Annotated in this window: 51 protein-coding genes, 1 tRNA gene and 2 pseudogenes (1 of these 54 running past the window's edge); 32 read left to right on the forward strand and 22 right to left on the reverse strand. The window is 60.5% G+C overall.

The window, feature by feature from the left end; genetic code table 11:
* Positions 1-287: 287 nt before the first annotated feature.
* The 3 genes from JFT66_RS28065 to JFT66_RS28075 are packed head-to-tail and all read left to right on the forward strand — an operon-like array spanning position 288 to position 3,853.
* Complete coding sequence (locus JFT66_RS28065) at positions 288-947, forward strand: paraquat-inducible protein A (protein ID WP_034117935.1); 660 nt, start codon at positions 288-290, stop codon at positions 945-947.
* On the forward strand, positions 934-1,557 hold the full coding sequence (locus JFT66_RS28070; protein ID WP_198860539.1) for a paraquat-inducible protein A: 624 nt from the start codon (positions 934-936) through the stop codon (positions 1,555-1,557). Before JFT66_RS28065 ends, JFT66_RS28070 begins: the two co-directional genes overlap by 14 nt.
* Positions 1,550-3,853: a PqiB family protein gene (locus JFT66_RS28075; protein WP_034117936.1), complete on the forward strand. Its 2,304-nt coding sequence runs from the start codon at positions 1,550-1,552 to the stop codon at positions 3,851-3,853. The genes JFT66_RS28070 and JFT66_RS28075 overlap by 8 nt, the downstream gene beginning before the upstream one ends.
* Before the next feature lie 178 nt (positions 3,854-4,031).
* On the opposite strand, the gene mksF is transcribed toward JFT66_RS28075, so the two are convergent.
* Genes mksF through mksB form a run of 3 tightly spaced genes read right to left on the reverse strand, consistent with a single transcriptional unit; the run spans position 4,032 to position 8,843 of the window.
* Positions 4,032-6,872 (reverse strand): Mks condensin complex protein MksF, encoded by a 2,841-nt coding sequence (mksF, locus tag JFT66_RS28080; protein ID WP_034117937.1) that lies wholly within the window; start codon positions 6,870-6,872, stop codon positions 4,032-4,034.
* On the reverse strand, positions 6,869-7,576 hold the full coding sequence (gene mksE / locus JFT66_RS28085; RefSeq protein ID WP_034117938.1) for an Mks condensin complex protein MksE: 708 nt from the start codon (positions 7,574-7,576) through the stop codon (positions 6,869-6,871). Before mksE ends, mksF begins: the two co-directional genes overlap by 4 nt.
* Entirely contained in the window at positions 7,566-8,843 is a 1,278-nt protein-coding gene (mksB, locus tag JFT66_RS28090) for an Mks condensin complex protein MksB (RefSeq protein ID WP_034117939.1), read from the reverse strand. The genes mksE and mksB overlap by 11 nt, the downstream gene beginning before the upstream one ends.
* 187 nt (positions 8,844-9,030) lie before the next feature.
* Here mksB and JFT66_RS28095 point away from each other — a divergent pair, with 187 nt between their 5' ends.
* Positions 9,031-9,777: a hypothetical protein gene (locus JFT66_RS28095; protein ID WP_052224540.1), complete on the forward strand. Its 747-nt coding sequence runs from the start codon at positions 9,031-9,033 to the stop codon at positions 9,775-9,777.
* On the forward strand, positions 9,770-10,222 hold the full coding sequence (gene rimI, locus JFT66_RS28100) for a ribosomal protein S18-alanine N-acetyltransferase (RefSeq protein WP_034117941.1): 453 nt from the start codon (positions 9,770-9,772) through the stop codon (positions 10,220-10,222). Before JFT66_RS28095 ends, rimI begins: the two co-directional genes overlap by 8 nt.
* A 58-nt stretch (positions 10,223-10,280) precedes the next feature.
* Here rimI and JFT66_RS28105 read toward each other — a convergent pair whose 3' ends face one another.
* Entirely contained in the window at positions 10,281-10,685 is a 405-nt protein-coding gene (locus tag JFT66_RS28105; RefSeq protein ID WP_153870105.1) for a serine kinase/phosphatase, read from the reverse strand.
* Between the two features lie 139 nt (positions 10,686-10,824).
* On the opposite strand from JFT66_RS28105, the gene can reads away from it, so the two are divergent.
* Positions 10,825-11,469 (forward strand): carbonate dehydratase, encoded by a 645-nt coding sequence (gene can / locus JFT66_RS28110; protein WP_010213394.1) that lies wholly within the window; start codon positions 10,825-10,827, stop codon positions 11,467-11,469.
* On the opposite strand, the gene JFT66_RS28115 is transcribed toward can, so the two are convergent.
* The 4 genes from JFT66_RS28115 to JFT66_RS28130 all read right to left on the reverse strand — a co-directional run bounded on the left by JFT66_RS28115 (position 11,466) and on the right by JFT66_RS28130 (position 16,677).
* Entirely contained in the window at positions 11,466-11,990 is a 525-nt protein-coding gene (locus JFT66_RS28115; protein WP_153870106.1) for an SET domain-containing protein-lysine N-methyltransferase, read from the reverse strand. The two genes, can and JFT66_RS28115, sit on opposite strands and share 4 nt — an antisense overlap.
* Positions 11,991-12,128: 138 nt before the next feature.
* Positions 12,129-13,298, reverse strand: a complete 1,170-nt coding sequence (locus JFT66_RS28120; RefSeq protein ID WP_198860540.1) for a hypothetical protein — start codon at positions 13,296-13,298, stop codon at positions 12,129-12,131.
* 120 nt (positions 13,299-13,418) lie between these two features.
* Positions 13,419-15,119: an acid phosphatase gene (acpA, locus tag JFT66_RS28125; protein WP_198860541.1), complete on the reverse strand. Its 1,701-nt coding sequence runs from the start codon at positions 15,117-15,119 to the stop codon at positions 13,419-13,421.
* Positions 15,120-15,258: 139 nt separating this feature from the next.
* Positions 15,259-16,677, reverse strand: a complete 1,419-nt coding sequence (locus tag JFT66_RS28130) for a short-chain fatty acid transporter (protein ID WP_198860542.1) — start codon at positions 16,675-16,677, stop codon at positions 15,259-15,261.
* A 186-nt stretch (positions 16,678-16,863) separates the two neighbouring features.
* Between JFT66_RS28130 and JFT66_RS28135 the strand changes: the two genes are divergently transcribed.
* The 5 genes from JFT66_RS28135 (at position 16,864) to JFT66_RS28155 (ending at position 24,868) form a co-directional block, all read left to right on the forward strand.
* Positions 16,864-18,153 carry an MFS transporter gene (locus JFT66_RS28135; protein ID WP_198860543.1) on the forward strand — a complete coding sequence of 430 codons (1,290 nt, stop codon included), beginning with the start codon at positions 16,864-16,866 and terminating at the stop codon, positions 18,151-18,153.
* Between the two features lie 192 nt (positions 18,154-18,345).
* Positions 18,346-19,251 (forward strand): cation diffusion facilitator family transporter, encoded by a 906-nt coding sequence (locus JFT66_RS28140; protein WP_153838978.1) that lies wholly within the window; start codon positions 18,346-18,348, stop codon positions 19,249-19,251.
* A gap of 109 nt (positions 19,252-19,360) precedes the next feature.
* A complete protein-coding gene (locus tag JFT66_RS28145; RefSeq protein ID WP_153838977.1) occupies positions 19,361-20,581 on the forward strand; it encodes a TolC family protein in 1,221 nt (406 codons plus the stop codon).
* A 19-nt stretch (positions 20,582-20,600) separates the two neighbouring features.
* Complete coding sequence (locus tag JFT66_RS28150; RefSeq protein WP_034117950.1) at positions 20,601-21,707, forward strand: efflux RND transporter periplasmic adaptor subunit; 1,107 nt, start codon at positions 20,601-20,603, stop codon at positions 21,705-21,707.
* A 17-nt stretch (positions 21,708-21,724) separates the two neighbouring features.
* A complete protein-coding gene (locus tag JFT66_RS28155) occupies positions 21,725-24,868 on the forward strand; it encodes a CusA/CzcA family heavy metal efflux RND transporter (RefSeq protein WP_198860544.1) in 3,144 nt (1,047 codons plus the stop codon).
* Between the two features lie 58 nt (positions 24,869-24,926).
* On the opposite strand, the gene JFT66_RS28160 is transcribed toward JFT66_RS28155, so the two are convergent.
* From JFT66_RS28160 to JFT66_RS28170, 3 genes are all read right to left on the reverse strand, one after another.
* Positions 24,927-26,387, reverse strand: coding sequence for a heavy metal sensor histidine kinase (locus JFT66_RS28160; RefSeq protein ID WP_034117952.1), 1,461 nt, complete (start codon positions 26,385-26,387; stop codon positions 24,927-24,929).
* Entirely contained in the window at positions 26,384-27,058 is a 675-nt protein-coding gene (locus JFT66_RS28165) for a heavy metal response regulator transcription factor (protein WP_034117953.1), read from the reverse strand. The genes JFT66_RS28160 and JFT66_RS28165 overlap by 4 nt, the downstream gene beginning before the upstream one ends.
* A 340-nt stretch (positions 27,059-27,398) precedes the next feature.
* On the reverse strand, positions 27,399-28,718 hold the full coding sequence (locus tag JFT66_RS28170) for an OprD family porin (protein WP_198860545.1): 1,320 nt from the start codon (positions 28,716-28,718) through the stop codon (positions 27,399-27,401).
* 225 nt (positions 28,719-28,943) lie between these two features.
* Between JFT66_RS28170 and JFT66_RS28175 the strand changes: the two genes are divergently transcribed.
* The 4 genes and pseudogenes from JFT66_RS28175 (at position 28,944) to JFT66_RS28185 (ending at position 31,334) form a co-directional block, all read left to right on the forward strand.
* Complete coding sequence (locus tag JFT66_RS28175) at positions 28,944-29,276, forward strand: DUF2790 domain-containing protein (protein ID WP_198860546.1); 333 nt, start codon at positions 28,944-28,946, stop codon at positions 29,274-29,276.
* A 195-nt stretch (positions 29,277-29,471) separates the two neighbouring features.
* A pseudogene (locus tag JFT66_RS30330) lies at positions 29,472-30,158 on the forward strand (PAS domain-containing protein); the annotation flags it as partial.
* A 108-nt stretch (positions 30,159-30,266) separates the two neighbouring features.
* A pseudogene (locus JFT66_RS30335) lies at positions 30,267-30,698 on the forward strand (methyl-accepting chemotaxis protein); the annotation flags it as partial.
* A 60-nt stretch (positions 30,699-30,758) separates the two neighbouring features.
* Complete coding sequence (locus tag JFT66_RS28185) at positions 30,759-31,334, forward strand: flavin reductase family protein (protein ID WP_034117957.1); 576 nt, start codon at positions 30,759-30,761, stop codon at positions 31,332-31,334.
* 3 nt (positions 31,335-31,337) lie between these two features.
* Here JFT66_RS28185 and JFT66_RS28190 read toward each other — a convergent pair whose 3' ends face one another.
* The gene (locus JFT66_RS28190) at positions 31,338-32,222 is read right to left on the reverse strand and encodes a LysR family transcriptional regulator (RefSeq protein ID WP_198860548.1); all 885 of its coding nucleotides are present in this window, start codon (positions 32,220-32,222) and stop codon (positions 31,338-31,340) included.
* A 122-nt stretch (positions 32,223-32,344) separates the two neighbouring features.
* Between JFT66_RS28190 and JFT66_RS28195 the strand changes: the two genes are divergently transcribed.
* Positions 32,345-33,688, forward strand: a complete 1,344-nt coding sequence (locus JFT66_RS28195) for an MFS transporter (RefSeq protein WP_080752930.1) — start codon at positions 32,345-32,347, stop codon at positions 33,686-33,688.
* A 58-nt stretch (positions 33,689-33,746) separates the two neighbouring features.
* On the opposite strand, the gene JFT66_RS28200 is transcribed toward JFT66_RS28195, so the two are convergent.
* Positions 33,747-34,556 (reverse strand): AraC family transcriptional regulator, encoded by an 810-nt coding sequence (locus JFT66_RS28200; RefSeq protein WP_034117960.1) that lies wholly within the window; start codon positions 34,554-34,556, stop codon positions 33,747-33,749.
* 204 nt (positions 34,557-34,760) lie between these two features.
* Between JFT66_RS28200 and JFT66_RS28205 the strand changes: the two genes are divergently transcribed.
* Genes JFT66_RS28205 through ddlA form a run of 4 tightly spaced genes read left to right on the forward strand, consistent with a single transcriptional unit; the run spans position 34,761 to position 37,363 of the window.
* Complete coding sequence (locus tag JFT66_RS28205; protein WP_034117961.1) at positions 34,761-35,321, forward strand: DUF2975 domain-containing protein; 561 nt, start codon at positions 34,761-34,763, stop codon at positions 35,319-35,321.
* Positions 35,322-35,328: 7 nt separating this feature from the next.
* Positions 35,329-35,550, forward strand: a complete 222-nt coding sequence (locus tag JFT66_RS28210; protein ID WP_153838971.1) for a helix-turn-helix domain-containing protein — start codon at positions 35,329-35,331, stop codon at positions 35,548-35,550.
* A gap of 35 nt (positions 35,551-35,585) precedes the next feature.
* Positions 35,586-36,224, forward strand: coding sequence for a LysE family transporter (locus tag JFT66_RS28215; protein WP_034117963.1), 639 nt, complete (start codon positions 35,586-35,588; stop codon positions 36,222-36,224).
* 44 nt (positions 36,225-36,268) lie between these two features.
* Complete coding sequence (gene ddlA, locus JFT66_RS28220; protein WP_034117964.1) at positions 36,269-37,363, forward strand: D-alanine--D-alanine ligase; 1,095 nt, start codon at positions 36,269-36,271, stop codon at positions 37,361-37,363.
* A gap of 81 nt (positions 37,364-37,444) precedes the next feature.
* Here the strand turns inward: ddlA and JFT66_RS28225 are convergent, their stop codons facing one another.
* From JFT66_RS28225 to JFT66_RS28235, 3 genes are read right to left on the reverse strand one after another with little or no spacing between them, the layout of a single operon-like run.
* Complete coding sequence (locus JFT66_RS28225) at positions 37,445-38,161, reverse strand: polyphenol oxidase family protein (RefSeq protein WP_198860549.1); 717 nt, start codon at positions 38,159-38,161, stop codon at positions 37,445-37,447.
* A gap of 27 nt (positions 38,162-38,188) precedes the next feature.
* A complete protein-coding gene (gene ggt, locus JFT66_RS28230) occupies positions 38,189-40,018 on the reverse strand; it encodes a gamma-glutamyltransferase (protein ID WP_198860550.1) in 1,830 nt (609 codons plus the stop codon).
* Between the two features lie 37 nt (positions 40,019-40,055).
* Positions 40,056-40,835, reverse strand: a complete 780-nt coding sequence (locus tag JFT66_RS28235; RefSeq protein WP_162524923.1) for a PhzF family phenazine biosynthesis protein — start codon at positions 40,833-40,835, stop codon at positions 40,056-40,058.
* Positions 40,836-41,063: 228 nt separating this feature from the next.
* On the opposite strand from JFT66_RS28235, the gene JFT66_RS28240 reads away from it, so the two are divergent.
* Complete coding sequence (locus JFT66_RS28240; RefSeq protein ID WP_034118780.1) at positions 41,064-41,672, forward strand: nucleotidyltransferase domain-containing protein; 609 nt, start codon at positions 41,064-41,066, stop codon at positions 41,670-41,672.
* A gap of 217 nt (positions 41,673-41,889) precedes the next feature.
* Here the strand turns inward: JFT66_RS28240 and JFT66_RS28245 are convergent.
* Both JFT66_RS28245 and JFT66_RS28250 read right to left on the reverse strand, forming a co-directional pair.
* Positions 41,890-41,966: transfer RNA gene (locus tag JFT66_RS28245), tRNA-Met, on the reverse strand.
* 341 nt (positions 41,967-42,307) lie between these two features.
* Positions 42,308-42,859 (reverse strand): RNA polymerase sigma factor, encoded by a 552-nt coding sequence (locus JFT66_RS28250; protein WP_034117967.1) that lies wholly within the window; start codon positions 42,857-42,859, stop codon positions 42,308-42,310.
* Positions 42,860-43,123: 264 nt separating this feature from the next.
* Here JFT66_RS28250 and sctW point away from each other — a divergent pair, with 264 nt between their 5' ends.
* The 11 genes from sctW to sctU are packed head-to-tail and all read left to right on the forward strand — an operon-like array spanning position 43,124 to position 53,267.
* Entirely contained in the window at positions 43,124-44,179 is a 1,056-nt protein-coding gene (sctW, locus tag JFT66_RS28255) for a type III secretion system gatekeeper subunit SctW (protein ID WP_153838966.1), read from the forward strand.
* Positions 44,176-46,269: a type III secretion system export apparatus subunit SctV gene (gene sctV, locus JFT66_RS28260; RefSeq protein WP_198860551.1), complete on the forward strand. Its 2,094-nt coding sequence runs from the start codon at positions 44,176-44,178 to the stop codon at positions 46,267-46,269. Before sctW ends, sctV begins: the two co-directional genes overlap by 4 nt.
* 37 nt (positions 46,270-46,306) lie before the next feature.
* The gene (locus JFT66_RS28265; RefSeq protein ID WP_034117970.1) at positions 46,307-47,212 is read left to right on the forward strand and encodes an FHA domain-containing protein; all 906 of its coding nucleotides are present in this window, start codon (positions 46,307-46,309) and stop codon (positions 47,210-47,212) included.
* Positions 47,209-48,567, forward strand: a complete 1,359-nt coding sequence (locus JFT66_RS28270) for a FliI/YscN family ATPase (RefSeq protein ID WP_034117971.1) — start codon at positions 47,209-47,211, stop codon at positions 48,565-48,567. The genes JFT66_RS28265 and JFT66_RS28270 overlap by 4 nt, the downstream gene beginning before the upstream one ends.
* The gene (locus JFT66_RS28275; protein ID WP_034117972.1) at positions 48,554-48,982 is read left to right on the forward strand and encodes a YscO family type III secretion system apparatus protein; all 429 of its coding nucleotides are present in this window, start codon (positions 48,554-48,556) and stop codon (positions 48,980-48,982) included. Before JFT66_RS28270 ends, JFT66_RS28275 begins: the two co-directional genes overlap by 14 nt.
* Complete coding sequence (locus tag JFT66_RS28280; RefSeq protein ID WP_034117973.1) at positions 48,979-49,440, forward strand: type III secretion system HrpP C-terminal domain-containing protein; 462 nt, start codon at positions 48,979-48,981, stop codon at positions 49,438-49,440. Before JFT66_RS28275 ends, JFT66_RS28280 begins: the two co-directional genes overlap by 4 nt.
* Entirely contained in the window at positions 49,437-50,450 is a 1,014-nt protein-coding gene (locus tag JFT66_RS28285) for a FliM/FliN family flagellar motor switch protein (protein ID WP_034117974.1), read from the forward strand. Before JFT66_RS28280 ends, JFT66_RS28285 begins: the two co-directional genes overlap by 4 nt.
* Entirely contained in the window at positions 50,447-51,103 is a 657-nt protein-coding gene (sctR, locus tag JFT66_RS28290) for a type III secretion system export apparatus subunit SctR (RefSeq protein ID WP_034117975.1), read from the forward strand. The genes JFT66_RS28285 and sctR overlap by 4 nt, the downstream gene beginning before the upstream one ends.
* Before the next feature lie 7 nt (positions 51,104-51,110).
* A complete protein-coding gene (gene sctS, locus JFT66_RS28295) occupies positions 51,111-51,374 on the forward strand; it encodes a type III secretion system export apparatus subunit SctS (protein WP_034117976.1) in 264 nt (87 codons plus the stop codon).
* Positions 51,375-51,384: 10 nt separating this feature from the next.
* Positions 51,385-52,173, forward strand: a complete 789-nt coding sequence (gene sctT, locus JFT66_RS28300) for a type III secretion system export apparatus subunit SctT (protein WP_034117977.1) — start codon at positions 51,385-51,387, stop codon at positions 52,171-52,173.
* Complete coding sequence (sctU, locus tag JFT66_RS28305; RefSeq protein WP_034117978.1) at positions 52,170-53,267, forward strand: type III secretion system export apparatus subunit SctU; 1,098 nt, start codon at positions 52,170-52,172, stop codon at positions 53,265-53,267. The genes sctT and sctU overlap by 4 nt, the downstream gene beginning before the upstream one ends.
* 268 nt (positions 53,268-53,535) lie before the next feature.
* Here sctU and JFT66_RS28310 read toward each other — a convergent pair whose 3' ends face one another.
* The 4 genes in view from JFT66_RS28310 to JFT66_RS28325 are tightly spaced (at most 14 nt apart) and all read right to left on the reverse strand, a layout consistent with a single transcriptional unit that may run on beyond the window.
* A complete protein-coding gene (locus tag JFT66_RS28310; protein ID WP_034117980.1) occupies positions 53,536-53,901 on the reverse strand; it encodes a hypothetical protein in 366 nt (121 codons plus the stop codon).
* Positions 53,898-54,101, reverse strand: a complete 204-nt coding sequence (gene hrpT, locus JFT66_RS28315) for an HrpT family type III secretion system protein (protein ID WP_153870124.1) — start codon at positions 54,099-54,101, stop codon at positions 53,898-53,900. The genes JFT66_RS28310 and hrpT overlap by 4 nt, the downstream gene beginning before the upstream one ends.
* The gene (sctC, locus tag JFT66_RS28320; protein ID WP_153838961.1) at positions 54,098-56,236 is read right to left on the reverse strand and encodes a type III secretion system outer membrane ring subunit SctC; all 2,139 of its coding nucleotides are present in this window, start codon (positions 56,234-56,236) and stop codon (positions 54,098-54,100) included. Before sctC ends, hrpT begins: the two co-directional genes overlap by 4 nt.
* Before the next feature lie 14 nt (positions 56,237-56,250).
* Positions 56,251-56,291 carry the end of a hypothetical protein gene (locus tag JFT66_RS28325; RefSeq protein ID WP_034117983.1) on the reverse strand. It continues 349 nt past the right edge of the window, so 41 of the gene's 390 nt are visible here — the last part of the coding sequence; its start codon lies beyond the right edge, outside the window — the gene reads right to left on this strand; its stop codon occupies positions 56,251-56,253.

The following is a 56,291-nucleotide window of genomic DNA, read 5'->3' on the forward strand; positions in this document are numbered from 1 at the left end:
AACTCAGTAGTGAAACGATGCATCGCCGATGGTAGTGTGGGGTTTCCCCATGTGAGAGTAGGTCATCGTCAAGATTAAATTCCGAAACCCCAATTGCGAAAGCAGTTGGGGTTTTGTTTTGGGCGCTAGAAAAATGCCGGCCATCTCTGTAGCGGCCAACTCGCGAAGATTATCGACGCTACCCCCGGCTCCCTGAACGCCTCAGCCCCCGACAAATTTGCACAGTTATTTCCGAGCCAGGCCATTAGAATAGCCACCTAACCAATTTTAGAGTCAGAGCCCTATCTATGCCCGATCCGGTTGATGCCCGTCAGGTGTCGGATTTACCACTGGACGACCTGGTGGCGTGCCATGAGTGCGACTTGCTGATGCGCAAACCAACGCTCGCCCTCGGCGAAAAAGCCCAATGCCCACGTTGTGGCTACGAGCTCTACGCTCACCGCCACAATGTGGTCGAGCGAAGCCTCGCCTTAGTGATCGCAGCACTGCTGTTGTACATCCCCGCGAACTTTTTACCCATCATGCAGCTCAATCTACTCGGGCAGTCCTCAGAGGACACCGTCTGGAGCGGCGTCGTCGGCCTGTTCGATACCGGCATGCAAGGCGTTGCTGCTGTGGTGTTCCTGTGCAGCATGGGCATCCCCTTGCTCAAGCTGCTCTGCCAATTGGCAGTGCTGCTCAGCATCCGTTGGAACATCGGGCGCAATTACGGGCTGCTGCTGTACCGCATCTACCACCACATGAAGGATTGGGGGATGTTGGAGGTCTATTTGATGGGCGTGCTGGTGGCAATCGTAAAGCTCGCCGACATGGCCTCTATCACGGTCGGCCTGGGTCTGGTCTGTTTCGTCAGTCTATTAATGGTTCAAGTTCTGCTTGAGGTGGTGATGTCGCCCCACCAGATCTGGCAAGCACTGTCTGGAGAGAATGACCATGCGGGCGATTGATGCGGGCATTCTGATTTGTACCGAATGCCATGAATTGAACAAGCAAGAAGCGGATACCGATGAGCAACTCTGCACCCGTTGCGGTGCGCTGATCCATGCGCGTCGCCCCAATAGCCTCACACGCACCTGGGCATTACTGATCACCGCGGCGATTCTGTATATTCCCGCCAACCTGTTACCCATCATGACCGTCAATTCCCTCGGTCAAGGCGACCCGAGTACCATCATGGCAGGAGTGGTCCAGTTGGTGCAGCACGGGATGTTTCCCATCGCCGCTGTGGTCTTTATCGCCAGTATCCTGGTGCCGACGTTCAAGTTGGTAGGCATCGGCCTGTTGCTCTTTTCGGTACAGCGTCACCAACCGCTGTCCGCGCAGCAACGCATTGTGATGTACCGCTTTATCGAATTCATTGGCCGCTGGTCCATGTTGGATATCTTCGTGATCGCCATCCTGGTGGCGGTCGTTAACTTTGGGCGGCTTGCCAGTGTCGAGGCCAATCTCGGCGCTGCAGCGTTTGCCAGTGTGGTGATCTTGACGATGCTTGCCGCAGTAACTTTCGATCCCCGACTGATTTGGGATAACACGGAGTCGGACGACGACCATGAGTGATTTGCCTAAAGCTAAAACCCGCCCGGCCTCCAATTGGTCGGCCATTTGGGTGTTGCCCCTGATTGCCCTGATCATCGGTGGATGGCTGGGGTGGCGTGCCTATTCCCAGCAAGGCATCGAGATCCAGGTTCGCTTCGAGAGTGGCGAAGGCATTCAGGTCAACAAGACCGAAGTGGTCTACAAAGGCATGACCGTGGGCAAGGTCAAGACCCTGGCCCTGGATGACGAGGGCAGCAATCGCGGGGTGATCGCCACCATCGAGATGAATAAGGACGTCGAGCAATATCTCAAGACCAACACCCGCTTCTGGTTGGTCAAGCCCAGCGTCAGCCTCGCTGGCATCACCGGCCTGGAAACCCTGGTATCGGGTAACTACATCGCCGCCAGCCCAGGGGATGGTGAGCCTACACGCAAGTTCAAGGCGCTCTCCGAAGAACCCCCGTTATCCGACGCCAAGCCTGGCTTGCACCTGACCCTGAAGGCTGACCGCCTCGGCTCGCTGAACCGTGGCAGCCCAGTGTTCTACAAGCAGATCCAGGTCGGCCAGGTCAAAAGCTACCTGCTGTCTGAAGACCAGAGCACCGTCGAAATCAAGGTCTACATCGAACCTACCTACGCCAACCTGGTGCGCAAACACACGCGTTTCTGGAACGCCAGCGGCATCAGCATTGACGCCAACCTCTCCGGCGTGAAGGTGCGCAGCGAATCGCTCTCGAGCATTGTCGCCGGTGGTATTGCCTTCGCCACGCCGGAGAATCGCAAAGACAGCCCGCCCACCGACCCGAGCCTGCCTTTCCGTTTATACGAAGATTTTGACGCCGCTGCAGCGGGCATCAAGGTCAAGGTCAAGCTCACCGACTTCGAAGGCCTCCAGGCCGGGCGAACCCCAGTCATGTACAAAGGCATTCAGGTTGGCAGCCTGAAAACCCTGAAGATCGACCCGGACCTGTCCAGTGCCAGCGCTGAGCTGACCCTCGACCCATTGGCCGAGGACTACCTGGTCCAGGACACACAATTCTGGGTGGTCAAACCCTCCATCTCCCTGGCAGGCATCACCGGCCTGGAGGCATTGGTCAAAGGCAACTACATCGCGATCCGCCCGGGTGACAAAGGCACACCGCCACAACGTGAGTACGTGGCCCGTGCCAAGGCGCCGCCTTTGGACCTGCGTTCCCCTGGCCTGCATATGGTACTGCTCACCGACAGCCTGGGTTCGCTGGATGTGGGCAGCCCGATTCTGTACAAACAGGTCAAAGTAGGTTCGGTTCAGAGCTACCAGTTTTCACGCAAGAAAAAACAACTAGTGATCGGTGTTCATATCGAGAAAGAATATGAAAGCCTGGTCAACGGCTCGACGCGTTTCTGGAATGCCAGCGGTGTCACCCTCACCGGCGGATTGACCGGCGGTATTCAGGTCAAAAGTGAATCCCTGGCCAGCCTGATGTCTGGCGGCATCGCCTTCGAAACGCCGGAACCGAATGTACCGTTGAAACGACGCATCCCGCGCTTCCGCTTGTTTGCAGACCGTGAGGCTGCCAACCGGCATGGCACTCTGGTGACCATTAAAGTTGACCGCGCCGACGGCCTGAGCCCCGGCACACCGGTGCGTTTCAAAGGTCTGGACGTGGGCAAGATCGAGAGTGTCGACCTCAGTGCCGACATGCAGTCGGTGCTGCTCAAGGCGCGAATCACCCAAGTGGCGGACCGCATCGCTCGTACGGGCAGCCAGTTCTGGGTGGTCAAGCCTGAACTGGGGCTGATGAAGACTGCCAATTTGGAAACCCTCGTCACCGGCCAATATATCGAAGTGCTACCGGCCGCGAAGAACGCAGGCCCGCAGAAGAATTTTGTTGCTCTGGCCCAGCCACCCGAGGCCGTCCATCAGGAAGCTGGCCTGAGCCTCACACTCAGCGCCGCACGCCGTGGTTCGCTGAAGGAAGGCGTGCCGGTCACTTACCGAGAAGTCACGGTGGGTAAAGTCACCGGCTATGAGCTGGGCCAAACCGCCGACCGCGTGCTGGTGCACATCCTGATCGAGCCCAAGTACGCGCCGCTGGTGCGCAGTGGCAGCCGCTTCTGGAATACCAGTGGCTTCGGCCTCGACTTCGGCCTGTTCAAGGGCGCCACGGTGCGCACCGAGTCGCTGGAGACTTTGGTGGCCGGCGGTATCGCCTTTGCCACGCCTGATGGCGAGCGCATGGGTAACCCGGCACGGCCGCAGCAGACCTTCCCTCTATTCGACAAGTTTGAGGATGAGTGGCTGACTTGGGCGCCTAAGATTCCACTGGGCAAGTAGACCGAGGCGCGGCCTTCGCGAGCAAGCCCGCACACATTCGACCGCATTCCTACCGGATAAACGCGGGCAACTGCGGGAGGGGGCTTGCCCCCGATGAGGCCCTTCAAATCACTTCAACGCTCACAAAAAAGGCCGCGATCCATAAGATCGCGGCCTTTTTGCATTTCAACGCAGCACGTCAGACTTCATCCAACTCCGGCTCGTCCGCCTGCACATTCACCGTCGCCTTCACCACATCATGGCGACGGATATACTTCCAGTCCGCCTCGTCGATGTAGATGCCGTTCGGCCCGCTACCGCCTTCCAGGTCGATCGCCACCTGGGCGGACACCTGCGGCTTCACACTCGCCAGGATGGGCACGAAGCCCAGTTGCAGGCTGGTTTCCAGCAATGCGGCCTGGTTCTTTTCATCGATGTCCGCCGCTTCGTCCAGGTAGTACGGCAAACGCACACGACCGGCCTGGTCACGGTCCATCAGGTGCAACAACAAGTACATGTTGGTCAGCGCCTTGATGGTCATGGTGGTGCCGTTGGACGCAGCGCCATCGATGTCGGTATGGATCACCGGCTGGCCGTGTACCTTGGTGATCTCGAACGCCAGCTCGAACAAGTCCTTGAGGCCCAGTTGGTTATGGTTGGCGGCCACCAGGCGGGCCAGGTATTCCTTGGCCTCTTCGTTCTTGTTGTCCTGCTCGGCGCTCTGGCTGAGGTCGAACACCGAGAGCGTCTCGCCTTCTTCATACTGACCGGCACTGTGGATGATCTGGTCGATATGCTTGAGGGCTTCCTTGTTCGGTGCCAGCACGATGCGGAAGCTTTGCAGGTTGGAGACCTGGCGTTTGTTGATCTCGCGGTTGAACAACGCCAGCTGGTGTTCCAGGCTGTCGTAGTCGCTGCGGATGTTGCGCAAAGTACGGGCGATATCGGTGACTGCCGCACGGCGTGCCTTGCCGAGTGTCAGCGCCTCATCGGTACGGTGTGCATAGGCGTTGATCAGCAGTTGCAGGCGACGCTCGACATCATCCTCACTGTCGAACTTGGCCACACCCTTGAGGCGCACCTGGGCGTACAGCGCCTCGATCTGGCCATCGGCGCGCAGCAGGCCCTGCCAGCTGTCCTGATAGTCATTGAGCAGCGGCAGCAGGTTGTCCATGGAATCGTCGACCGGGTCCATGAACGGCGTGCCGAACGGCAGGTCTGCCGGCAACAGCTGACGACGACGCAGCGCGTCATCCAGCGTACGTTGCTTGGCTTCCATATCGCCGATCTGGCGGCCGACCAATTGCAGCTTGGCTGACAGTTGCTGGACGCGCTCGGTAAAGGCATCGCTGGAGCGCTTCAACTCGTCCTGGGCAGCTTCCATCTGCGCCAGGTTTTCCAGTTTCTCGCCTTCTTCGGCGCTCAGGGTCTGGGTGCGACGGAAGTCTTCCAAGGCTTTCTGGGCGTCCAGCACCTGCTGGTACAGCGCTTCGGTCTGGGTCTTGCTTGCCGCACGGTCGGAAGCCACGGCCTGCTGGGTTTTCAGTTGCTTGAGTTCTTTTTCCAGGCGTTCTTTCTGGTCACGCAACGCGGCGCGGTCCGCCAGGGCCTGCAATGCTGGTGGCTCGATGTGCGAGATGTCGATGGACAGTCCCGGCACTTCAAAGCGCTCGCCCTTGAAGCCATCGAGGATCTGCTCCAGGGATTTGACCCACTGGCCGTCCTCGTCCAGGGTGATGCCATGTTCACCCAGTGGCAGGCTGAACAGCGAACTGTTGAACAGGCGCATCAGGCGCTCGACATCCTGCTGCGAAAACTCTTCGCGCAGTTTGGCGTAACTGTTGTTGTCCGCGTGATCGAGCTGCTGCTTGACTGACTTCAAGCGTTTTTCCAGATCGCGCAGACGCTCTTCCAAGTCCTCGGCGCTGAACTGCCGCGACTGCGCCAGAGCGCCCGCCAGTTCATCGTGAGCATCCTTGGCGGCAAGCAATTGCTGCTCCAGCACCTTGACGTCATCCACCAGCGCAAAGCGGTGCTTGAGCACCGACAACTCGCCCAGCCAACGTTGGATGCCGCTGATTTCCCGCTCCAGGCGCATCAGCTCCTGGGTGCCGCCGCGCTGGTCGTTTTGCAGCGCGTCCTGCTCGTTGCGGTAGTGCTCGGCCTGGATGGTCAGCTCTTCCTTACGCGCACTGGCGTAGTCCGACCAGGTGCCCAGCAACGAATCCAGCAGCGGTGACAGGCGATGCAGTTTGCCGCGCAAGGCATCGCGTTGTTTCACGCCATTGGCCAGCGCCTCGACCAACGGCCCGGCAGCCACCAGCGAGTTGTAGTCCTGCTCCATGCGTCGCACATCGCGGAAGGCTTCTTCGCACGCAGCGATGTAATCGACGCTGCCGGAACGCAGGCTGTGTTCGAAGGCATCGAGGAACAGCTGCTTGAGCTTGGCCGCCGTGATTTCGCGCATGTGCAGCAGGTTGATAAACAGCGCCCGGAAGGTCTTCAAGCTCTGTTCGCTGGTAGAACGCAGCGGAATCAGGGTCAGGTCCAGCGGGATCGACGTATGGCCGCCCACCAGCAAGCGCCGCAGTTCATCAGGCTTGAGCTCGTAGGCTTTGAGGCCCTCGCGCTCAAGGTTGGTGAACAGCTCTTTCTGACGCAGGCAGGTGTCGTTTTTCTGATAATGAGCCAGGTCCAGCTTGCCGGCATAGGCAAAGAACTGGTGACCAAAACCGCCGCCCGGGCCGCGCCCGACCACGCCGATCACGTGGGGGCCGTGAGGCAGGGAGACTTCCACCAGGATGTAGCTGGTGTCAGTGGCAAAGTAGAAACGCCGCGATTGTTCCAGGGTGTACTTGCCGAAACTCATGTCCGACATGCGCGCCAGGATCGGGAACTGCAAGGCGTTGATCGAGGCGGATTTGCCCAGGTTGTTGGCGCCATACACCGACAGCGGCTCTTCCAGCGGGAACAAGCCCAGGCTGTAGCCAGCGGTGTTCAATAGGGCGAAGCGGCGGATGCCGTAGCGTTCCTTACTCATGCGTCGGTCTCCTGTTCTTCGGCAATGGCACGGGCCAGGGCATCTTCTTCGCTTTCTTCATTGAAACCGCTCAGGTCCAGCGGGTCATCGGTCTTCAGCAGTTTTTCATCGCTGTCTTCGTCAATGATCACCGGCGCCGGCAACGGCAATACGCTGTGCACGCTGGCGGCCAGGTCGCGGTCCTGCTGCACGGAGAGGCACACATCGAGGAAACGGTGCATCGGCGGCAGGAAGCGGTAGATGCCGTTGTCTTCGCTGGCAAAACCCAGTTGGGTCATGCGGCGCATGATTTTTTCTTCGAGCTCTTCCTGGGTCTGCACTTCGGCCTGGATAAACAGGTCGCGGTATTTCTCCAGCAGCGAAGGCAGTTCATCGCGGCCCAGGCTGCCACCGTCGAGTACGGCAACCGGGTCGCGGCCCTGGTCGGCCAGATGTTCGACGATGATGAAGGTAAACAAGGCCAGGCGCTGGGCGGTCTTGTTCACTTGCGCTGCGGCCACCGCAGTGTCCGGCACGAAGTAGTAGAAACCGCGGGTATCGCATACCAACTCGAAGCCCAGGGCCTTGAACAGTGTGCGGTACTGGTCCTGGAAGTTCGACAGTTGCGCGTACAGCTCCGGGTCGCGGCGGCTGACGTGGTAACCCTTGAACAGCTCGCGAAAGATCGGCGCCAGCTGGGACAGTTCGGATAGATCAAGATGCATAAGGTGTGCTCGCAGAATTCTCGGCGGCATCAGGGCCGGCCGGGAGCAGGGCGAAGGAGCGCAGGCTGACCTGGTGCTCGTGGGTGTTGTAGTCGCGACGTTCCAGGCGCTCGCGTTTAAAGCGTTTTTCCCGCGAGAGGCGTGAGAACCAGTACAGCAATTCGTCGGTGGCGCCGTCCGGTTCCTGCTCCAGCAGCCAGGTCATCAAGTCGGGCATGGGCAGCGCGTCTTCGCAGCGCTCGAGCATTTCCTTGACCGTCCGCGGTGCGCGCTGGGCTTCGCCCTTGTGGGATTTGTGCGCCTTGGGGAAACGTGCCGGTTTGGGCTCGAAGTTCGCCAGGGCATACACATAAGCCTCGACCTGGCTGGCACTGCCGAGGAAGGTGCTTTGTGGCCGGGTGAACATTGGCATTGCGGCCTGTGGCACCGCGTCCAGGCCTTTACGGCGAATTGCCGACAGGGCCAGCGCCGCGCCACGGGTCACAGCATTATGCCGGCGTGCTTCTTCACGCAGCGGCAACAGCAACTCCCGCGCATGACGCAAGGTCAGTTGGGCGCTGGTCTGCATTTCGAGGATGCGCGCGTGGGTGCGCAGCAGCATGTCGTCGTCCACCAGGTGGCCGAGACGCTGCTGCTCGGTGAGCATGCGCAGCAGCACGTTCTCGACCTTGCGCACGCCTTGCTCGAACGCGCCGTCGGCGTTCACCAGCTGGATCATCGGTTCGACATATTCGTCCCACGTCGCCAAGACCTCGGCGTAACGCTGGCGCAACGGGATCTGGCGGTCGCTGGTCTTGGCGCGGTCGGCCACGGCGGCGAGGGCCTGTTCGTCGTTGGCGAGTTTTTTCAGCACGTCGCGCACGCGCATGTCCAGCAGGCGCAGTTGCCGGGCCAGGTCATGGCCGTCACGGATGTCGAAGGCGTCCTGGATATAACCGGCCAGGCGCTCGAGATGGCGCAGGTAGGCTTCGATTTCCAGGCACAGGCCAAGCCGGTGCTCCTTGCGAAGATAGGCGAGGAAGTCGTGGATCTGCGCGTTGAGCTCGAAACGGTTCGGGCTCTTGGCCACAGGCACCAGGATATCCAGGCGAATCCACACGTCCAGCAGGCTGGTGATGTCCTGGGGCGTGCTGTCCAGTTGTTGGGCGGCCAACTGTGCGCGCAGCTCGCCCAGGCTCAGGGTGCCTTGGTCGAAGTGTTCGCACAGAGGCTCAAGTAAGGCCCAGTGTTCGGCGAGGGCGCGCAGGACGCGCTTGGGTTCGATCATGGGAATGGCCGGCTGGTTGGCGATTAAAAGTCGCGATTGTACTGCATCAGGCGCGGGATTTATCCACAGCCGGTCAGTGCACAGTGGGCGATTGTTACCGAACAGCGGTAGAATCCCCGCTCTTTACTTATCCACAAGTGGCCGAGCTGTGCTTATCGAGTCCCGACGTCGCGCTTACTTGACCGCCATGCAGGTGGTCAACTGGCTGCCCCGCACCGAACTGCCGTTTGCCGCGCCGTCGCGGCCGGAGTTGTTGCAGGCGCCTGAGCCCTATGAGGCGTTCGAGTCTTCGGGAGAAGAGGCGGCCGCGCCCGTGGTGGTGGTCAAACCCACTCCCGAAACGCGCCCGGCGGTCGAGCGGGCCAAGATCGACGTGCCACGCCCTTCGCCGGTGACCAAGGCGGCCAAGGTGGTCGAAGAAGCTGCGGTGGTGGTCAAGGCGCCGGTGGTACCGCCGCCACGCTTTGCCCTGCAATTGCTGCGGGCCGGGCGTTGCCTGTTGCTGGTGGAACTGCCCACTGGCGAGCGTTTCCAGTCCCGCGACCCAGCCTACCTGCTGCTCAAGGACATGCTGCGCGCCGCCGGCCTGCCCGACAGCCCGCAAATCATCGGTGAGCCGGTGCGCTGGCCGTTGCTGGTGCGCGGCACCATGGACCAGGGCCCAGAGGCTGCACGGGATTTTGTCCAGGGGTTTGTCTCGGCGCGTCTGGAAGATGAACCCTGCGTGTGCCTGTGGTTGATCGGCCTGCCCGCCGTGCGGTTTGCCGGTGAAGCCAATGCCGAGGCCTGGTACCGCGAGCTGCAGGTCGACAGCCTGGGCTCGGTGTGGGCCCTGCCGGGCCTGGAATTATTAATGGAAGAGCCACAGCGTAAGGCTGATGTCTGGCAAGCCATGCGCCGGCTGATGGCGCGCTGGAAAACAACTGATGAGTGAGGCTTTATCCTTCCGCCCGATGACCGAGGCCGACCTCGACGCCGTGCTGAAAATCGAATACGCGGCGTTCAGCCACCCCTGGACCCGTGGGATCTTTCTCGACGGGCTGGGCAAGTACCAGATCTGGCTGATGTTCGAGGGCGAGCAGCAGGTGGGCCACGGGGTGGTACAGATCATTCTCGATGAAGCGCATTTGCTGAATATCACCGTCAAACCGGAAAACCAGGGCCGCGGATTGGGCCTGGCGTTGCTGGAGCACCTGATGTCCCGCGCGTATGCGGCCAATGCCCGGGAGTGTTTCCTGGAAGTGCGTGACAGCAATAGCGGGGCGTTCCGGCTGTATGAGCGCTATGGCTTCAATGAAATTGGCCGGCGTCGGGACTATTACCCGGCGGTTGGTGGTCGCGAAGATGCAGTCGTGATGGCCTGCACGCTGGTCGATTGAATACACAGCCAAATGTGGGAGGGAGCAAGCCCCCTCCCACATGTTGAACCGCGTTTTTTCAGCGGTTACGGTCTACAGGGTCAATATCGGCCAGTTCGGCCTCATCCAGGCCATTGCCGCCGCCAATCTCGTCCTCGTCCACAATGCTGAGGTCGAAGTCGGCAGGTTTGTCTTCCCCGGCCTCTCGCGCATCCCGTGCGCCATCCTCATGGATCAGCGTCTCCGGGCTCATATCGTCATCAGTCGATTCATGATCAGCGGTCGAAGCCCCGGTCATCCCGGCTTCGCGCACCCGTTCGTCGGGCAGCAGGTGCTCGCGTTCGCGGCGCGGTATTTCATCGCCGATTTCCGCCGTGGGTTCTTCTTCGTCAAAATCCAGCTCGCGCATCGAGCCCATGCGGTCTTCGTTGTCATCAATGGGTTCGGGCTGCGTAGCACCGTAGGGACGTCGTGAATCAGTCATGGCCAATCCTCATACTGTGGGGCTTATAGTGTGTGGACAGGCTGGGCTCCCCAAAGATTCAAGCTAATTTGCGCGTGGCGTGACCTGGACGAGGGGTTGTCAGTCACAAAACTGCGCATCATTCCTGAGGCTTTCCCTGATGAACGAACTACAAGACCTGCTTGATAACAACGAACGCTGGGCGGATGCGATCAAACAGGAAGATCCCGAATTCTTCGCCAAGCTCGCCCGCCAGCAGACCCCGGAGTACCTGTGGATCGGCTGTTCCGATGCCCGTGTACCCGCCAATGAGATCGTCGGCATGCTGCCCGGCGATCTGTTCGTGCACCGCAATGTGGCCAATGTGGTGCTGCACACCGACCTCAATTGCCTGTCGGTGATCCAGTACGCGGTGGACGTGCTCAAGGTCAAACACATCCTCGTCACCGGCCACTACGGTTGTGGCGGCGTGCGTGCGTCGATGCAGGACCGCCAGTTCGGCCTGATCGACGGCTGGCTGCGCACTATCCGCGATCTCTACTACGAGAACCGCGACCTGCTGGCCCAATTGCCCACTGAAGAAGAACGCGTTGATCGCCTGTGCGAACTCAACGTGATCCAGCAGGTGGCCAACGTCGGCCATACCAGCATTGTGCAGAACGCCTGGCACCGCGGGCAGAGCCTGTCGATCCACGGCTGCATCTATGGCATCAAGGATGGCCGCTGGAAGAGCTTGAACACCACCATCAGTGGCTTCGAGCAACTGCCGCCGCAGTACCGCCTGCGTCCGTTGGGTGAAGCCTAAGGCCGCTTGTGCTCGCGCCACCACGCCATGAAGGCCTGGCCTTCGGCGTTCAGTGGTTCCTTGCTGCCGGTGATCCAACCCCGGCAGTTCAGCTCGCCGCACTGGCAAGCGAACTGCCGGGCCAGCGCGTCTTCGGTCGTGGCGTAATCGAGCGTCAGCAGGCTGCCGGCGGGGATGGCTTGTACCGTCCATAGCTCCAGATATGTAGCGTCCAAGAACACGTTCGGGTTGCACGAGTGCTGTAACAGGCCGCAGAACCAACCATCGTACAAGTGGATGCGCGGAGACAGCTGCAGCGTGTGCGGGCGTCGCTCGCTGACGGCATAGCCAGATACCTGCGCAATGCGCACGCGGTTGTCAAAAGCGATCCGCGCTATGACTCCGGTCGTCATCCCATGCGCGTCTTGCTGGACCTGGAAGTGCTCGGTCGAAGGGTAACCCTGTTCCACGAGTAGCGTCTTGAAGGGATAGAGGCAGGCACTCACCGCGGTCTTAGCCTTATCCATGGCTTGAGTTTTCATCACTCTCCTGAGTTGGGCTGCATGGACCTGCGGGTTGTCTGACTGCGAGCCTTGCAGCAAATGGGCGCGGCCCAAGAGTCGCCGAAGTCGGAGCCTATATCTACTGTCAAACTTGACAGTAGAGACGGTTTATTCGTGTCAAAGCACAGGCGGCAGAGCAGTGGGGGTGGGCGGGGCACTTCTCAGCTGTTTCAACTGCGCCTTGATGGGCGGGGTGGCGCATTTGGCGTTAGCCTGCTCCGGGGGCAGGTTGCGCACCGAGGTGTAGAACAACGCACAGGTCTGCTCTTTACGCGTGACCTGCCAGGTGTTCAGGCAGGCCTTGAGCAATACATTGGCGTCGCTGGCGGGTTTCTGGCCCATACCGGCTTGCCAGCAGGCCGCGCTCAAATCCTGCCCCATCACTTTCAACCCGGCCTCGTCGGCTTTTTGCTCATCGCCGTCATAGCTTGCCGGGTCAGCCGCGTACCAGATGTAGCTGGGGTGGTTGGCGCCCAGCACTGACACGGTTCTGCCCGCGGCCGGGCTTATCTGCGCCAGTTCCAGCACGCCCACGCTCTGGCCGTATTGTTGCTTGATCCAACTGCGCACCGGCGCGCCGAACGCCATCATCGGCAGTGAACCGTTGGCATGCAGGCTCAGTTCCTTGACCATGCGGGTCTGGTAGTCAGTGAAGTAGCTATAGACGTTTTGCAGGTCTTTCCCTGCATTGGACGGCGCGGCGATGGGCGCGATATCGATGATGGTTTGATACGCCGGTGTTTCGCTGGCTGGTATGCCGTTGTCGGTGAGCAACGCTGCCCAACGGTCGGTGGTGGCTGACTCCAGGTAGTCCTGGGCCTGGGTGAGCGAGTAATCCGGTGGAAAGTGCAGCAATTCGACGCTCTTGCGGTTCTCCAGTGCCATGCCCAGCGGCAGGAACAGGTACCAGTTATACGCCCACTTGCCGTCGCTGTTGAGCTGGCTGGCGCCCTGGTAAGCCAGGTCGGCGGTGTTGAGCAAGGTGATCAAGGATTGGCCGTAGGTGTCCGGTACGCCACTGAAGGTCGCCGCGACCTGGCCGTCGCGGGTCTTAACACTGACCTTGGCCCGGCTGTAACCATCACGCTGCAGGCTCTGGTTCAGGTAATGCTCGGCGGTTTGCTCCAGCGTCCATGGGCGAAAACAGATCACGTTGCAGTTATTGGGAAACGCGAACAACTGGCTGACACGCTGCGTGCTGCCCAATGGCACCTCGATGTCGGCGTGTACGACCGCACTCGCCAGCAGTGCGGCCAGGGTGAAGGACAGCCTGGTCGGTTTAAACATAGTTGGTTCCTTGTCAGCGAAGCCCGTCTGCGCGGGATAAAAGCCCACCTGCACACAGTAGCGGCTGGCCAGGAAAACCGCGTGTTAAATCGCCAGGCATGTCGTTATTGGATAAGCCTCCTACAGGTTGAACTGCAAGGCGTTGCTCAGATCGCCCATGGGCTTCTGGCCGCGGGCGATCATCGCGTCATCGCGCTGCTTGAGGCCGTCCAGGGTCTCCAACTGGAACACCCGGGTGATCAACCGCAGGATCGATGCGGTGTCGTACACCGTATGGTCAACGGTGCCTTTGCGTGCGAACGGCGACACCACCAGGGCCGGGATCCGCGTGCCCGGGCCCCAGCGATCGCCTTTGGGCGGTGCAACGTGGTCCCACCAACCGCCGTTTTCATCGACGGTGACCACCACCACCATGTTTTTCCACTGCGGGCTTTCTTGCAGCACCTTCAAGGCGCGGGCGATATGGCGGTCGCCCGAGGCCACATCGGCGTAACCGGCGTGCATGTTCAGGTTGCCCTGAGGTTTGTAGAAACTCACCGCAGGCAGCTTGCCGGCCTGGGCGTCGGCGAAAAACTTGTTGGTGGTCGACTCATCGCCCAGGCCGCCATCGCGCAGGCGCTTATCACGCTCCACACGGTTTTGCGGCCCTTGCTGCTTGAAGTAGTTGAACGGCTGGTGGTGGTACTGGAAGTTCGGAATCTTGGGGATACCGCCGGAGTCCTTGAACTGCTCCAGGGTGGCTTGCCACGCGCCGGCGTACCAGGCCCAGTCGATGTTCTTTTTCGACAGCTTGTCGCCAATATGTTCGTGGGTTTGCGGCACCAGTACGTTGGGCAGGTCCGGTTTGGAATAATCCGGGTTTTCTGGGTCGCGAATCCAGGTGGGCCAATAAGGTGGGGCCAGGGTGTTCACGCCGTAACCATCCGGCGTCAGCGCGCTGGGCCCGAACTGCGGCGGGCCGGTCATGGCGCTGGCCGGCGAGTTGTCCAAAGGCTTGAGGCGTGTGTCGGTGGGGTCATCGCCTTGCAGCGTGGCGATCTGCGCCTTGGCCACCGACTGCGCGGCATTGGGATAAAACGGCGCCGTGGCGCTGATCAGGTAATGGTGATTAAGGAACGAACCACCAAATGCGCCCTGGAAAAAGTTATCGCAGAGCACAAACTCCTTGGCCACGTCCCACAGGCGCAGGGAATAACGGCTCTGGGCGTAATGGCCCATCACCAGGCCACCGGCGTCACCCCAGGCGACAAACCCATCGTTTTTGCCGCCGTTAATCTGCATCTGGTTCTGGTAAAACACGTGCCACAGGTCGCGGGTCACCAGGCTCAGCGGCAGGTCTTCGGCATTTGGGCCCTTGAGGGCGAACGGTGCGTTGGGCAGGTTCTGCTGGAATTGCACCTCGCTGGGGTAGGTCACCCCATCCACGGTTTGCGGGCCGACCTGCAACACACCGCCCCAGGTCGGAGGCAGGCTGGTCATTACGCTGCCGTCGCGGTCGCGCTGCTGGGCGTCAGTGGCGGTTAAGGCTGAAAGGGGTTTCTCCAACCCAGGGAAATCGGCGAACAGATTATTGAAGCTGCGGTTCTCGGCATAGATCACCACCACGGTCTTCACCTGGTCGTGCAACGCCTTGTCCAGCTCCTGGGGTGTGAGCGGCCGCGTGACCGGTGGGCTCGGTGCTTCGCTGGTATTGCCGCAGGCACTCAAGGTCGCACCGACCCCCAACACCGCCGCCCCGCCGAGGAAGCGCCGGCGGCTGGTGTCTACCGGCGGTTGGATGGCGGAATCGGGGGCGGGGTGGTCTTCGTGCTCGTCACTCATTGCGGAGGAGTCCTTGGCGAGATGTTGCAAGATATTTCGCAGGACGGTAGCAATGGAATGTGACGGAATTAAGGCAGCGCCAAGTTACGGGCTTCAAGCAGCAAGCTTGAAGCTAAAAACTTGCCGCTTGTGGCTGCTTTCAGGGCATGACCGGCGGCAAATAAGCCAACGTCGTCCCCAACGCCCACAACAAAAACAACACCAGCGGCGTGTGCACCAGCAACTGCACAAACGAGAACCCGATCAAATCCCGTGCCTTCAACCCCAACACGCCCAGCAGCGGCAGCATATAGAACGGGTTGATCAGGTTCGGCAGCGCCTCGGCCGCGTTGTAGATCTGCACCGCCCAGCCCAGGTGGTATTGCAGGTCATTGGCCACTTGCATCACGTAGGGCGCTTCGATGATCCACTTGCCGCCACCCGATGGGATGAAGAAACCCAGCACCGCCGAGTACACACCCATCAGCAGCGCGTAAGTGTCGTGGGAAGCGATGGAGGTGAAGAACGTCGAGATATGGTGCGCCAGGGTCTGGCCGTCGCCGCCCTTGACCACGGTCATCAACGCCGCAATCGAGCCGTACAGCGGGAACTGGATCAGCACGCCGGTGGTGGTCGGCACGGCACGGGCCACCGCATCGAGGAAGCTGCGCGGGCGCCAGTGCAGCAGGGCGCCGACCATGATGAACAGGAAGTTATAGGTGTTGAGCCCCGAAATGGCGCTGATCGCCGGCTTGGTCGAGAACTCATGGAACAGCCAGCCGGCCGCCAGCAATGCCAGCAAAATCGTCAGTAACGGGCTGTGTTCCAGCCATTCACCTGGGCGCGTCGGTGGTTGCGGCTTGGGCAGGTTGAAGGCCGGGTCGACGCCACAGGCCTTGGCATCACGGGCGCTATTGGGGCCGGGTGCGGTGGCGTAGGCGATGATCAGCGACACCACGATCAGCGCCAGCAACAGTACGCCGGATTGCCACAGGAAGATGGTCTCGGTGAATGGGATCATCCCGGTGATCGACAGGATCGACGGCGGCAAGCTGGCCGGGTTGGCCTGCAACTGCGCGGCCGACGACGACAGCCCCAGCGCCCAGACGGCACCCAGGCCCAGGTACGCCGCAGCGCCGGCGGCGCGGTAGTCCATGCGTAGATCCGTGCGGCGGGCCAGCGCCCGCACCAGCAAACCGCCGAACACCAGGGACAGGCCCCAGTTAAGCAACGAAGCCACCATGGAGATCAACGCGACCCAGGCCACCGCCGAGCGGCCATTCTTGGGGATGCGTGCCAGGCGGTCGATCAACTTCACCGCGGGCGGTGAGCTGGCGACCACATAACCACCGATCACCACAAAAGCCATCTGCATGGTGAACGGGATCAGGCTCCAGAACCCGTCGCCAAACGCCTTGGCCGCTTCGGCCGGCGCGGCGCCCATGCCCAGGGTCGCCACGGCGACGATGATCACGGCGAGGGCGGCAAACACCCAGGAGTCCGGAAACCAGCGCTCTGCAAAGTTGGAGCAACGCAGCGCAAACCGGGCATAGCGGCTGTCTTCGATAGCATCGGCCATGAAGCTTTCCTCTTGTATTTATTATGGGTTTTGGCAGTTTTACGGGATATTCCTCTACACCCATTGATTTGGGAATCCAGTTATCTTCAACGATCGATGAGTAAAACAAATATATCCGTCGCGATTGCCATCACTGGGCTCAGCTCATAACCTGCACGCCATTTTGTTTGCCTGCCGAGCCTGCACATGACTGCCACCTTTTCCCCACGGGCGCAGCGTTTTTCCCGCTCCGACTACAAAACCCTGGGCCTGGCCGCTCTCGGTGGAGCCCTGGAAATCTACGACTTCATTATCTTCGTGTTCTTTGCGCTGACCCTCAGCCAACTGTTCTTCCCCCCGGAAATGCCCGAGTGGCTGCGCCTGCTGCAAAGCTTCGGCATCTTCGTCACCGGCTACCTCGCCCGCCCGCTGGGCGGCATCCTGATGGCGCACTTTGCCGACCACCTGGGACGCAAGCGCGTGTTCAGCCTGAGCATCCTGATGATGGCCTTGCCATGCTTGCTGATCGGCATCATGCCGACCTATGCGCAAATCGGCTATTTCGCTCCGCTGATCCTGCTGGCACTGCGCGTGCTGCAAGGCGCAGCGGTGGGCGGCGAAGTGCCCAGCGCCTGGACCTTCGTCGCCGAGCACGCGCCGCGCCACCACCGCGGCTACGCCTTGGGTTTCCTGCAAGCCGGCCTGACCTTTGGCTACCTGCTGGGCGCACTGACCGCCACCTTGCTGGCGCAAGTCTTCACCCCCGCCGAAATCCTCGACTACGCCTGGCGTTTCCCTTTCTTGCTCGGCGGCGTATTCGGCGTGATCGGCGTCTGGCTGCGCCGCTGGCTCAGCGAAACCCCGGTGTTCCTCGAAATGCAGGCGCGCCGCCAGGCGGCAGCCGAAATGCCGCTACGCACCGTGCTGCGCGACCATCGCGCCGTGCTGCTGCCGGCAATGATCCTCACCTGCGTGCTCACCTCGGCCGTCGTGGTACTGGTGGTCATCACCCCGACCATGATGCAGAAAACCTTCGGCATGAGCCCCAGCCACACCTTCGCCCTGAGCGCGTTGGGCATCGTCTTCCTGAATATCGGCTGCGTCCTTGCCGGCCTGCTGGTGGATCGCATCGGCGCCTGGCGCGCGGTGTTGGTGTACAGCCTGCTGCTGCCGCTGGGGATTTTCATTCTGTATGCCAGCCTGATCAATGGCGGCGTGTGGCTGGGCGCGGCATACGCTGTAGCGGGCTTGAGCTGCGGCGTGGTGGGCGCGGTACCGTCGGTGATGGTCGGGCTGTTCCCGGCGCAGGTGCGGGTGTCGGGGATTTCCTTTACCTACAACATCGCCTATGCGCTGTGGGCGAGTACCACACCGTTGCTGTTGATCGCGCTGATGCCGACCAGCCCGTGGATCTGCGTGGGGTATTGCGTGGTGATGGGGGCGGTGGGGGTGGCGAGTGTGGCGTTGTTTGGCAAACGCCACACCTTGGCCACCTGAAGATCAGGTCAAGAAGTGCCAGGGCACCAAGGTGCCCGCCAGCCCGACCACCGAGACAATCGTCTCATGGGCAATTTGGTGCGCTTGAAAGTAACGACGCACTGGCGCGCGGATGACAATTTTGCAAACCATGCCAATGGATCTGGCCTATAGCTCTATGATCCGCCCCATCCCAACCCACGAGGACATTTCATGAGCGCAGGACACAGCCACGCCCAAGTACGCGCCGGCCACGAACGCAAGTTATGGATCGCCCTGGGGCTGACCGGCAGCTTCATGATTGCCGAAGTCATCGGCGCCTTTGTCACCGGCAGCCTGGCGCTGTTGTCCGACGCCGCGCACATGATGACTGACGCCCTGGCGCTGGCGATTTCCCTGGTGGCGATCCAGGTCGCCAAGCGCCCGGCGGATCGCAAGCGCACTTTCGGCTATGCGCGGTTCGAGATTCTCGCGGCAGCCTTCAACGCACTGCTGCTGTTCGCCGTGGCGTTCTACATTTTGTACGAGGCTTACCAGCGGCTGCAGGCGCCCGCCGAGATCCAGTCCACCGGCATGCTGGTGATTGCGGTGCTGGGGTTGATCGTCAACCTGATTTCCATGCGCCTGCTCAGCGCGGCCAGTGGCGAGAGCCTCAACGTCAAGGGTGCTTACCTGGAAGTCTGGAGTGACATGCTCGGCTCTGTCGGCGTGATCATCGCGGCGGTGGTGATCATGTTCACCGGCTGGGGTTGGATCGATTCCGTGGTTGCGGCCGCCATCGGGTTCTGGGTACTGCCGCGCACTTGGACGCTGCTCAAGGCCAGCATGAACATACTGCTGCAAGGTGTGCCGGAGGGTGTCGATATCGAGCAGGTGGAGCAGGGCATCCGCAGTGTGCCCGGGGTGAAGGACGTGCACGACCTGCACATCTGGGCCCTCACCAGCGGCAAGAACGTGCTGAGTACGCATTTGGTCGCGGATGCGTCCCAAGGCAGCGAGCAACAAATCCTCAGTCGAGTGACGGAATTGCTGCACGAACAATTCGATATTTCCCACGCCACGATCCAGGTCGAAGGCGAAGGTTTCCAGCATGACGACCACGACGAGGTGCATGCCTGAGCCTGGCTAACGGATTTGTAATCTTCCACCCACGGCCCTGATAAGTACCGAAAGCTACATTGCCCCCGCTGGGAAACCTCAGCGACTTCATGGGCGTGGAACTCTCGTTATGGCAATTTCCGTTAGAACACTGTTGAGCGCGGCGGCGTTGTGGGTAGCCGCAAACGCCGCCCAGGCACAACCCCTTACCCTCGATGCAGCGTTGCAAGCCGCCTTCGCCAACAACCCGGACCTGGCGGCCGCGCAATGGGAAATCGACATCGCCCAAGGCGGCCGCCAGCAGGCCGGTTTGATTCCCAACCCGGTGGCCTCCTGGGACGCCGAAGACACCCGCCGCAACAGCCGCACCACCAGCATCAAACTCAGCCAGACCCTGGAACTGGGTGGCAAACGCGGTGCGCGCATCGAGGTCGCTACCCGCGCCCAGGACGCCGCCGCATTGACCCTGGAGCAGCGCCGCAACGTCCTGCGTGCCGAGGTGATCGACAGCTATTACGGCGCCCTGCGCGCCCAGGAGCGCCTCGACCTGGCGCAACGCTCAATGGCCTTGGCCGAACGCGGCCTGGTGGTCGCCAACGGGCGCGTCACCGCTGGCAAGTCATCACCGGTGGAAGCCACCCGCGCCCAGGTGCAGGTGTCGGAAATCCGCCTGGAGTTGAATCGCGCACACATTGGCCAGGCCGATGCCTACCGCCGCCTGGCCGCCAGCACCGGCAGCGCCGCCACCGACTTCCAGGCGGTCGCCACGCAAAACACCTCCGTACCCGCGTTACCCGCCGCCGCGCAATTGCTGGCGCGTCTTGAGCAGACCGCCGAGCTACGCCTGGCCGAACTGAATATCGTGCAAAACGAAGCCAGCGTGGGCCTGGAAAAAGCCCAGCGCATTCCGGACCTGGATGTGTCCATCGGCAGCCAATACGACGCCAGCGTGCGCGAGCGAGTCAACCTGGTGGGCGTGTCGATGCCCATCCCGTTATTCAACCGCAACCAGGGCAACATCCTGGCCGCCAGCCGTCGTACCGACCAGGCCCGCGACCTGCGCAACGCTGCCGAGCTGCGCCTGCGCACCGAAACCCGCCAGGCCCTGGACCTGTGGCAAACGGCGAATACCGAAGTGCGCGCATTCAACCAGCAGATCCTGCCCGCCGCACAAAGTGCGGTCGACAGCGCCACTCGTGGTTTCGAGATGGGCAAGTTCAACTTCCTCGATGTGCTCGACGCCCAGCGCACGTTGATCGCGGCCCGCACCCAGTACCTCACGGCGACCGCCCAGGCCACCGACGCCTGGGTACGCATCGAACGAATTTACGGCGACCTCGCCCGGCTTTGATTTTTCCTGGAGTCTCCTGATGAATAAAAAACATGGCATGGCGTTCGCCGTCGCCTTGGGCCTGATGCTGTCCGGCTTCGCCCACGCCGACGAAGAAGAAGGCCACCTCGAACTCACCGAGCAACAGATCCAGGCCGCCGGCATCCAACTGGCCCAGGCTCAACCGCGTTCGATCAGCACCGTGCTGACGCTGCCGGGCGAGGTGCGCTTCGATGAAGACCGCACCTCTCACATCGTGCCCCGCGCCGCAGGTGTGGTGGAGGCGGTGAAGGTCAATCTTGGCCAGTCGGTGAAGAAGGGTGAGCTATTGGCGGTGATCGCCAGCCAGCAGATTTCGGACCAGCGCAGTGAGCTGGCGGCCAGCGAGCGCCGGGTCGAGCTAGCGCGCACCACCTTCCAGCGCGAGCGCCAGTTGTGGCAGGACAAAATCTCCGCCGAGCAGGATTACCTGCTGGCGCGGCAAACCCTGCAAGAAGCCGAAATCGCCCTGAACAATGCTCGGCAAAAGATGACCGCCCTCAGCGGCAGCGCGGTGTTGGCCGGTGGCAATCGCTATGAACTGCGTGCGCCGTTCGCCGGGGTGGTGGTGGAAAAACACTTGGGCGTGGGCGAGGTGGTCAGTGAAACCAGCAACGCGTTCACGCTCTCGGACTTGTCCCAGGTGTGGGTCACCTTCGGTGTATTTCCCAAGGACTTGAACAAGGTTCGCGTGGGCAAACCGGTGAAAGTCAGCTCGACGGAAATGGGCACCGAAGTGCTGGGCACCGTGGCGTATGTCGGCAACTTGCTCGGTGAGCAGACGCGCACCGCCACCGTCCGCGTGACGGTACCCAACCCCGACGACGCCTGGCGCCCAGGCTTGTTCGTGGCCGTACAAGTGGCCACCGATACCTACCAGGCCAAGGTCACCGTGCCGCAAGCCGCGATCCAGACCGTCGAGGACAAACCCTCGGTGTTCGTACGCACCGCAGACGGTTTTGTCACTCGCCATCTTGAGCTGGGTGTCAGTGAAAACGGCTACGTCGAAGTGCGCAAAGGCCTGGAGGCCGGCGCGCAGGTGGCGACAGTTGGCAGCTTCATCCTCAAGTCCGAACTGGGCAAAGGCTCGGCCGAACACGCCCATTGATCTGCGAGTGATTCCCCATGTTTGAGCGCCTTATCCAATTCGCCATCGAGCAGCGCATCATCGTGCTGCTGGCGGTGCTGTTGATGGCCGGTATCGGCATCGCCAGCTATCAGAAACTGCCCATCGACGCGGTGCCTGATATCACCAACGTGCAGGTGCAGATCAACTCGGCAGCGGCCGGGTTCTCGCCGTTGGAAACCGAGCAGCGCATCACCTTTCCCATTGAAACCGCCATGGCCGGTCTGCCCGGCCTGCAGCAAACGCGCTCGTTGTCGCGGTCCGGCTTGTCCCAGGTCACGGTGATTTTCAAGGACGGCACCGACCTGTTCTTCGCCCGCCAACTGGTCAACGAGCGCCTGCAAGTGGCCCGCGAGCAATTGCCCGATGGCATCGAGACCGCGATGGGGCCGATTTCCACCGGGCTCGGGGAAATTTTCCTGTGGACCGTTGAGGCCGAGGACGGTGCTCGCAAAGAAGACGGCACGCCGTACACACCGACTGATTTGCGGGTGATTCAGGACTGGATCATTAAACCGCAACTGCGCAACGTGCCGGGTGTGGCCGAGATCAATACGATCGGCGGCTTCGCCAAGGAATACCAGATTGCGCCAGACCCCAAGCGCCTGGCCGCCTACAACCTGACGCTCAATGACCTGGTCACAGCGCTGGAGCGCAACAACGCCAACGTCGGCGCCGGTTATATCGAGCGCAGCGGCGAGCAGTTGTTGATCCGTGCGCCGGGGCAAGTGGCGTCTATCGACGACATCGCCAACATCGTCATCACCACCTCGGACGGCACGCCGATCCGCGTGCGCAATGTGGCCCAGGTCGACATCGGTCGTGAGCTGCGCACGGGTGCTGCCACCGAAAACGGCCGTGAAGTGGTGCTGGGCACGGTGTTCATGTTGATTGGCGAGAACAGCCGCAGCGTGTCCCAGGCGGTGGCGAAAAAGCTCGAGGAGATCAACCGCTCCCTGCCCGAAGGCGTTGTGGCGGTCACCGTCTACGACCGCACCAACCTGGTGGAAAAAGCCATCGCCACGGTGAAGAAAAACCTCTTCGAAGGCGCGTTACTGGTCGTTGCGGTGCTGTTCCTGTTCCTCGGCAATATCCGTGCGGCGCTGATCACTGCGATGGTGATTCCGCTGGCGATGCTATTCACCTTCACCGGCATGTTCACCAACAAAGTCAGCGCCAACCTGATGAGCCTCGGCGCGTTGGACTTCGGCATTATCGTCGACGGCGCGGTGGTGATCGTCGAGAACGCCATCCGCCGCTTGGCCCATGCACAGCAGCGCCATGGCCGCCTGCTGACCCGCAGTGAGCGCCTGCACGAAGTCTTTGCCGCGGCCAAGGAAGCGCGACGGGCGCTGATCTTCGGGCAACTGATCATCATGGTGGTGTACCTGCCGATCTTTGCCCTTACCGGGGTGGCCGGGAAGATGTTCCATCCGATGGCCTTCACGGTGGTCATCGCCTTGCTCGGCGCGATGATTCTGTCAGTCACCTTCGTACCGGCGGCGATTGCGTTGTTCGTCACCGGCAAGGTCAAGGAAGAAGAAAACCTGGTGATGCGCAGCGCGCGTCGGGTGTATGACCCGGTGCTCAATTGGGTGATGACGCGCCGCCCGCTGGTGTTTGGCCTGGCGCTGCTGACCATCGTCGTGTCGGGCGCTGTCGCCAGCCGCATGGGCAGCGAATTTATCCCCAGCCTCAGCGAGGGCGACTTTGCCCAGCAGGCACTGCGTGTACCTGGCACCAGTCTGACGCAATCGGTGCAGATGCAGCAGCAACTGGAAAAAACCTTGCTGGCCGAGGTGCCGGAAATCGAGCGGGTGTTTGCGCGCACCGGTACGGCGGAAATTGCCTCCGACCCGATGCCGCCGAACATCTCCGACAGCTACGTGATGCTCAAACCCAAGGACCAATGGCCCGATCCGAAGAAGTCCCGCGAGGCCATCATCGCTGATATCCAAAGGGCCAGTGCGATTGTGCCGGGCAGCGCGTACGAGCTGTCGCAACCGATTCAGCTGCGCTTCAACGAACTGATTTCCGGGGTGCGCAGCGATGTGGCCGTGAAGGTGTTTGGCGATGACATGGCGGTGCTCAACACCACCGCCGCGGAAATCGCCGAGACCTTGCAGAAGCTCGACGGTGCCTCGGAAGTGAAAGTGGAGCAGACCTCCGGGCTGCCGGTGCTGACCATCAATATCGACCGCGACAAGGCGGCCCGTTTTGGCCTGAATGTGGGCGATGTGCAGGACACCATTTCCGTTGCCGTCGGTGGGCGACAGGCCGGTACGTTGTACGAAGGTGATCGGCGCTTCGACATGGTCGTGCGTTTGTCCGACGCGCTGCGCACGGATATCGAAGGCTTGTCACGGCTGTTGATTCCGGTGCCGGCGCTGGCCAGCAACACGTCTGGGCAACTGGGCTTTATCGCCTTGTCCCAGGTCGCCAGCCTCGACCTGGTGCTGGGCCCCAACCAGATCAGCCGCGAGAACGGCAAGCGTCTGGTGATCGTCAGCGCCAACGTGCGTGGGCGTGATATCGGCTCGTTTGTGGAGGAAGCCGAAGCCGCCATCCTCAGCCAGGTGAAAGTGCCTGCCGGTTACTGGACCACTTGGGGCGGCCAGTTCGAACAACTCAAAGAGGCCTCCGAGCGCCTGCGCATCGTGGTGCCGGTGGCGTTGCTGCTGGTGTTCGGGTTGCTGTTCATGATGTTCAACAGCCTCAAGGACGGCTTGTTGGTGTTTACCGGGATTCCGTTCGCGCTGACCGGTGGGATCATGGCGCTGTGGCTGCGGGATATTCCGCTGTCGATTTCGGCGGGGGTGGGCTTTATCGCGTTGTCCGGTGTGGCGGTGCTGAACGGCCTGGTGATGATCGCCTTTATCCGCAACCTGCGTGAAGAAGGCCGTTCGTTATCGGTGGCGATCCACGAAGGCGCGCTGACCCGCTTGCGCCCGGTGTTGATGACTGCGTTGGTGGCGTCCCTCGGCTTTATCCCGATGGCGCTCGCCACCGGCACCGGCGCCGAAGTACAACGCCCGTTGGCGACGGTGGTGATTGGCGGGATTATTTCATCGACATTGCTGACGCTGCTGGTGTTGCCGGCGTTGTATCAGTGGGCTCATCGCCGCGACGAAGAGACCGCCTGACAACCTTGAAACGCCGTTACCCCATTGTGGGAGCGGGCTTGCTCGCGAATGCGCCAGTTCAGTCGATACCTGTATTGGCTGACACACTGCTTTCGCGAGCAAGCCCGCTCCCACATGGGACCTGCGGTGCCTCCAGGGACAGGGGAAAGGCCAGGCTGAACCGCGTAAAGCGCCCGAGCTGGCTGGTGACATGAGCGTGCCCTTGGTGCAAATGCATGATCGACTTGACGATAGCCAACCCCAACCCGGTGCCACCCTCTGCACGGGTGCGGCTGCTGTCGGCGCGGTAGAAGCGTTCGAACAGGTGCGCCAGGTGGTGCGCTTCGATGCCACGCCCCGGGTTGCCCACTGACAGCGACACGCTCTCGCCGTAGGTCTCCACCAAGAGCAACACGGTTGAGCCTTCAGGCGTATGGCGAATGGCATTGGAGAGCAAATTGGAAATCGCCCGCTGGATCATCAGGCGATCGCCGGTCACCCAGGCATCGCCGCGCAGGCTCAGGGTGACCTGTTTGTCTTCGGCACTCAGGGCAAACAGCTCCATCACCCGCTGGGCTTCTTGTGCCAGGCACACTTCGGTGAATGAGGCCCGTGCCGCCGGATGGCTGACCTGGGCCAGGAACAACATGTCGCTGACGATACGCGCCAGGCGTTCGAGCTCCTCGGTGTTGGATTCCAGCACCGCCTTATATTCCTCAGGCGGCCTCTGGCGCGACAGGGTCAGTTGGGCCTTGCCCATCAGGTTGGTCAGAGGCGCGCGCAATTCGTGGGCCAGGTCATCGGAGAATTGCGAGAGTTGCTGCACTCCGGCATCCAGGCGGTTGAGCATCACGTTGAAGCCTTGGGCGAGTTCACCCAGTTCGTGGGGCAAGTTGTCGACGGACAAACGATGAGTCAGGTCCTGGGTGGTGACTTTCGCCGCCACCTGGCTGAACTGCTTCAACGGTGCCAAGCCACGTTGCACCAGCCACCAGGCGCCCATGCCGATCAGGATCAACAGCAGCGGCAGCGCAATCAGCGTGGCGCGCAGGTAGGCGCTGAGCAGCGCCTGGTCGTCCATGCGGTCCAGGGACAGCAGCACCCGCACGCGTTCACCGCTGGCCAGGCGCATCAGGCTGGAGGCGCTGAGCACCTGGTTGCCGTTGTTGTCGGTCCAGTTCAGGTAGCCGAGGGTTTCCCGTGGCCTGAAGTCAGTGAGCAACGGCTCTTGGGGCTTGGCGCCGATGTTGAGTAGCACGCTGTCATTGGGGGCGGTACCGACGATGGTCAGGTAGAAATTGTCGTGGCCGATGACCAGGTCCAATAGTGAATGGGGACGGGCGCGGATGGCCTGGGCATCGAGGCCCAGGGCCAGGCTGTGCTGGATCTGCTCCATCTTGCTTTCCAGGCCCTTGCGCGCCAGCTTTTCCAACTCATGGGTGAGGGCCAGATAGGCCAGTGTGGCGAGCAGCAACACCAGGCCTGCGCCCATCAGGCTGACGGTCAAGCCCAGGCGCATCGACAGGCTGCTGGTTCTCATGGGCGCGCTTCCAGCACGTAGCCCACGCCGCGAATGGTGTGGATCAGCTTGACCTCGCTCTGGTCATCCACCTTGGCCCGCAGGCGGCTGATGGAGACTTCCACCACGTTGGTGTCGCAGTCGAAATTCATGTCCCACACCAGGGAAATAATCTGTGTGCGGGTCAGCACTTCACCGGACTGGCGCATCAGCACTTGCAGCAGGGCGAACTCCTTGGTGGTCAGGTCGATGCGCCGGGTGCCGCGATAAGCGCGATGGCGGCGCGGGTCCAGCTCCAGGTCCGATACGCGGAACACTTCCGGCTGCGGGATGTGTTCGCTGCGCCGCAACAGCGTACGCACCCGTGCCAACAGCTCGGGAAACTCGAACGGCTTGACCAGGTAATCATCGGCGCCCATGTCCAGGCCCTTGATCTTGTCGGCCAGCCGGCCACGGGCGGTCAGCATCATCACGCGCTGGGAGCCGTTGCGGCGCAGTTGTTCCAACACTTGCCAGCCATCCTTGCCGGGCAGGTTGACGTCGAGAATCACCAGCTCATAAGCATGCTGCCCAGCCAGGTGCAGGCCGTCGATACCATTGGCGGCGCAGTCGACCACGTAGCCACTTTCGTTCAGGCCCTGCTGCAGGTAGTCAGCGGTTTTTTGCTCGTCCTCAACCACAAGGATACGCATGGGGGTTACCTCTTAATTTGGGGAGAGAGAAGGCGCCCATTTCCTTATGGCGGCTGTTATCAGGGGAGTAGGAAAAGTCTGAACGATGAAGTAGCTTTAGGGTCAACTGCGACCATCGGTCGCATGGTGCCGCGAGCAAAAAAAACGCCCCAGGCGGGGCGTTAAAAATTCATCTCTTTCCAAAGGAGCTACACAAAAGCTTCAGAGATGAATGTGCTCGGTGAATAAGTTGAAGCGAGTATAGAAAGTTCAACTTAACGAGAAGCTGGGGCCAATATTACAATTTTGATAGCCGGCTATTTGTGAACAGATGTTAGTTAATCGCGAGCGAATGTAAGCTTCACAGCACGGCCAGTGGATATTCGGCAATCAGGCGAACTTCTTCCAGGTCTGATTCGAACGCACTGGAGCGTACTGTGGCCTGGCGCAAACGCAGCGACAGGTCCTTCAAGCGCCCACCTTGCACCACGTACTTGGCCTCGATATCCCGCTCCCAGCGGCGTTGATCGGTCAGCGGGTTACCTGCTGCATCGCGACGCATATACACAGCGTTGGCGTTGCTGTAGTCGGCGCCGGTGCCTTTGCCGTAGCGGGTCATGAACGACAGGCCCGGGATGCCGAACGCCTGCATGTCCAGGTCGTAGCGCACCATCCATGAACGCTCCTTGGGCGAGTTGAAGTCGCTGTACTGGATCGAGTTGTTGAGAAAGATCGAGTCCGACTGGCGCAGGTAATCGAAGTCATCGTCGCCGTTGTTGCGCTGGTGCGACACGGCCACGCTGTGGGCGCCGACCTTGACCCCGAGCCTGGCGCTCCAAATGTTGTTGTCGAATTCGCCAAGCAGTTTCTTACCTTCGTCCACGGCCTTGTAGTAGTTGAAATCGCCGAACAGCGACACGTCGTCGTTCAGCGGATAGCTGGCGGCGCTGCCGAAGTAGTACTGATCCCAGGCGTCCTTCAAGCGGCTGCTGTAGAGGCTGACGCTGAGGTGTTTGTTGAGTTGGTAGTCACCGCCGAAATAGCCGACCCAGGGCGAATCGACCTTGCCCGCATAGAAGGTGGCAAAGCCCTTGTTCATGCCGCTTTCACTGGGCTGGCTCATGCTGCTCAGCCGCCCACCTTGCAGGCTCAGGCCTTCCAGGCTGGTGTTTTGTGCGGTGACGCCGCGAAAGCTTTCCGGCAACAGTCGTGAGTCGCCGTACGCCACCACGGGAGTGAGCGGGAACACATCGCCGGCTTTGATCACCGTGTCGAACACGCGCAGTTTCGCCGCGCCGCCGACTTTGCCGTAGCTGCTTTGCGGCTGGTTGTCGCTGTTGACTGGCAGCACGCCGAACGAGCCTTTGCCGCCGCTGCGGCCGGTACCTGAGTCAAGCTTGAGGCCGTACATGGCAAACGCATCCAGGCCAAACCCCACGGTGCCTTGGGTAAAACCGGATTCGAACTTGCCGATCAAGCCTTGCGCCCAGGCTTCGGAGTAGCCATTGCCGGTGGGGCTGGACTGGCCCTTGCGATCATCGCGGTTGAAGTAAAAATTGCGCGCCAGCACGTTCACGCTGCTGCCTTCGATAAAACCTTCGGGCTTGTGTTCCACGGCCACCGCGGCCAGGGGCAGTGCGGCCATCAGTGAAAAGGGAAGGGTGTAGTGACGAATGCTCATGATGCGCTCCTCGGTGATGGCAGTTATCAGCTCTTATAGAGGTGGGCGTTCTTATTAATATGGCCCGGGTCGATAGTTGCAAACGGCGGATAACAGCTGCATTGCGCAAAGATGACAATTCTGGAAACTAACGGCCATCTAACAAATACGTAATGTTCTGGTGAACATGGCGTCAGGGTTCGCTGGTTAATCTCGACACTGAACTTTTCAGTCGAGGAACTTGTGATGAATTTTTATAAACTAGGGTTAGGCGTATTAACCGCAGTCTTGTCACTTGGTGCGTTGGCCGAAGGGGGTGGGGATCGTACCTTTGCCCTGATGATGGAGCGCAATGAGAAAGCCATGGCCGCCTACGCGATCAAAAAAGGCAAGCCGGTGCCCGAGGTACAGGCCTACCGCTATGGCATGGACCTGGACATTGCCGAGGTGGTCAACGTGACGCCGCCGATTCGTTCGTGCAACCCAGTGCCGTCGCGCATGACCTATGAGGACTCCAGTGGCAAGCTCAATACCCTGGAGTATCAGGTGATGGGTGTGTGCCGAAACAATGGCGGTTGATGGATCCAAAAATATAGTTGGGCCATGGGCTGAAGCGCTATTCAGAAAACGCTGGCAGCGCCGATGCAGCGTTAATCGTCCCGCCCATTTGCCCACCGGTGCCCTATGTTCAATACCCGCCTGAAGCAGGAGCTGTCCGCTCTTCGCGAAGAATTGTCGAGCTTGCTGCAGGTCAAGGAAAGCCTGGAAAGCGAAATGCTGTGCCTGACGCTGGATGCCGACGGCCGGGTGGAGTGGGCCAATGCCAACTTCCTGCAGGAACTGGCCTACCAGGCGAGCAACCTTGTGGGGCAGTCTATCGAAGACCTGGTGCCGGCTCATGTGCGCCAGGACGAATTCCAACTGCGTTTCAAGCATGCGCTGGCCCGCGGTGAACACTTCGCCGGCACCGTGCGCTTGCTGCGTGGCAATGGCAAGGAAGCGTGGCTGCGTTCAATCGTGCAGCCGGTGCGCAGCTCGGATGGGCGTATCAAGCATTTTTCGATCTACTCCAGCGACCTCACCCGCACCATCGAGGGTTCGCGCGAACATGAAAACCTGATCACCGCGCTGGTGCGCTCTACGGCCGTGATCGAGTTCGACCTGAACGGGAACGTGCTCACCGCCAATGACCGCTTCCTCAGCGGCATGGGCTACAGCCTGGCGCAGATCCAGGGCAAACATCACCGGATGTTCTGCGAGCCGCAGGAATACAACAGCGCCGAGTACCAACAGTTCTGGAAACGCCTGAACGCCGGTGAGTTCGTCGCGGCGCGTTTCAAACGTGTGGACAGCCATGGCCGCGTGGTGTGGTTGGAAGCCACCTATAACCCGGTGCTGGACGCCAATGAGCGGCTGTACAAAGTGGTCAAGTTCGCCACGGTGATCACCGACCAGGTCAACCGCGAGCAGGCAGTGGCCGAGGCCGCCAACATTGCCTACAGCACTTCCTTGCAAACCGATGATAGCGCCCAGCGCGGCACTACCGTGGTGACCCAGGCGGTGGATGTGATGCGTGACCTGGCCCAGCACATGCAACAGGCTGGCGAAGGTATTGAGGCGCTCAACGCCCAGTCCCAAGTGATCGGCACTATCGTCAAGACCATCAGCGGCATCGCCGAGCAGACCAACCTGTTGGCGCTCAACGCGGCCATCGAAGCGGCGCGTGCCGGTGAGCAGGGGCGTGGCTTTGCGGTGGTGGCCGATGAGGTTAGGCAACTGGCTTCTCGCACCAGTAAAGCCACCGAAGAGATTGTCGGCGTGGTGCGCCAGAACCAGGACATGGCCCGCGACGCGGTCGCCCTGATGGCTGACGGTCGCCTGCAAGCTGAACAAGGCCTGGCCCTGGCGGCCGAGGCGGGCACGGTGATTGTGGAAATCCAGGATGGCGCGCAAAAAGTGGTGAGTGCGGTCGGGCAGTTTGCCAATCAGCTGTCGAGCTGATCTGTCGGGCTTGTGCTTGAGGTATCTTAGGGCTTTTCTCGCTTGCAGAGCTGATCGTCCATGAGCCCTACTTACCGTCGCCCCGTCCCACTGTCCAAGGCCTACCGCTTGCTCAACCACGGGCCAACCGTGTTGGTCAGCGCGGCCCACAATGGCCAGCGCAATATCATGGCCGCTGCATGGGCCATGCCATTGGATTTCGAACCGCCGAAAGTCGCGGTGGTGCTCGACAAGGCCACCTGGACCCGCCAATTGCTGGAAGGCGCCGGCACCTTCGTGCTGCAGGTACCTTGCGTGGCGCAGGCCGATCTGGTTCAGACGGTGGGCAACACCACAGGCTCTGAAACCGACAAATTCGCAACCTACGGCCTGCAAAGTTTTAACGGCGAACACACCGAGGCACCGATGCTGGAAGGTTGCGTGGCTTGGCTGGAATGCCGCCTGCTGCCCGAGCCCCATAACCAGCAGACCTATGACCTGTTCCTGGGTGAAGTGGTCGCGGCCTATGCTGATGAGCGGGTGTTCAGCGAGGGCCGCTGGCATTTTGAAGGCTATGATCAACTGCGTACGTTGCACCATGTGGCGGGCGGGAATTACCTGACCATCGGCCAGCCGATTGTCGGGCGCCAGCTCTAACCGCTACCAGCGTGCGTTTGCCAGCGCCTCGGCAAACGCCATCAATTTCGGTGAGTACTGCCGGGACGGCGGGTAGACCAACGAGATCCCTCGACTGCGCCCGGCAAACCCTTCCAGCAAAGGCACCAGGCGTCCGGCGGCGAGGTCATCGCGCACCGCGAAATCCATGACTTGGGCGATGCCATAACCGCCCACGGCGCCATCGACCAGGGCATCGCCGATATCAAAGATCAGCCGCCCTTCGACGGCCACGTCCTGCACCTTGCCATTGAGCATGAACTGCCAATCCACCATGCGGCCGCTGCGTAAGTTGCGCACGGTGAGGCAGTGGTGGTCCTTGAGTTCATCGACGCTTTGCGGCGTGCCAAACCGTGCCAGGTAGGCAGGCGAGGCGACGGTGATCCAACGCAGCGGCGCCAGTGTGCGGGCGATCAGGCGTTGGTCTTGAATCTCGCCGGTACGCAGCAGTGCGTCGAAACCCTCATCGACGATATCCACCAGGCGGTCGGTCATCACCGCTTCGATACGCAACTCGGGGTAGCGCAAGGTCAAGTCGCCAATCACCGGCATCACCACCTTGCGCCCGAACAGCGAGGGCGTGCTGATCTTCAGCAGGCCGGACGGGTTGCTGCGTCGGTCGAGCATCAGCTTTTCGGCTTCGGCCAACTCGGCCAGTAACGGCGCACTGCGCTCATACAGCATTTGCCCATCCGGCGTGAGGCTGACGCTGCGGGTGTTGCGTTGCAGCAAGCGCACGCCCAACTGCTGTTCCAAGCGGGAAATGGCGCGGGACAGCCCCGATTGAGTCAGCCCCAGGTCGCCGGCGGCCCGGGTGAAACTGCGGGTTTCGGCGACACGGACCAGTAGGCGAACAGCGTTCAGATCCATGATTTAAATCATCAGTGAAAGAGTGGTAACGCTATTTATCATCCGCGACGCATAAAAGACACTGGCCGCACTTCATTTTCGGATAGGACGCTGTGATGCCTCCCACTAAACCTTCAGGCTGGATGCTGTTGCTGCTGGCCACCGCCCAACTGATCATCGCCCTCGATGCCACCATCGTCTTTGTCGCATTGCCGCAAATCGGCACGCACCTGGCGTTTTCCGCCCAGCAATTACAGTGGGTGGTGAGCGCCTACAGCGTGGCGTTCGGTGGCTTCCTGTTGCTGGGCGGCCGCGCCACTGACTTGTTGGGCAAGCGCCGTTTGTATCGAGTGGGCCAGGCGCTGTATGCGTTGGCGTCCCTGGCAGCGGTGCTCGGTGGCAGCGCGCTGTTGCTGGTGCTGGCGCGCGCGGTGCAAGGCGTGGGCGGGGCGATGTTGTTCCCGGCCACCTTGGCGTTGATCAACACCCACTATGCCGAAGGCCCGGCGCGTAACCGTGCGTTCGCGGTGTGGAGTGCGGCGTCGGCAGCAGGCCTGGCCCTGGGCGCGCTACTGGGAGGCGTGCTGACCCAGGTGTGGGGCTGGGAGGCGGTATTCCTGGTGAATGTGCCGTTGGCCGGTGGCTGCGCCTGGGCGGCGCGCTATTGGATTCCTGCCGATGGCGAGCGGGTGCGCGGGCGCAAGTTCGATATCAGCGGCGCATTGACCGTGACGGTCGGAGGCACCTTGCTGGTGTTTGCCTTGGTACAGGGCCCGGAGTGGGGCTGGACGGCGCCTGCCACCCTAGGCTGTATCGCCCTGGCCGTAACATTGCTGGGCGTGTTCGCCTGGATCGAGCACCGCGGCCGCGACCCGCTGATGCCACTGCGCCTGTTCGCCTATCGCGAACTGCGCATGGCCATGGTCCTGACAGCGGTCTTCATGAGCAGCTTTGGTGTGCAGTACTACTTCCTTGCGGTGTACTACCAACAGGTCTACGGCTATAGCGTGTTGCAGACCGGGCTGGCATTTTTGCCAGCGACCCTGGTGTGTACGTTCGGCATCTGGCTGGCGGAGCACTCATTGGGCCGGCTTGGGTTGCGCAACACACTGGTCTACGGGCAGTTGGCGGGCGCAGTGGGCATCGGGCTGGTGTGTTGGGCCTTGCCGACAGGCGTGGGGTTCTGGTCGCTGCTGCCGGGGATTTTTATCTTGAGCATCGGCCAAGGCATGACCTGGACAGCCATGTGGGTGGCGGCGGGCCTGGGTATTCGACCCGCAGAGCAAGGTGTAGCGGCGGGGATGGCGTCTACCAGCCAGCAGGTTGGTGGAGCGTTGGGGTTGGCGGTGCTGGTGTCGGTGGCCAATACCGGCGGGATTGAGTTGGCGTTGTGGTGGAGTGCGGCGATTGCCTTGGCGGGGGCGGTGTTGGCGTTGGGGCTCAACTCGCCTGGCAAGGCGTCGAACGCGGTACTGAAAGCAAGCTGACTCATATGTGGGAGAGGGCAAGCCCCCTCCCACATTTGATTGCATGCCAAGCCTTGTATCAGCGCCCGAGCATCTTCACCCAACGCGATGGCGGCATGCCGTAGGTGCTGCGAAATTGTCGGGTCATGTGGCTTTGGTCGGTAAAACCGGCGGTCATTGCGGCATCCACCAGAGATTGGCCCTGGGCCAACAAGTGACGCACCAGGTCCAGCCGGCGCATGGTCAGGTAGCGGTAGGGGCTGGTGCCGAACAACACGCGAAAATCCCGCGACAAGGCCCAGCGATCGCGACCGGCGTGGTCGGCCATTTCATCCAGGGTGATGCTGCGGCCCAGGGCGCTGTGGATAAATTCACGGGCGCGTTCGGCAGCGACGTAGTCGAAGGATTTACGGCTGACGATGGCGCCCGACGCATTGCTCAGCGCCTGGGCCAGGTCGAACATGGCGTCCTGCTCTTGCATCGGGTCAATCGGGCAATCCAGGCTTTGCAGCAGCACTTCGCTGGCGCGGTGCAGCCGAGGGTCGGTGGACAAGCCGCCGGGGATAAACGGCAAGGGCTTGCCGCCGAGGATCTGCTGGATCAGCGCGGGCTCCACATAAATCATCCGGTACTTGAAGCCTTCGTCGCTGCCTGCGCGGCCGTCATGGGTTTCATCCGGGTGAATCACCATGGTGGTGCCGGGCATGCTGTGGGTCATGCCGCCGCGATAATGAAAGCTCTGCACGCCTAACAACGTGCGCCCGATGGCGTAGGTGTCGTGGCGATGGGGGTCGAACGCGAAGCCGGCAAAGTACGCCTCGATACGGTCCAGGCCACTGGCGTGCGGGGCGCGGTGCAGCCAGTCGAGGGTGTGGGTGGGTTTGCCCATGGTGACTTGTCACAGAAGGAGGTGGAAATACGTTAACCCAGTCTGACGTGAGTTGTCTGTCGAGGTCTTGAATGATTGTGCGTACGGTCTGCGGGTTTTTGATGAGGCTGTTTCGCGTTGGATATATTGATTTGCATTAAAAAATGATTGTTTTACGATAATTTATATATTATTTTGCACCCTCATCACTTACCGAGGTTGTTTATGAATACCCAACGTCTGGCACAACTCAGCCAGCGCATGTCGCTGGTTACCCTTCTGCTGATTGTCGCAATGCTTGTGCTCAACACCGCCGTGTGGCTGTTCCCGGTGCTGGGTTCTACCGCCGACGGCCTAGGGCTTAGTTTTTCCTTGAGTAACCGGATTCAGGACAGCGGCGTGCAAATCGCACTGCTCCCCTGGTGGCAAGGGGTGGGCGGTATAGTACTTTCCAGTATTCCGCTGATGGCCTTGGTGTCGGGTTTGAACCATCTGCGCAAACTGTTTCGCAACTACGCCCGTGGTGAGTATTTTTCCAGCGCAGCGGCCCAGCATCTGGGTAAAGTTGGGCGAGCAGTCGCATTGTGGGTATTGCTGGAATTTTTATGCGAGCCATTGCTCGGCCTCTGGGTCTCTATGAATGAGCCGCAAGGCGAGCGATTTTTCACATTGAGCTTCGCCCCGCCGAGCTTCGTCGCATTGTTTCTTGCTGCCTGTATTGCGGTAATCGCGCGTATCCTGTGGCAGGCCAGTGAAGTGGATTCTGAAAACCGCACTTTTGTTTGAGATCGAAATGCCCATTGTGATTGAACTGGACGTTATGCTTGCTCGGCGCAAGGTCAAATCCAAAGACCTGGCGGCCGCCATCGGGATTACCGAACAGAACCTGTCGTTGCTCAAACAGGGCAAGGTCAAGGGCATACGGCTGGGCACGCTGGATGCCATTTGCACCTACCTGGACTGTCAGCCTGGGGACCTGTTGGTGCACACGCCCGAACCGGCGAGCGACCTTTAGCGGTGTGAGCCTATTAACGTAAAGAGGGATCGCCCATGTTGTTCTCCGACCTGCCTTATCTCGCGTCTTTGTTGCCATTGGCGTTGCTCTGGACGGTCGCCGTAGTGACGCCCGGCCCCAACTTCTTTAATACGGCGCAATTGGCCGCCAGTTGTTCGCGACGTCACGGTGTAGTGGCGTCGGCGGGCGTAGCGACGGGCACGATTATTTGGGGGCTGGCAGGTGGCCTGGGTATCAAGTCGCTGTTTACCGCCGCGCCCATGTTGTACCTGGCGTTCAAGATCATCGGCGGTTGCTACCTGATCTACCTTGGGCTAAAGCTGTTCAAGCGCTCGGCGCCGACAACGGGGCAGGCGGTGTTGCCCGATGAGCCGCGACGCTCGTTGTTTTCCGCCTGGCGCTTTGGTTTGCTCGGCAACTTGTCCAACCCCAAGGCCGCGCTGTTCGTCGCCACGGCCTTCGCCTCGACCATGCCGCCCTCACCCTCGCCGGCGTTGCTGACTTTGGCGGTCATCACCATGGCTACGTTGTCGTTCAGTTGGTATTCCAGCGTAGCCCTGGTGTTCTCCAGCGAGCGCATGGCCAACCTCTACAGTCGTTCGCGCAAGTGGCTCGACCGCTTTGCCGGCAGTTGCTATCTGTTGTTCGGGGCGCATCTGGTGGCGAATCGCTGACTGCTCGTGGTAAGAAGCCTTACTTTCAACAGTGAGGCCGAGTCATGAGCAAGGTGCGGGTAGGTATTATTTTTGGTGGTCGTTCGACTGAGCATGAGGTTTCGCTGCAATCGGCGCGCAACATCGTCGATGCCCTCGACCGTTCGCGCTACGACCCCATCCTGATCGGTATCGACAAGGCCGGTCACTGGCACCTCAACGACACGTCGAACTTCCTGATCAACCAGGAAAACCCGGCACTGATCGCCCTCAACCAATCCAATCGTGAATTGGCGGTGGTGCCCGGCAAGGCGAGCCAGCAAGTGGTGGAAACCTCCGGCCAGGGCCTGCTGGAACACATCGATGTGATCTTCCCCATTGTCCACGGCACCCTTGGCGAAGACGGTTGCCTGCAAGGTTTGCTGCGCATGGCTGACTTGCCCTTTGTCGGCTCCGACGTGCTCGGCTCGGCCGTGTGCATGGACAAAGACATCAGCAAACGCCTGCTGCGTGACGCCGGTATTGCCGTCACGCCGTTCATCACCCTCACCCGTGGCAACGCGGCGCGCACTTCCTTTGAAGCGGCCGCGAACAAGCTCGGTGTGCCAATGTTCGTCAAGCCCGCCAACCAGGGCTCTTCAGTGGGCGTGAGCAAAGTCGGCAGCGAAGCCGAGTACCGCGCCGCGGTTGAGCTGGCGTTGGGCTTTGATGAAAAAGTGCTGGTGGAGTCCGCCGTTCAAGGCCGTGAAATCGAATGCGCCGTGTTGGGCAATGACCACCCCATCGCCAGCGGTTGTGGCGAGATCGTGGTGAGCAACGGCTTCTATTCCTACGACAGCAAATACATCGACGATCAGGCAGCCCAAGTGGTGGTGCCGGCGGCTATCAGCCATGAAGCCAGCGAGCGAATTCGCAGCCTGGCCATCGAAGCATTTGAGACGTTGGGTTGCGCAGGGCTGGCGCGGGTGGATGTGTTCCTGACGGATGAGGGCGAAGTCCTGATCAACGAGGTCAACTCACTGCCTGGTTTTACCCGCATCAGCATGTACCCCAAGCTGTGGCAGGCGGCGGGCATGAGCTATAGCGAGTTGGTGAGCCGGTTGATCGAATTGGCGCTGGAGCGGCATGCGGGGCGCAAGGGGTTGAAGATCAGCCGCTGATTGCTGGTGGCCCTCGGTTCAAGGGCTGCTGCGCAGCCCGCCGGGAGCAAGCTCCTTCGCCACAAGAGTACGGTCTGTCCGTCAGGTCGTACGAGCAATCCACGAATAGATCAACGTCTTCGGCTCCTCCAAGTGATGCGTCCTCCTGCGATAGCTGGCAAACGCCGGCGACGTGCAGTAAGTGCACACGTCACTCACCTCGATAAGCTGGCGCTTGACCCCCGCCGCGTGCAGCAACAGCAGTCCATACCCGCTCAAGTCAAACCAGGCACTTCCCGCTTGCCTGGCGTGGGGCGGTGTAATGTGCGGGGGCTGTAGCGGCGCCGGTTGCTCAATGCTCCAGGGTGCCTGGCGGTCCTCCCATAGGTGGCCTTGATCTGCTTGGAACTGGGCAATGAACGTTTCACTCACCTCATAGCAGCACGGCTTGATCGACGGCCCAATTGCCACCCGCAACTGGTCCGCGGTAATGCCTTCATCGATAAAACACTGCACGGCATTGCCGATAATCCCGCGTTGCAAGCCCTTCCAGCCACCATGAATGGCGGCCACTAAATCACCGCCTGCGATCAGAATGGGCAAACAGTCGGCCGTGATGACCGCAATTGGCTGCCGGCTCCGGGTGAACACGCCGTCCGCCTCAACCGTATTAGTCACTTGGCCCGACTGCCACTCAATCACCGACGCGCTGTGCACCTGCTTGCAGATGAACACATCATCAGGTCGCAGCGGGTCATCAATCGAACAAAAACCGTGATCGACGCCGGGTAGGGCGCCGAGGTTGTGGGCTGTGTGCACCGTGCATTCTCCGTTGATCAAAACACCTTAGTCACCCAGCGCCTCGCCTTCACGCCGAGGGTCGGCGCCGCCGCTCAGCAACACCTTGCCCTGGGCATCCCGTGTACGGATGATGGCCTGGACGCCGCTGGTCATATCGATCTCGCTCAGGGCATGGCCTTTGTCCTTGAGCGCCTGTTTCAGCGCAGGGCTGAACAGGCCGGCTTCCAACTCGGTAGCGCCGTTGCGGCTGCCGAAATTGGGCAGGCTGATGGCCGCTTGCGGGTCGAGCTTCCAGTCGAGCATGGCCACCAGGGATTTGCTCACGTATTCGATGATCTGCGAACCGCCAGGGGAACCGACGGTGGCCAGCAGTTCACCCGTCTTGCGGTCGAACACCAAGGTCGGTGCCATGGCCGAACGTGGGCGCTTGCCAGGTTGCACGCGGTTGGCGACAGGCTGACCGTTTTCTTCTGGGATGAACGAGAAGTCGGTCATCTGGTTGTTGAGCAAAAAGCCCTGGACCATCACATGGGAACCGAACGCCGCTTCCACCGTAGTGGTCATCGACACGGCACCGCCCTGGTCGTCCACCGCCACCACTTGCGACGTGGAGATACGCAGCGGCGAGCGGTCTGGCGCGTACGCCACTTGAACGCCAGCGGGTTGGCCGGGCTTGGCGATGCCCATGCTGCGCTCACCGATCAACGCGGCGCGTTGGGCCAGGTAATTGGGCGCGACGAGGCCGGCAACGGGCACGGGGGTGAAGTCTGCATCAGCCACATACAGTGCGCGGTCGGCAAAGGCCAGGCGCCCGGCTTCGGCGATCAGGTGCACCGCCTCGGGTGTCGGTTCAAGCCCGGCAGGCGAGGCGCTTTTGACCGGCGTCATCGGTGCGATAGCCAGGCGCGGGTCGCGGGCTTCCAATGCCTGCAAGGTCCCGAGTATCTGCGCCACAGCAATCCCGCCCGAGGAGGGCGGCGGCATGCCGCAGACCTTCCATTGTTTGTAGTCGGTACACAGGGGCGTGCGTTCCTTGGCGGTGTAGCCCTTGAGGTCGGCCTGGGACAAGCTGCCGGCATTGCGATTGCCCTGCACCTTGCGCGCGATTTCATCGGCAATCGGCCCGTGATACAGCGCATCCGGCCCTTCCTTGGCGATGCGCTTGAACACGGCGGCCAGCGCTGGGTTTTTCAGCGGCGTGCCGGTGGCTTTGGGCGAACCATCGGCATTCAGGAAGTACGCCGCCATCTCCGGTGATTGTGCGATAAAGCGATCAGCCGCGATCAAGCTGTGCAAGCGCGGGGAGATGGCGAAGCCTTGCTCCGACAGACGGATCGCCGGTTCAAACAGCTTGGCCCACTGCAGGCGGCCGCTCTTCTTGTGCGCCATCTCCAGTGCGCGCAACACCCCGGGCGTGCCCACCGAGCGCCCGCCAATCTGCGCATCGGTGAAGGCCATTGGCGTGCCGTCGGCTTTCAGGAACAGACGCTCCGTTGCACCGGCCGGCGCGGTTTCGCGACCATCGTAGGCATGCACGTTTTGCCCATCCCACAGCATGATGAACGCACCGCCACCGATACCGGAGGACTGCGGTTCCACCAGAGTCAACACCGCTTGCATGGCAATTGCCGCATCGATGGCCGAACCGCCTTGGCGCAACATCTCACGTCCGGCTTCGGCGGCCAGCGGGTTGGCGGCGGCGGCCATATGGCGTTCGGCGTGGCGGGTGCTGAGGTCGGTGCGATAGCCCGAGCCCAGCTCCGGGGCCGGTGGTTGTTCGTTGACGGGGGTGTGGCAGGCCGCGAGGGCCAGGGCTGTTGCGATGACCGTCAGGTGGCGGCGAGAAATCAAAAACACGCGCTGAACTCCGTTCATTTTGAGAATGATCTGTTGTCCTTGGGTACTTGCTTTCTTAAAGGTAAATCGTGCCTTGCATATACAGCGCGCCCTGGCCGGAGATAATCACGCGGTCGCCTTGGAGTTCACAACGCAACTGGCCCTTACGCTGGCCGCCTTGCTCGGCAGTCAACTGCGATTTGCCCAGGCGCTCGGCCCACAACGGTGCCAGCGAGGTGTGCGCCGAGCCGGTGACGGGGTCTTCATTGACCCCCACATTCGGGCCGAACCAGCGCGAGACAAAATCAAACCGCGTGCTTTTGGCGGTGACCGCAATCCCGCGTTTAGGCAGGCCCTTGAGTCGCGCAAAATCCGGCGTGAGTGCCGCCACCTGCGCTTCATCCTCTACCAGCACGATGTAGTCGTCGGTGCCAAACACCTCGGCGTTTTCAATCCCCAACGCACTCAACATACCGCTCGGCGGCTCGCAGCGTTCGGGCTGCTTGGCCGGGAAATCCATCGCCAATTCGTCGCCATTGCGCGTCACCCGCAACTCGCCGCTACGGGTGGCAAAGCGCAGCACCTCGGGGGCATCGGCCAGCATATGGATCAATACCCACGCCGCCGCCAACGTGGCATGGCCGCACAGGTCCACCTCGACTTGCGGGGTGAGCCAGCGCAACTCATAGAACTCGCCACGGGGTACGAAGAATGCGGTTTCCGAGAGGTTATTCTCGGCCGCGATGTTCTGTAGTTGTTCGTCGGGCAGCCATTCTGTGAGCGGGCACACCGCCGCCGGGTTACCGCCAAAGGGACGTTGACTGAAGGCGTCGACCTGGTAGATGTCCAGTTTCACCGTTAGGCACTCCGTGTGTGAAGGGAGGCTGGACACTAACAGTGGGGTTGGGGGGCGTCAAAATACAGTTGGGGAGTTTTTTTGCGCGCATAAAAAAACGGCCTACCTTTCGGTAAGCCGGTTTTAGTACTTGGTGGTACACAGACATTCGAACTGGATTGGTAGTTATCTGTATCTGTAGATTATTTATGTGGCAACGTAATGCTCAGAACGATCGGAGATCAGACTATGACGGACCGGACTTTGGCGCCGGATCAAGCGCTGTGGAGTTCATGGACACCCGCTGAGTTGGCTGTTCGCCTGAAGACCGTCTCGCGTCCATGGTGCGTTGTCGGCGGGTGGGCGCTTGATCTATGGCTCGGTGAAAAGACGAGGGAGCATGACGATATAGAATTCACGATGTTGCGAGACGATTTCCGGGAATTCCGGCACGCGTTTGGCGATCTCGATATGTACACCGCGAAGGCCGGAGTGCTCACTTTTCTTCCCGCGGATCATATCCCAGGGTTAGACATTCAGCAGGTGTGGTGTTTCGACCCAGTTGCTCAAGCCTGGCGGGTGGACATGATGATTGAATCAGGAAGTCCTGAGGTATGGGTTTACAAGCGGGATGGGGCTCTCCGGTTTCCCCGTACAGAAATGTTGTATTCGAGCAGTGAAGGCATTCCATATTTACGGCCTGCGGCGATCCTCTTGTTCAAAGCCTTGCGCGTACGGCCCAAGGACGAGGAGGATTTTCACAAGACCTTGCCGACGCTGCCCGCTGAGGAGTTGGCGTGGCTGAGGCAGCATTTGCTGAAGCTTCATCCGGGGCATCACTGGATAATCCCTTCATGACCGCTATTGATCAACAACTGCCCGCTGCATTGGGGCGGCGTTTGATCTCGGATCGTTTCAATTGCGCTTATATCCCCTCGGTTCAATTATCAGTCGAGGATGCACGGTGGGAAGGTATGGGGATACAGGAAGAGACAGCCAGAAACAAGAAAGCCCGCACGAGGCGGGCTTCTTGAGGTGATTCATAGACTGCTGTAGACATCTATGGATCGGTACTTGGTGGCTACACAGGGACTTGAACCCCGGACCCCAGCATTATGAATGCTATGCTCTAACCAACTGAGCTATGTAGCCAAGTGGCGCGCATTATTCGCCTGGAACGGCAATGCGTCAAGCCTTTTTATTGAAAATTTTTCTACGCTTTCAACTGTTTAACGGAAAACGCCGCTTTGGGCGACGGGCGGCAGGGGATGTGCACATCCGATCAGCCAATCCAATCCTGTGTAGGCGCGGGCTTGATGATCAGGGGGAGCGAGATGGAGTCGATGGCGGTCCCCGACGTAAAGGGCGGAGGTGGGACCGCTTTGGAGCGGTGGGCGCTGTAGCGCTGGGCCTTTGCATGCTTTCGATCGTGCCAGGTCTGACGGTGTTGGGCAGATATCCCTGTCGCCCAACGCTTGACCGTTTAAGTCTGGTTACTGGTGCAGCGTGTTATGGGTGACGCGCTTGAGCTGCTCGCGTGCCCGGGACAGGCGTGAGCGAACGGTGCCGATGGGTATATCCAACACGTCCGCAGTGTCCTGGTAGCTGCCGTCGGTCTCCAGCGAGGCATACAGGGTTTTGCGCATCTCTGTCGGTAAATGATCAATCGCGCTGAGGGTACTTTCAAGGCGCCGGTTGACCTCAAACTCCCAGTCCAGACTATTGTTTTCTTCCTGACCATGCCACAGCGACTCATCGAATTCGCAATGCGCGGGCTTGGCATACAAGCGCCGAAAGTGATTGCGGATCAGGTTCTGCGCAATGCCGCACATCCACGTGCTAAGCGAAGCGGTGCCACTGAAACGCTCGCGATTACGCCAGGCTTCCAGGTAGGTCAATTGCAAAAGATCATCCGCATCTTCCGGGTTGAGCACTCGCTTGTGAATGAAACGGCGGAGTTTCTTCTGTTGGTCGTCTGTCAGGTGGAGCATGAATTGAGGCGAGCTGCCAACAAGATGAGCTAAAGCTTCAATAGGGATACTCATGATTTATTCCTTAAGGTAGACGCAGTCGAAATGGTTTCGACGGTTACCTCTTTTGCACTGCCTGTGCCAAAGGAGAATCCACATATAACTTAATGATTTATATAAATAAAATCGTAATGGTCGACGCGCTTTTGTGCCGTAACTTGCAAAAGGCATCACGGGCGTGTGCAGGTTTTTTCATCATGTCGGCAGGCTGGATTTCTATGGAACCATCTATGCGGGCCTTGCCACATATGGACACTATCTTCCTGCCCTGGCCTGCCCATGAAAGTCGAATCTGCCAATGAAGTACTAACGCCCCCACGCTTGGAGCCGTCCACCGTTAACCCGGTAGTCAAGCCTGAGCCGGGCAAAGGTATCGATGATCTTTTTCTGCACTTCAGCCAGGAGGTGGAGTCCAGCAGCCGCACATTGGACAAGCGCAAAATCGGGGTGCGTGTGCCCCCTGTGCAGGCGTTCGCGCAGCTCTATGAGCAGTTGGGGCATCCGGCCCAGGAAAGTTTTGCGGCGGTTGCGCGGCGGGTCAGGCTGCAATTGCTGACGCAACCCAGCGTCGAAAAGTTGCTTGAAAGTACCGGCGGTGACCCGGCCCGCACCTTCGTGGTACTCAAGTCGGTGTTGGAGCAGGCCGATGCCGAAGTGCGCAAGTCCGAAGCCAACCTGGCGCGGGATGCCATTGCCAAGTTGGAGATTCGCTTTAAAGGAGAGATCCAGGCAGGCCTGAATATCGCCGTGGCCTTGCAGAAGGCGGGTGGCGATCCACAGGAGCGCCAGGCGCTACGCGCGCTCTATTACGCAAGTGTGGTGACGCGGCAATCCTTGGCGACCATGATGCAGGCCCTGTTGGGCGTTTACGGTGACGACCGCTTTGCCCATGGGCTGGGCGTGATGTCCAGCGCCTTGACGGCCGACATCGCCGCCCATGCATCGTCCGTCCCTACGGCAATGTTGCGCACCTTGTTGGTGGGGCTGCGCAGTTGCGGCGCATTGAGTGGCGTTTTGTGCAGTTGTCGTGATTTGACCCAGAACCTGGCGATTGATCTGCATGCGGTAAGCCTGCTGCAGCGCCTGCTGGGTTATGCCAGCACCGGCATTGCGTCAAATGAAGTCATGCGCCTGGCCGAGGATATGGGGGACAACACGCCCACTCTTGTGTCTCTCAATATGCTTTACCCGGTGTTTCAACGCCTGCCCCTGGCGCTATGGCCGGATAGTCGGTCCCGCCAAGAAGCGCTGCATAACTTCCTGCTGGTGATGGACGAGCTTGCCCGTCTCGAAGGCAGGAACCCTCGCTTTCCCGATTCGAGCATCCTGGCGTGACTGTGCTGTCCGCCATCAACGGCGTACTGCTCAAGCTGGCTCAGCGTGCCGAGGTATTGGGCGCCGTGGTGATCATGGCGATTGTGTTCATCTTCATCGTGCCGCTGCCCACTTGGCTGGTGGACATCCTGATTGCGCTGAATATCTGCATTTCCTGTTTGCTGATCATGTTGGCGCTGTACTTGCCCGGGCCTTTGGCGTTCTCTTCCTTCCCGTCGATTTTGTTGCTGACCACCATGTTTCGCCTGGCGTTGTCGATCGCCACCACGCGCTTGATCCTGCTGGAACAGGACGCCGGCGATATCGTCGAGGCCTTCGGAAACTTCGTGGTAGGAGGCAACCTGGCGGTGGGCATGGTGATCTTCCTGATCCTGACCCTGGTCAACTTCCTGGTCATCACCAAGGGCTCTGAGCGGGTGGCCGAAGTGGCAGCACGGTTCAGTCTGGACGCGATGCCGGGCAAGCAGATGTCCATCGACAGCGACTTGCGTGCCGGCTTGATCGACGGTGCGCAAGCGCGCGACAAGCGTGAACAGTTGTCTCGCGAGAGCCAGTTGTTCGGTGCAATGGATGGTGCCATGAAGTTCGTCAAGGGCGATGCCATCGCCGGGTTGATCATTGTGGTGGTTAACCTGCTGGGCGGATTCTCCACGGGGATGTTCCAGCACGGTTTGAGCGCTGGCGACTCGATGGCGCTGTATTCGGTACTGACCATTGGCGACGGTTTGATCGCGCAGATTCCTGCGCTGCTGATCTCGCTGACTGCTGGCATGATCATTACCCGGGTAGCGCCTGAGGGGCGCAAGGGCGTCACGAACATGGGCGCCGAAATCGCCCGGCAGATGACCAGTGAGCCCAAGAGCTGGATGATCGCATCGGTGGCAATGCTGGTGTTTGCGATCGTGCCTGGCATGCCGACCTTGGTGTTTATCCTGATATCGATGATGACCGGCGGCCTGGGTTATTACCTCGACCTCCGGCGCCGCAGGCAAGAGCAGCCGGAAGCTGAAGCTGTCGACGCCACGCGGCCCGAGGAAAACGGTAGCGAGGACCTGCGCGGGTTTGATCCGTCCCGTCCCTATCTGTTGCAGTTTCCCTCGGCCTTGCGAGGGACGCCTGAGGTGACGGATCTTATTCACGGAATCCGTCAGGTACGCAATTCCCTGGTCGCGAACATTGGTCTGACATTGCCACCGTTCGAGGTCGAGATCGATGATTCACTGGCTGACGATGAAATGCGCTTCTGTGTGCATGAAGTGCCGATGGTCAGGGCGTCGGTGGTCCAGCGCGTGGCCGTGGAGCGCGCCGCACTGACGGTTGAGCCCGAGCATGGCACCCCGGGATTGGCCGAGCGCAATGAACAGGACTGGCTCTGGCTGCCACCTGATGACCCACTGCTCAATGACTCGCAGTTGGAGCGCTTCAGTGCGACGAGCCTGATCGTCGAGCGCATGAAGCAGGCGATGATGCTCAGCGGGCCTCAGTTCCTGGGGATCCAGGAGAGCAAGGCGATTCTCAGTTGGCTTGAGCACAACCAGCCCGAGCTGGTGCAGGAGCTGCAGCGCATCATGCCGATCTCGCGCTTTTCGGCGGTGTTGCAGCGCCTGGCCGGCGAGGGCGTGCCACTGCGCGCCGTGCGGTTGATTGTCGAGTCGCTGATCGAGTACGGCCAGCACGAACGTGAGCCGGAAGCGCTGGCCGACTACGCGCGCATTGCCCTCAAGTCGCAGATCCTCCACCAGTACAGTGAGGCCGATGGCCTGCATGCCTGGCTGTTATCACCGCAGACCGAAAACACCCTGCGCGAGGCGCTGCGCCAGACCCAGACGGGGGTGTTCTTCGCACTCGACAACGACAATAGTGCGGCGCTGATCAACCTGCTCAACCAAGCCTTCACTGTCCGGGCCAAAAGTAAAAGTGTGATGTTGGTGGCGCAAGACTTACGCAGCCCCTTGCGAACCTTGTTGATCGAGGAATTCAACCATGTGCCGGTGCTGTCGTTCGCCGAGCTGGGGAGCAACTCCAAGGTCAAGGTGCTGGGGCGTTTTGATCTTAGCCAGGATGAGTTGATGCACGGGACGTTGGCATGAACACATCGCTACTTGCAGAGTATGGGGGGAGGCGCTGATGTACGAACTCCGGGTATTGGATGGTTTGCATCAAGGCGCCGCGCTGCCTTTGTTTGGTGAGCAATGGAGCCTGGGCGCCAACGCGGATGCTGATCTTTTGCTGGATGATCCTGGTATTGCCGAGCATCACGCGCGCCTGCTGTTGGCTGAAGGGCGGTGGTCGGTGCAGGCTGAGGCAGGGTTGTTGAAAAACAGCGATGGGCAAATGTTGGCGCAGATCGGCGATCTGGCGCTCAACACCGCGTTTGTGATTGGCACCGTTCGCTTGTGTGTCAGCCCTGCCGATCAACCTTGGTTACAAGTAGCGGTACCCAAGGCCGAACGCCCGACAACGGAGCCCGTGCATCAGGCGCCGCTGCCTCTGACGCTGTCGTCCATTTCATCGTCGCAGCAAAAACGCTTGCTCAGCCTGCTCCTGCTATGCGCCGTAATCATCGCGGCGGTCGGCATTGTCTTCACGGGTGAACGCCAGGCCCAGGCATCGCTGATGCCGGCAGTTATTCAGAAGCCCGGGCTGGACTCGCCCTCTGAGGTGCGCCAGCAGCTAATGAGAATGCTCGGTGAGCGCGAGCTCGTCCAGCGGGTCAGCTTGCAAATCGTCAATGGTCAGATTGCCCTCAATGGTGTTGTTTCCCAGGAGGAAGTGGAACTGATCGCACGCATGCTCGATCGTTTTGCCGAGCAGTTCGATACCGTCGTGCCGGTGATCAGTCGCGTCCGGGTACGTGATGGCACGTTGCCATTCAAAATATTGCAGATTGTCGGTGGCCCGAACGGCCATGTGGTACTTGAGGAAGGAACCCGGCTGTTTGTGGGCGATGAAGTGGATGGCTTGCGCCTGGTATTGATCGATAACAGCAAGGTGGTTTTCGACGGCGAGCAACGTTATGAGGTGGGCTGGTGAAGGGTTCGTTGCAAGCGCGTCTGGAGGCTTGGCAACTGCACCAGTCGCAGGCGTTGAGCAGCTTCGCACCCGTCACGATGCGTGGTCGCATTCAGCGCGTGAACGGCATGCTGTTGCAGTGTCGATTGCCACAGGCCCGTATCGGCGACCTGTGCCAGGTCGAAAAAACACCCGGCGACTACATGCTGGCCGAGATCATCGGGTTCGATCAGCGCGATGCGGTGCTCAGTGCCCTGGGCAACCTGGAGGGCGTGCGCGTAGGTGCCAGCGTCGAGCGGCTGGGGGTGCCGCATCAGGTACGGGTCGGTGACGAGCTATTAGGGCAGGTGCTGGATGGTTTCGGTCGCCCGATTGCGGGTGAGGGTGTCGGTGCGTTCGTTGAGGTGGACACGCCGGAAGCAACCCCGGTGTTGTGCGAGGCGCCCCTTCCTACGGAACGGCCGCGGATCAACCGCGCCCTGGCGACGGGGGTGCGCTCGATTGATGGCCTGATGACGCTGGGAGAGGGCCAGCGTGTCGGGCTGTTTGCCGGTGCCGGTTGTGGCAAGACGACCTTGTTGGCCGAGATCGCCCGTAACGTGGAATGCGATGTGATCGTGTTCGGTCTGATTGGTGAGCGGGGCCGCGAGTTACGTGAGTTTCTCGATCACGAACTGGATGAGCAACTGCGTGCCAAGGCCGTGTTGGTATGCGCCACTTCCGATCGCTCGAGCATGGAGCGCGCACGCGCCGCGTTCACGGCAACCGCCCTGGCCGAGGGCTTTCGGCGTAAAGGCCAGCGGGTGTTGTTGCTGATCGACTCGCTGACCCGGTTCGCCCGGGCCCAGCGCGAAATCGGCCTGGCTGCCGGTGAGCCCTTGGGGCGCGGTGGCTTGCCGCCGTCGGTCTACAGCTTGTTGCCCCGGTTGGTGGAGCGCGCCGGGTTGACCCGCGATGGCGTGATCACGGCCATCTACACGGTACTGATCGAGCAGGACTCCATGAACGATCCGGTGGCGGATGAAGTGCGCTCTCTGCTCGATGGCCACATCGTCCTGTCACGCAAGCTGGCCGAGCGTGGGCACTACCCGGCGGTCGATGTCCTGGCTAGCCTTTCGCGAATTTTAAGCAATGTCGCAGAGCCCGTGCATATTCGTGCCGGTACGGCGTTGCGGCGCCTGCTGTCGGCTTACCAGCAGATCGAGCTGATGCTCAAGTTGGGCGAGTATCAGCCCGGCAATGATGCGCTCACCGATCTTGCCGTCGACAGCCGGCAGGCGGTGGATGGCTTTCTGCGACAGGACTTGCGGGAACCTTCGCCGCTTGCCGTCACCATGGATCAACTGTCTGAGCTGACCGCCCATGTCCCATTCTGAAGTGTTAACAGGTGAAATCGATACCTTGCGACGTTTGCGCCGACATCGTGCTGATCGCGCTGAGCGTGCGCTGCGTGAGGCAAAACGGACTCAGCAAGCGCTGGTTGCGCACATCCTTGAGGTACAGCAAGTGCTGGAGCAAACCCGAGAGGAAGAGGCCCGACAATGTGCGCAGCTATTGAGTGAGCACCAGGGACAAGTGGTGACATTCAAGGCGCTGAAAACCTGGAGCGCCAAGGAGCAGCAGCTATCGGCGGGTACGCAGCGTGAAGAAAGCCATTTGCTGCGACTGCGAGGGCAGCAGCAAACGCAGGCGGTCGAGATCGGTCAGGCACAAAAACAGGTCACCTTGTGCTTGCGCCAGGTGGAAAAAATTCAAGAGTTATCTGAGTTACTGCGGCAGGAGTCGATATGAAACAGGTTTCAGTGGCTCCCCCTGAACGGCAGCGCCCGCGCGAACCTCGCGATGATCGTGCACCCGAATTCAGCGCCTTTGTGCCTTGGGAGCAACGGCGAATGTTTGCCCAGTTGTTTGATGATGACGGCCAGGGCGGAGGCGGATATGGAGCTTCCCTGAACGGAATCAAAGCCTCTGGCGATGTCGCCATGATCGAGGCGTTGACCGAGCAGTTGGCGCCGCGAATGCTCGTCGGTTCACAGTGGCCTTTGATGGCGGTCTTTCACCTCGGCCGCCTGGGGCGGATCAATGCCAGTATTCGCCGAGAGCAGGGCAGCTGGAATGTTGAGCTGGACGCGGAGCAAGACACTGCGGCGCGCTGGCTCAGTGGTGTACGCCAACAATGTGAGCAACGGCTGGCGGCGAGCCTGCATCAGCCTGTCAGCTTGTACTTGGCCAAATCGGCGCAAGCATGATGTTACCCCCTCTGGTATTTCCCACGTTCAATGCCGATATCGCGGCTGCCCGGCTGCGGTTAGGGCACGGGGTGTGTATGCCGTTCCAGGTCGCAGGCTCAAGTGGCGAGTTGAAAATGGAACCCGGGCCTGCTCCGGTGGGTGTCCAGCCGCTCTGTTTCGAAACCGCCTGCGGGGTGTTGGCCTTCAGTGAGCCGGGACCGCAGTTCAGCTTGATCGGTGAATGCCCAATGACGTTGGCACAGGCCGGCAACGATCCGAACGGCTGGTTCTGGGCCTTGTTCAACCATCATATGAGCCCCCAGGTGCAGGCACTGTTCGGCCATCTGCGCCTTGTGCCAGGCACCCGGCCATTGAACTTTGGCTGTCGACTCTGCGTGACGCTCGGTGCGTCCCGTGCCACGGGTTATCTGTGGTTGTCTGCCGAAAGCTTTCTGGCGTTGTGCAAGGCGGGGCCGTGGCGCTCCGTGGCAGGGTCAGTGCCGGCGCAGTTCCAACTGGCGGTGGAGGTGACGCTTGGGCGCCTGCGGTTGCCCATGAACCAATTACGCAGCTTGCGGGCCGGTGACGTGCTGGTGGTTGAACAGGCCTTTTTCAGTGCGTCGGGAACCGGTCATGTGCAGGTTGGCAAACAGCGCCTGGTGGGCTGGATCGACGCTGAATCCGGGCCGACACGCCTGACCCTTACTTCTATCGAGGACACGCTTGTGGACGAAGATTTTGCAACACAGACCTACTCAGGGTATGAGGATGAGACGGCGGTGACGGACGTATTCGGGCATGAGCCATTCGATGAATTGAGCATGGCGCTCAATGTGCGGTGCGGCACGCTGAACCTGACCCTCGGTGAATTGCGCAACCTTGCACCCGGTGCCGTGTTGGGGGTGGCTGGGTACGCCCCAGGTACGGCCGGTCTTTACTACGGTGACCGCCCCCTTGGCCTGGGTCAACTGGTTGAAGTGGACGGGCGGCTGGGGCTGCAGATGACCCGCGTGATCTTTTCTCGATGAATAGTTTCCAGGGGATAGATCCCGTCGTCCTGGCAGTGTTTCTTGGGGCATTGTCGTTGATGCCCATGCTGTTGGTCGTCTGCACAGCGTTCCTGAAAATCGTGATTGTGCTGATGATCACCCGCAATGCCATCGGGGTGCAGCAAGTGCCTCCGGGTATGGCCATCAACGGCATTGCCCTGGCGGCGACCCTGTTCATCATGGCGCCTGTCGGTTATGAGATGGCCGAAATCGTCAAGGTGTCGCCCCTTGACCTGACCAGCGTGGGCGCACTTCAACAGACGGGGGTGGAGGCGATCAAACCGTTGCGCACCTTCATGTTGCGCAACAGTGACCCGGATATTCTTACTCACCTGTTGGAGAACACTGCGCGCATGTGGCCGGCGCAGATGGCACAGGAAGTCCAGCGTGAGGACCTGATCCTGCTGGTGCCGGCCTTTGTACTGTCGCAGTTGCAGGCGGGGTTCGAAATTGGTTTCCTGATCTATATCCCGTTTATCGTGATTGACCTGATCGTCTCCAATCTCCTGCTGGCGCTGGGTATGCAAATGGTCTCGCCGATGACCATTTCCCTGCCACTCAAATTGCTCCTGTTCGTGATGGTCTCCGGATGGTCGCGATTGCTCGACAGCCTGTTCCTTTCCTATCTCTGAGTGGCCTATGGAACCGATCGTACTGTTCAAGCAGGGCATGCTGCTGGTGGTTCTGTTGACGGCGCCGCCGCTGATTGTGGCGGTGGTAGTGGGGGTCATGACATCTCTGGTACAGGCGCTGATGCAGGTACAGGACCAGACGTTGCCTTTCGGGATCAAGCTGGTGGCGGTGGGTATCACCTTGATCATGACCGGTCGCTGGATCGGTGTGGAGTTGATCCAGCTGATGAACGTGACGTTCGACATGATTAGCCGTTCGGCCCTGCACTGAGGTCTCGCCTGTGCTGCTATATCTTGAGTATTTACCCAGCTTGCTGGTGGCCATGGCGCGTATCTACCCCTGTGCCTTTCTCGTGGCGGCATTCTGTTTTCAACATATACGCGGCATGCCACGGCACACCATCGTGATGGTCATGGCGCTGGTGCCGATGCCGGCCGTTCATGCGACGCTGGCGGGCCAGGAACACTCTGCGCTGATGCTCGGTGGGCTGGTCCTGAAAGAGGTGGCCCTGGGGCTATTGCTGGGTGTGTTGTTGTCTATGCCGTTCTGGCTGTTCGAGTCGGTCGGGGCGCTGCTGGATAACCAGCGTGGCGCTTTGGCCGGCGGTCAGCTCAACCCCTCGCTGGGGCCGGATGCGACGCCATCCGGGCACCTGTTCAAGCAACTGGCGATTTTTCTGTTGATGGTCAGCATGGGCCTCGGCGCGTTGACCCAGGTGATCTGGGACAGCTATCTGCTGTGGCCACCGACGGTGTGGTTTCCGCTGCCCGCCGCCGATGGGTTCGGTGCATTTGTCGATCTGCTCGGCGAAACGTTCACGCACATGGTGCTCTACGCCGCTCCCTTTATCGCGGTGCTGCTGTTGCTGGAGTTCGGCATTGCACTGTTAGGGGTCTACAGCCAGCAACTGCAAGTGAGTACGTTGGCGCCGCCCCTCAAGTGCCTGGCGGGTATTGGTGTCCTGCTGCTGTACTTTGAGTTGCTGCAGGACCTGATCGTCGGGCGCATGGGCTTGCTCACAGACCTCAAACACACCCTGGGGCTGTTTTTCAAGGTCCCGATCCTATGAGTGATTCAGGGGAAAAAAAGCACCCCGCATCAGCCAAGAAACTGCGTGATCAACGTAAGAAAGGACAGGTCGCCCAAAGCCAGGATGTGGGTAAGTTAATGGTGCTGACCGCCATCAGTGAAATCGCCTTGTTCACCGCCGAGACCAGCCTGCAGCGTTTCCAACAGTTGATGCTGCTGCCGACTTCACGCCTGGCCTTGCCTTTCCCGCAGGCAATGGAAGAGGTGATGGTCGAAGGCGTGATGATGTTTTTCGCGTTCGCCTTGTTGATGGCCGCGGTGGCGATAATCACGAAGCTGGTCAGCAGCTGGATGCAGTTCGGGATTCTGTTCGCCCCGGACTCCCTGAAGCTCGATTTCAACCGCCTTAACCCTCTCAATCAACTCAAGCAAATGTTCTCTGTACAGTCGTTGATGAACCTGTTGATGAGTGTGGTCAAGGCGGCGCTCCTGGGCCTGATCCTGTACGTGGTGATCTGGCCTTCCTTGGGAGCATTGATCAACCTGGCCACCAGCGACCTGCAAAGCTACATCCTGGCCTTGATCGCGCTGTTCCGCTATTTGCTGCATGCCTGCCTGGGGTTATTGCTGGTGCTCGCCCTTATCGATCTGACAATGCAGAAGTACTTCTTTGCCAAGCGCATGCGCATGACTCAGGTCGAGGTCGTCAAAGAGTACAAGGACATGGAGGGCGACCCCCATGTGAAGGGGCAACGCCGCGCGTTGGCGCAGCAATTGGCCCAGGAAGAGCCCAAGGTCAAGCTGCCCAAGCTGGAGGAGTCCGATATGCTGGTGGTCAACCCGACGCACTTTGCCGTGGCCTTGTATTACCGCCCGGGCGAAACACCGCTGCCTCTGTTGGTGGACAAAGGGACCGATGATGACGCCCGTGCGTTAATCGCCCGGGCCAAGTCGGCCGATGTGCCGGTCATTCAGTGTGTGTGGTTGGCCCGTACGCTTTATACGAAGAAGTTGGGGGCGACTATTCCTCGTGAAACCCTGCAAGCCGTGGCATTGATCTACCGCACCTTGCGCGAGCTTGATGATGAAGCCAAGCGTGAGACCCTGGAGTTGCCGGAGCTTGATCTGCGTTGACTAGGGGGCGTTCTCAATTAGTTTCCCCACCTCGCCGGGTCTGCTGCTGTGCAGGGCAAGGCGCGAGAAGCGTGGTTTGGTCATTCCAAATAAGCTTCGAGCAACGCAGCCCTGCACAGCAGCAGGCCCGGCCCTTCGGGTTGTGCCTTAAAGCGGGCCATGCTGCGTTGCAGGCCTTGGAAAGGGAACAACCATTCCCAGCGGCCTGCGCCTTGCCTGGCCCGCTTTAAGGCGACAACGCGGTGGGGAAACTAATTGAGAACGCCCCCTAGCGCCGGGTGCGTGCATCCAGGGTTTCAAGGTTGGCCAGCGACAACATTCTGCTGAGGGTTCTTTCGAGCAGGTTGCGCTGTGAGGGCAGCGCATGCCAGATCACCAGGTTGTCCTGTGGATCGATATAGATAAAGCAGCCATCGAATGCCACGGCTTGCTCGAAACGACGCTCCAGCACTTGCTGTAATTGTGAAGCCTGCAATGTTTCGCGAGCTATGAGCAGGGCCAGCCCCTGGCGTGTTCCGGCTTGCATTCCACTGGCCGTCACTCCGGGGCACAGTGTCAGGTGAGCGGCAGAGCCGCCCACCAGACTGTCTAGGAAGACCTGGCGCTCATCGTCCGGTGTTCCTTGGTCGGTCATCGTTCCAGCGACACTGTCTGATAGTCCGCCCGCTCTCCGGCGGGGCCGGGTTCGACGCGCATCTGTGGGGGCCACCAAATCACCATCTTATCCTTGCTCGATTGCGGGCGTGAGCAGGAGTCGCCCTTGCAGGTAGGTGTACAACCGGCGACGAGCAGCGCTGCGCCGATCAGGGTGACGAACAGCAAGCGGTGTTTCATGGCTTGGCCTTTTGGGTTGGAGTGATCAGGGAGGGACGGGGCACGCTGAGATGTTCATCCTTCACCACCGGACGCATGGCGATGAACACTTCTGCTTCCTCACCCGGCTTGAGCCAGGCGCGCGGCCAGACGCTGACGGCCAGGGTCTGTGAATTACTGCATTCCTTTTCATCGATACGCACATTGCGATTGAACTGATTGCGCAGTACCACCACGGCTACGTTGTACTGTGGGCCGGCATACCACTGACTGCGTTGAGTATTGAGCGCCAGTAAGTTGCGGGTGTTGCACAAGGTGGTCAGGCCCAGGGGCATCGGCGCTACCTTGAAGGGCTTGGGCACTTCTCCGCTGACCAGGTGCGCCAGGGTGCTGATAACGTCGCTGCGTTTGACCACCGGCTGGTGAGGGTCATAGCGCCTGGCCAGGGGTTTGAGAGCGGCCTGCAATTCAACCTGGTCCGCTTGTGGTAAATAACGTGACGGGTCGGCCTGGTCTCCAATGACACGCGGCGTGAGGATGAACAAACGCTCACGCCGATTGTTCTGTCGCTCCGTCGAGGAAAACAGCAACTTGCCCAATAGCGGAATATCCCCCAGCAGAGGTACCTTGCTGTGCCTGTCAGCGCTTTCGGTGACGTGGAAACCGCCGACTACCAGCGAGCGTTTTTCCGCCATGATGGCTTGGGTGCTGACTTTGCCTCGGCGTACATCGTAGCTGTTGGGAGTGGGGTTGGACTCTTCGAAGTTACCGTCCTCGATGTCCACTAACAGCTGAATCTGGTGGCCCCCCTTGCTGGTGATGACCCGGGGCACGACCTGGAAGCTGGTGCCTACGGTAATCGGTAAAATCGTTGCGTTCTCTCTGCCGCGAGACAGGTATTGGGTGCGGTTGAAATCGATTACTGCCGGCTGGTTCTCCAGCGTCAGCACTGACGGATTGGACACCATGGTTGCCAAGCCCTTGGCCTCCAAAGCGCGTATGTCGGCGTTGAAACGGTCGCGGTTTCCAATGGTCAACTGAGAGTTGCCGGGAACCACATCGGCTCCGCCACCGAAGCGACTGTTCTGAAAGCCCCACTTCACACCGAACTCGCGCAATTGCGTGCGCTCGATGTCGAGGATGATTGCATCGATTTCCACCAGTTTGCGCGCCACGTCGAGTTGGGCGATCAGTTCGCGGTACATGGCCTGCCGTTCCGGCACGTCATAAATCAGGATGGCGTTATTGCGCAAGTCGGCTTCAACGCGGATCCGGGCCGGGCTGATAGGGGCCCGCGGCGTAATTGACATGCCCGCATTGGTTGAGCTGTTCGGCCCGGTCGGCGTGGACGGGCCGAGCATTTGCCCCAGTAACGGATTGCTCAGGCGTGGAACCACGGGAGTGACGAATGCGGGCTGGGAGGTGGGGCGTTGAGCTTGTGCCGAAGGCGTCGAGGTTGAGCGCGGCTCCAGCAGCCCCCGCAGCATAGTGGCAACACCGGGGATGATGATTGTTTCGTTGCGGTATTCCATCTGGCGGTCCGCGGCGCTGGCGAACTTCAGCGGGTAGCTCAGAACACTCTGTTTTTCATCCGCGGAGCGGCGCTGGCTGCTGAATCGCTTGATTTGCTCGATATAGACCTTGGGGCCGGAGACCAGGACAACACCGTCTTCTGGCAACTCGCCCCAGCCAAAACGGCTGTCGAGCAGGCCAATATCGGTCAGCGCTTGCTTAAGGTCGGAAATGGTCTCGGAAGAGACTTCCAGGCGTGCGGACTCTTGCTGGTCCAGAGTGCTGATATAGAGGGTGTTGTTGTACATGTACCATTGGAAACGGTGTTCGACTCCCAGGCGATCGAGCAATGACTGGGGTGTATTTGCGCGGATCTTGCCATTGACGTTACCTTCAAGCAGGCCCTCGACCTGAAGTTGTGTGCCAAAAGTCTGGGCAAAATCCTCCAGCACTTCGCGCACAGGTTTGTGCTGGGCTTCATAGGCGTACGCCGTATTTTTCCATTCAGGAGGAATCGCGGCCAACGTGCTGTCCAGTGGCAGCAGCCACCCAGGTAGCATGACGAGCCAGCACCAGGCGGCGCGGCGCGTGGCAGCAGGTAGGTGAGGGCGCAAGCGTTGGTGCTTGTCGATTTTATCAGGCATGGGAAAGTCTCTGATTAGTGCGGTATCAAACGCAGCGACGTGGGGATGAATGCGC

The organism is Pseudomonas sp. MF6755 (assembly GCF_016405635.1).
Classification (GTDB): Bacteria; Pseudomonadota; Gammaproteobacteria; order Pseudomonadales; family Pseudomonadaceae; genus Aquipseudomonas; species Aquipseudomonas haemolytica.

Bases quoted from the DNA above. Each gene is read 5' to 3' on its own strand.
- can (WP_010213394.1), top strand. From the start codon at position 10,825: ATGAACGAACTACAAGACCTGCTTGATAACAACGAACGCTGGGCGGAT.
- sctS (WP_034117976.1), top strand. From the start codon at position 51,111: ATGGAACCGATCGTACTGTTCAAGCAGGGCATGCTGCTGGTGGTTCTG.
- JFT66_RS28130 (WP_198860542.1), bottom strand. From the start codon at position 16,677: ATGGCCGATGCTATCGAAGACAGCCGCTATGCCCGGTTTGCGCTGCGT.
- JFT66_RS28150 (WP_034117950.1), top strand. From the start codon at position 20,601: ATGAATAAAAAACATGGCATGGCGTTCGCCGTCGCCTTGGGCCTGATG.
- JFT66_RS28185 (WP_034117957.1), top strand. From the start codon at position 30,759: ATGAGCCCTACTTACCGTCGCCCCGTCCCACTGTCCAAGGCCTACCGC.
- acpA (WP_198860541.1), bottom strand. From the start codon at position 15,119: ATGAGTGACGAGCACGAAGACCACCCCGCCCCCGATTCCGCCATCCAA.
- JFT66_RS28105 (WP_153870105.1), bottom strand. From the start codon at position 10,685: ATGACTGATTCACGACGTCCCTACGGTGCTACGCAGCCCGAACCCATT.
- mksF (WP_034117937.1), bottom strand. From the start codon at position 6,872: ATGAGTAAGGAACGCTACGGCATCCGCCGCTTCGCCCTATTGAACACC.
- JFT66_RS28170 (WP_198860545.1), bottom strand. From the start codon at position 28,718: ATGAGCATTCGTCACTACACCCTTCCCTTTTCACTGATGGCCGCACTG.
- JFT66_RS28140 (WP_153838978.1), top strand. From the start codon at position 18,346: ATGAGCGCAGGACACAGCCACGCCCAAGTACGCGCCGGCCACGAACGC.
- JFT66_RS28265 (WP_034117970.1), top strand. From the start codon at position 46,307: ATGTACGAACTCCGGGTATTGGATGGTTTGCATCAAGGCGCCGCGCTG.
- JFT66_RS28065 (WP_034117935.1), top strand. From the start codon at position 288: ATGCCCGATCCGGTTGATGCCCGTCAGGTGTCGGATTTACCACTGGAC.
- JFT66_RS28195 (WP_080752930.1), top strand. From the start codon at position 32,345: ATGCTGTTGCTGCTGGCCACCGCCCAACTGATCATCGCCCTCGATGCC.
- JFT66_RS28165 (WP_034117953.1), bottom strand. From the start codon at position 27,058: ATGCGTATCCTTGTGGTTGAGGACGAGCAAAAAACCGCTGACTACCTG.
- ggt (WP_198860550.1), bottom strand. From the start codon at position 40,018: ATGAACGGAGTTCAGCGCGTGTTTTTGATTTCTCGCCGCCACCTGACG.
- sctC (WP_153838961.1), bottom strand. From the start codon at position 56,236: ATGCCTGATAAAATCGACAAGCACCAACGCTTGCGCCCTCACCTACCT.
- JFT66_RS28285 (WP_034117974.1), top strand. From the start codon at position 49,437: ATGATGTTACCCCCTCTGGTATTTCCCACGTTCAATGCCGATATCGCG.
- JFT66_RS28280 (WP_034117973.1), top strand. From the start codon at position 48,979: ATGAAACAGGTTTCAGTGGCTCCCCCTGAACGGCAGCGCCCGCGCGAA.
- JFT66_RS28075 (WP_034117936.1), top strand. From the start codon at position 1,550: ATGAGTGATTTGCCTAAAGCTAAAACCCGCCCGGCCTCCAATTGGTCG.
- mksB (WP_034117939.1), bottom strand. From the start codon at position 8,843: ATGATCGAACCCAAGCGCGTCCTGCGCGCCCTCGCCGAACACTGGGCC.
- JFT66_RS28135 (WP_198860543.1), top strand. From the start codon at position 16,864: ATGACTGCCACCTTTTCCCCACGGGCGCAGCGTTTTTCCCGCTCCGAC.
- JFT66_RS28175 (WP_198860546.1), top strand. From the start codon at position 28,944: ATGAATTTTTATAAACTAGGGTTAGGCGTATTAACCGCAGTCTTGTCA.
- JFT66_RS28240 (WP_034118780.1), top strand. From the start codon at position 41,064: ATGACGGACCGGACTTTGGCGCCGGATCAAGCGCTGTGGAGTTCATGG.
- JFT66_RS28070 (WP_198860539.1), top strand. From the start codon at position 934: ATGCGGGCGATTGATGCGGGCATTCTGATTTGTACCGAATGCCATGAA.
- JFT66_RS28215 (WP_034117963.1), top strand. From the start codon at position 35,586: ATGTTGTTCTCCGACCTGCCTTATCTCGCGTCTTTGTTGCCATTGGCG.
- JFT66_RS28190 (WP_198860548.1), bottom strand. From the start codon at position 32,222: ATGGATCTGAACGCTGTTCGCCTACTGGTCCGTGTCGCCGAAACCCGC.
- JFT66_RS28145 (WP_153838977.1), top strand. From the start codon at position 19,361: ATGGCAATTTCCGTTAGAACACTGTTGAGCGCGGCGGCGTTGTGGGTA.
- sctW (WP_153838966.1), top strand. From the start codon at position 43,124: ATGAAAGTCGAATCTGCCAATGAAGTACTAACGCCCCCACGCTTGGAG.
- JFT66_RS28160 (WP_034117952.1), bottom strand. From the start codon at position 26,387: ATGAGAACCAGCAGCCTGTCGATGCGCCTGGGCTTGACCGTCAGCCTG.
- JFT66_RS28205 (WP_034117961.1), top strand. From the start codon at position 34,761: ATGAATACCCAACGTCTGGCACAACTCAGCCAGCGCATGTCGCTGGTT.
- JFT66_RS28155 (WP_198860544.1), top strand. From the start codon at position 21,725: ATGTTTGAGCGCCTTATCCAATTCGCCATCGAGCAGCGCATCATCGTG.
- JFT66_RS28095 (WP_052224540.1), top strand. From the start codon at position 9,031: ATGCAGGTGGTCAACTGGCTGCCCCGCACCGAACTGCCGTTTGCCGCG.
- JFT66_RS28275 (WP_034117972.1), top strand. From the start codon at position 48,554: ATGTCCCATTCTGAAGTGTTAACAGGTGAAATCGATACCTTGCGACGT.
- JFT66_RS28250 (WP_034117967.1), bottom strand. From the start codon at position 42,859: ATGAGTATCCCTATTGAAGCTTTAGCTCATCTTGTTGGCAGCTCGCCT.
- rimI (WP_034117941.1), top strand. From the start codon at position 9,770: ATGAGTGAGGCTTTATCCTTCCGCCCGATGACCGAGGCCGACCTCGAC.
- JFT66_RS28200 (WP_034117960.1), bottom strand. From the start codon at position 34,556: ATGGGCAAACCCACCCACACCCTCGACTGGCTGCACCGCGCCCCGCAC.
- JFT66_RS28115 (WP_153870106.1), bottom strand. From the start codon at position 11,990: ATGAAAACTCAAGCCATGGATAAGGCTAAGACCGCGGTGAGTGCCTGC.
- JFT66_RS28120 (WP_198860540.1), bottom strand. From the start codon at position 13,298: ATGTTTAAACCGACCAGGCTGTCCTTCACCCTGGCCGCACTGCTGGCG.
- sctR (WP_034117975.1), top strand. From the start codon at position 50,447: ATGAATAGTTTCCAGGGGATAGATCCCGTCGTCCTGGCAGTGTTTCTT.
- sctU (WP_034117978.1), top strand. From the start codon at position 52,170: ATGAGTGATTCAGGGGAAAAAAAGCACCCCGCATCAGCCAAGAAACTG.
- JFT66_RS28210 (WP_153838971.1), top strand. From the start codon at position 35,329: ATGCCCATTGTGATTGAACTGGACGTTATGCTTGCTCGGCGCAAGGTC.
- JFT66_RS28310 (WP_034117980.1), bottom strand. From the start codon at position 53,901: ATGACCGACCAAGGAACACCGGACGATGAGCGCCAGGTCTTCCTAGAC.
- hrpT (WP_153870124.1), bottom strand. From the start codon at position 54,101: ATGAAACACCGCTTGCTGTTCGTCACCCTGATCGGCGCAGCGCTGCTC.
- ddlA (WP_034117964.1), top strand. From the start codon at position 36,269: ATGAGCAAGGTGCGGGTAGGTATTATTTTTGGTGGTCGTTCGACTGAG.
- mksE (WP_034117938.1), bottom strand. From the start codon at position 7,576: ATGCATCTTGATCTATCCGAACTGTCCCAGCTGGCGCCGATCTTTCGC.